This window comes from Oceanobacillus sp. FSL K6-2867 (genome assembly GCF_037963145.1).
Lineage (GTDB): Bacteria > Bacillota > Bacilli > Bacillales > Amphibacillaceae > Oceanobacillus.
The window spans coordinates 2,997,763-3,055,433 of the sequence record NZ_CP150144.1 but is presented as its reverse complement, the minus strand read 5'-3'; the positions used below and the strand labels follow the sequence as shown (position 1 = coordinate 3,055,433).

53 protein-coding genes (2 of these 53 only partly in view) are annotated in these 57,671 nt (G+C 35.3%); 7 read left to right on the top strand and 46 right to left on the bottom strand.

Going from position 1 to position 57,671, the window contains the following annotated elements:
• The 3 genes in view from NSQ77_RS14840 to NSQ77_RS14830 are tightly spaced (at most 25 nt apart) and all read right to left on the bottom strand, a layout consistent with a single transcriptional unit that may run on beyond the window.
• Positions 1-2: a 2-nt sliver of a PTS sugar transporter subunit IIB gene (locus NSQ77_RS14840; protein ID WP_339226816.1), read on the bottom strand. The gene continues 484 nt to the left of window position 1, outside the view; only 2 of the gene's 486 nt are visible here; only part of the start codon is in view: it crosses the left edge, with 2 bases visible at positions 1-2; its stop codon lies off the left edge, out of view.
• Positions 3-25: 23 nt separating this feature from the next.
• Positions 26-454: a PTS sugar transporter subunit IIA gene (locus NSQ77_RS14835; protein ID WP_339226815.1), complete on the bottom strand. Its 429-nt coding sequence runs from the start codon at positions 452-454 to the stop codon at positions 26-28.
• A 25-nt stretch (positions 455-479) separates the two neighbouring features.
• Positions 480-1,538 carry an SIS domain-containing protein gene (locus NSQ77_RS14830; RefSeq protein ID WP_339226814.1) on the bottom strand — a complete coding sequence of 353 codons (1,059 nt, stop codon included), beginning with the start codon at positions 1,536-1,538 and terminating at the stop codon, positions 480-482.
• A gap of 831 nt (positions 1,539-2,369) precedes the next feature.
• Here NSQ77_RS14830 and NSQ77_RS14825 point away from each other — a divergent pair.
• Positions 2,370-3,854 carry an FGGY family carbohydrate kinase gene (locus NSQ77_RS14825; RefSeq protein ID WP_339226813.1) on the top strand — a complete coding sequence of 495 codons (1,485 nt, stop codon included), beginning with the start codon at positions 2,370-2,372 and terminating at the stop codon, positions 3,852-3,854.
• Between the two features lie 48 nt (positions 3,855-3,902).
• Here the strand turns inward: NSQ77_RS14825 and NSQ77_RS14820 are convergent, their stop codons facing one another.
• The 8 genes from NSQ77_RS14820 to NSQ77_RS14785 all read right to left on the bottom strand — a co-directional run bounded on the left by NSQ77_RS14820 (position 3,903) and on the right by NSQ77_RS14785 (position 11,058).
• Positions 3,903-4,835, bottom strand: a complete 933-nt coding sequence (locus NSQ77_RS14820; protein ID WP_339226812.1) for a nucleoside hydrolase — start codon at positions 4,833-4,835, stop codon at positions 3,903-3,905.
• The gene (locus NSQ77_RS14815; RefSeq protein WP_339226811.1) at positions 4,816-5,628 is read right to left on the bottom strand and encodes an ABC transporter ATP-binding protein; all 813 of its coding nucleotides are present in this window, start codon (positions 5,626-5,628) and stop codon (positions 4,816-4,818) included. The genes NSQ77_RS14820 and NSQ77_RS14815 overlap by 20 nt, the downstream gene beginning before the upstream one ends.
• Positions 5,629-6,483 carry an ABC transporter ATP-binding protein gene (locus tag NSQ77_RS14810; protein WP_339226810.1) on the bottom strand — a complete coding sequence of 285 codons (855 nt, stop codon included), beginning with the start codon at positions 6,481-6,483 and terminating at the stop codon, positions 5,629-5,631.
• Positions 6,480-7,220 carry an energy-coupling factor transporter transmembrane component T gene (locus NSQ77_RS14805; protein WP_339226809.1) on the bottom strand — a complete coding sequence of 247 codons (741 nt, stop codon included), beginning with the start codon at positions 7,218-7,220 and terminating at the stop codon, positions 6,480-6,482. The genes NSQ77_RS14810 and NSQ77_RS14805 overlap by 4 nt, the downstream gene beginning before the upstream one ends.
• Complete coding sequence (locus NSQ77_RS14800; RefSeq protein WP_339226808.1) at positions 7,213-7,821, bottom strand: ECF transporter S component; 609 nt, start codon at positions 7,819-7,821, stop codon at positions 7,213-7,215. Before NSQ77_RS14800 ends, NSQ77_RS14805 begins: the two co-directional genes overlap by 8 nt.
• A 329-nt stretch (positions 7,822-8,150) precedes the next feature.
• Complete coding sequence (locus NSQ77_RS14795; protein ID WP_339226807.1) at positions 8,151-8,864, bottom strand: Crp/Fnr family transcriptional regulator; 714 nt, start codon at positions 8,862-8,864, stop codon at positions 8,151-8,153.
• A 399-nt stretch (positions 8,865-9,263) separates the two neighbouring features.
• Positions 9,264-9,809, bottom strand: coding sequence for a sigma-70 family RNA polymerase sigma factor (locus tag NSQ77_RS14790; protein WP_339226806.1), 546 nt, complete (start codon positions 9,807-9,809; stop codon positions 9,264-9,266).
• A gap of 148 nt (positions 9,810-9,957) precedes the next feature.
• The gene (locus NSQ77_RS14785; protein ID WP_339226805.1) at positions 9,958-11,058 is read right to left on the bottom strand and encodes a DnaD domain protein; all 1,101 of its coding nucleotides are present in this window, start codon (positions 11,056-11,058) and stop codon (positions 9,958-9,960) included.
• A gap of 390 nt (positions 11,059-11,448) precedes the next feature.
• Here NSQ77_RS14785 and NSQ77_RS14780 point away from each other — a divergent pair, with 390 nt between their 5' ends.
• Positions 11,449-12,996: a M20/M25/M40 family metallo-hydrolase gene (locus NSQ77_RS14780; RefSeq protein ID WP_339226804.1), complete on the top strand. Its 1,548-nt coding sequence runs from the start codon at positions 11,449-11,451 to the stop codon at positions 12,994-12,996.
• A gap of 320 nt (positions 12,997-13,316) precedes the next feature.
• Here NSQ77_RS14780 and NSQ77_RS14775 read toward each other — a convergent pair whose 3' ends face one another.
• The 22 genes from NSQ77_RS14775 to NSQ77_RS14670 form a co-directional block, all read right to left on the bottom strand.
• The gene (locus NSQ77_RS14775) at positions 13,317-14,024 is read right to left on the bottom strand and encodes a toxin regulator (RefSeq protein WP_339226803.1); all 708 of its coding nucleotides are present in this window, start codon (positions 14,022-14,024) and stop codon (positions 13,317-13,319) included.
• Positions 14,025-14,409: 385 nt separating this feature from the next.
• Complete coding sequence (locus tag NSQ77_RS14770; RefSeq protein WP_339226802.1) at positions 14,410-15,576, bottom strand: nucleotide sugar dehydrogenase; 1,167 nt, start codon at positions 15,574-15,576, stop codon at positions 14,410-14,412.
• Positions 15,577-16,026: 450 nt separating this feature from the next.
• Positions 16,027-17,154 (bottom strand): DegT/DnrJ/EryC1/StrS family aminotransferase, encoded by a 1,128-nt coding sequence (locus NSQ77_RS14765; protein ID WP_339226801.1) that lies wholly within the window; start codon positions 17,152-17,154, stop codon positions 16,027-16,029.
• A gap of 216 nt (positions 17,155-17,370) precedes the next feature.
• Complete coding sequence (locus NSQ77_RS14760) at positions 17,371-18,045, bottom strand: sugar transferase (protein ID WP_339226800.1); 675 nt, start codon at positions 18,043-18,045, stop codon at positions 17,371-17,373.
• Positions 17,975-18,985, bottom strand: coding sequence for a hypothetical protein (locus tag NSQ77_RS14755; RefSeq protein WP_339226799.1), 1,011 nt, complete (start codon positions 18,983-18,985; stop codon positions 17,975-17,977). Before NSQ77_RS14755 ends, NSQ77_RS14760 begins: the two co-directional genes overlap by 71 nt.
• Positions 18,986-19,028: 43 nt before the next feature.
• On the bottom strand, positions 19,029-20,270 hold the full coding sequence (locus tag NSQ77_RS14750; protein ID WP_339226798.1) for a glycosyltransferase family 4 protein: 1,242 nt from the start codon (positions 20,268-20,270) through the stop codon (positions 19,029-19,031).
• Positions 20,271-20,276: 6 nt separating this feature from the next.
• On the bottom strand, positions 20,277-20,993 hold the full coding sequence (locus NSQ77_RS14745; RefSeq protein WP_339226797.1) for an acyltransferase: 717 nt from the start codon (positions 20,991-20,993) through the stop codon (positions 20,277-20,279).
• 15 nt (positions 20,994-21,008) lie between these two features.
• Complete coding sequence (gene wecB, locus NSQ77_RS14740) at positions 21,009-22,082, bottom strand: UDP-N-acetylglucosamine 2-epimerase (non-hydrolyzing) (RefSeq protein ID WP_339226796.1); 1,074 nt, start codon at positions 22,080-22,082, stop codon at positions 21,009-21,011.
• Positions 22,083-22,277: 195 nt separating this feature from the next.
• Positions 22,278-23,396 carry a glycosyltransferase family 4 protein gene (locus tag NSQ77_RS14735; RefSeq protein WP_339226795.1) on the bottom strand — a complete coding sequence of 373 codons (1,119 nt, stop codon included), beginning with the start codon at positions 23,394-23,396 and terminating at the stop codon, positions 22,278-22,280.
• The gene (locus NSQ77_RS14730) at positions 23,393-24,655 is read right to left on the bottom strand and encodes a hypothetical protein (protein WP_339226794.1); all 1,263 of its coding nucleotides are present in this window, start codon (positions 24,653-24,655) and stop codon (positions 23,393-23,395) included. Before NSQ77_RS14730 ends, NSQ77_RS14735 begins: the two co-directional genes overlap by 4 nt.
• A gap of 21 nt (positions 24,656-24,676) precedes the next feature.
• Complete coding sequence (locus NSQ77_RS14725; RefSeq protein ID WP_339226793.1) at positions 24,677-26,026, bottom strand: polysaccharide deacetylase family protein; 1,350 nt, start codon at positions 26,024-26,026, stop codon at positions 24,677-24,679.
• Between the two features lie 323 nt (positions 26,027-26,349).
• Positions 26,350-27,378 (bottom strand): hypothetical protein, encoded by a 1,029-nt coding sequence (locus tag NSQ77_RS14720; RefSeq protein ID WP_339226792.1) that lies wholly within the window; start codon positions 27,376-27,378, stop codon positions 26,350-26,352.
• A gap of 19 nt (positions 27,379-27,397) precedes the next feature.
• Positions 27,398-27,952 (bottom strand): hypothetical protein, encoded by a 555-nt coding sequence (locus NSQ77_RS14715; protein WP_339226791.1) that lies wholly within the window; start codon positions 27,950-27,952, stop codon positions 27,398-27,400.
• A 65-nt stretch (positions 27,953-28,017) separates the two neighbouring features.
• Positions 28,018-29,280 (bottom strand): oligosaccharide flippase family protein, encoded by a 1,263-nt coding sequence (locus NSQ77_RS14710; protein WP_339226790.1) that lies wholly within the window; start codon positions 29,278-29,280, stop codon positions 28,018-28,020.
• Between the two features lie 17 nt (positions 29,281-29,297).
• A complete protein-coding gene (locus NSQ77_RS14705; RefSeq protein ID WP_339226789.1) occupies positions 29,298-30,638 on the bottom strand; it encodes a nucleotide sugar dehydrogenase in 1,341 nt (446 codons plus the stop codon).
• Complete coding sequence (locus tag NSQ77_RS14700; protein ID WP_339226787.1) at positions 30,625-31,662, bottom strand: Gfo/Idh/MocA family oxidoreductase; 1,038 nt, start codon at positions 31,660-31,662, stop codon at positions 30,625-30,627. The genes NSQ77_RS14705 and NSQ77_RS14700 overlap by 14 nt, the downstream gene beginning before the upstream one ends.
• Positions 31,663-31,706: 44 nt before the next feature.
• Positions 31,707-33,536, bottom strand: coding sequence for a nucleoside-diphosphate sugar epimerase/dehydratase (locus NSQ77_RS14695; RefSeq protein WP_339226786.1), 1,830 nt, complete (start codon positions 33,534-33,536; stop codon positions 31,707-31,709).
• 29 nt (positions 33,537-33,565) lie between these two features.
• Positions 33,566-34,255 carry a LuxR C-terminal-related transcriptional regulator gene (locus NSQ77_RS14690; protein WP_339226785.1) on the bottom strand — a complete coding sequence of 230 codons (690 nt, stop codon included), beginning with the start codon at positions 34,253-34,255 and terminating at the stop codon, positions 33,566-33,568.
• Positions 34,256-34,396: 141 nt separating this feature from the next.
• Positions 34,397-35,050 carry a response regulator transcription factor gene (locus NSQ77_RS14685; protein ID WP_339226784.1) on the bottom strand — a complete coding sequence of 218 codons (654 nt, stop codon included), beginning with the start codon at positions 35,048-35,050 and terminating at the stop codon, positions 34,397-34,399.
• A gap of 65 nt (positions 35,051-35,115) precedes the next feature.
• Complete coding sequence (locus NSQ77_RS14680; RefSeq protein ID WP_339226783.1) at positions 35,116-35,880, bottom strand: CpsB/CapC family capsule biosynthesis tyrosine phosphatase; 765 nt, start codon at positions 35,878-35,880, stop codon at positions 35,116-35,118.
• Between the two features lie 480 nt (positions 35,881-36,360).
• On the bottom strand, positions 36,361-37,053 hold the full coding sequence (locus tag NSQ77_RS14675) for a CpsD/CapB family tyrosine-protein kinase (protein ID WP_339226782.1): 693 nt from the start codon (positions 37,051-37,053) through the stop codon (positions 36,361-36,363).
• Positions 37,031-37,795: a Wzz/FepE/Etk N-terminal domain-containing protein gene (locus NSQ77_RS14670; protein ID WP_339226781.1), complete on the bottom strand. Its 765-nt coding sequence runs from the start codon at positions 37,793-37,795 to the stop codon at positions 37,031-37,033. The genes NSQ77_RS14675 and NSQ77_RS14670 overlap by 23 nt, the downstream gene beginning before the upstream one ends.
• 543 nt (positions 37,796-38,338) lie before the next feature.
• On the opposite strand from NSQ77_RS14670, the gene NSQ77_RS14665 reads away from it, so the two are divergent.
• Together NSQ77_RS14665 and NSQ77_RS14660 are read left to right on the top strand one after the other, a co-directional pair.
• The gene (locus NSQ77_RS14665) at positions 38,339-39,418 is read left to right on the top strand and encodes a LysM peptidoglycan-binding domain-containing protein (protein ID WP_339226779.1); all 1,080 of its coding nucleotides are present in this window, start codon (positions 38,339-38,341) and stop codon (positions 39,416-39,418) included.
• A 48-nt stretch (positions 39,419-39,466) separates the two neighbouring features.
• Positions 39,467-39,973, top strand: coding sequence for a hypothetical protein (locus NSQ77_RS14660; RefSeq protein ID WP_339226778.1), 507 nt, complete (start codon positions 39,467-39,469; stop codon positions 39,971-39,973).
• On the opposite strand, the gene NSQ77_RS14655 is transcribed toward NSQ77_RS14660, so the two are convergent.
• From NSQ77_RS14655 to NSQ77_RS14645, 3 genes are all read right to left on the bottom strand, one after another.
• The gene (locus NSQ77_RS14655; RefSeq protein ID WP_339226777.1) at positions 39,926-40,873 is read right to left on the bottom strand and encodes a nuclease-related domain-containing protein; all 948 of its coding nucleotides are present in this window, start codon (positions 40,871-40,873) and stop codon (positions 39,926-39,928) included. The two genes, NSQ77_RS14660 and NSQ77_RS14655, sit on opposite strands and share 48 nt — an antisense overlap.
• Before the next feature lie 203 nt (positions 40,874-41,076).
• Positions 41,077-41,538 (bottom strand): hypothetical protein, encoded by a 462-nt coding sequence (locus NSQ77_RS14650; protein WP_339226776.1) that lies wholly within the window; start codon positions 41,536-41,538, stop codon positions 41,077-41,079.
• Between the two features lie 25 nt (positions 41,539-41,563).
• A complete protein-coding gene (locus NSQ77_RS14645; protein ID WP_339226775.1) occupies positions 41,564-42,646 on the bottom strand; it encodes a DUF3231 family protein in 1,083 nt (360 codons plus the stop codon).
• A gap of 209 nt (positions 42,647-42,855) precedes the next feature.
• Between NSQ77_RS14645 and NSQ77_RS14640 the strand changes: the two genes are divergently transcribed.
• Positions 42,856-43,305 carry a hypothetical protein gene (locus NSQ77_RS14640; protein WP_339226774.1) on the top strand — a complete coding sequence of 150 codons (450 nt, stop codon included), beginning with the start codon at positions 42,856-42,858 and terminating at the stop codon, positions 43,303-43,305.
• A 45-nt stretch (positions 43,306-43,350) separates the two neighbouring features.
• Here the strand turns inward: NSQ77_RS14640 and NSQ77_RS14635 are convergent, their stop codons facing one another.
• The 7 genes from NSQ77_RS14635 to NSQ77_RS14605 all read right to left on the bottom strand — a co-directional run bounded on the left by NSQ77_RS14635 (position 43,351) and on the right by NSQ77_RS14605 (position 52,369).
• Positions 43,351-43,515: a hypothetical protein gene (locus NSQ77_RS14635; protein WP_339226773.1), complete on the bottom strand. Its 165-nt coding sequence runs from the start codon at positions 43,513-43,515 to the stop codon at positions 43,351-43,353.
• Positions 43,516-44,136: 621 nt separating this feature from the next.
• Positions 44,137-45,432: an amidohydrolase gene (locus tag NSQ77_RS14630; RefSeq protein WP_339226772.1), complete on the bottom strand. Its 1,296-nt coding sequence runs from the start codon at positions 45,430-45,432 to the stop codon at positions 44,137-44,139.
• An 85-nt stretch (positions 45,433-45,517) separates the two neighbouring features.
• A complete protein-coding gene (locus NSQ77_RS14625; protein ID WP_339226771.1) occupies positions 45,518-47,041 on the bottom strand; it encodes an AbgT family transporter in 1,524 nt (507 codons plus the stop codon).
• A 31-nt stretch (positions 47,042-47,072) separates the two neighbouring features.
• The gene (locus NSQ77_RS14620) at positions 47,073-48,509 is read right to left on the bottom strand and encodes a M20 family metallopeptidase (RefSeq protein ID WP_339226769.1); all 1,437 of its coding nucleotides are present in this window, start codon (positions 48,507-48,509) and stop codon (positions 47,073-47,075) included.
• 21 nt (positions 48,510-48,530) lie between these two features.
• Positions 48,531-49,829 (bottom strand): hypothetical protein, encoded by a 1,299-nt coding sequence (locus NSQ77_RS14615; RefSeq protein ID WP_339226768.1) that lies wholly within the window; start codon positions 49,827-49,829, stop codon positions 48,531-48,533.
• 1 nt (position 49,830) lies between these two features.
• Complete coding sequence (locus tag NSQ77_RS14610; protein ID WP_339226767.1) at positions 49,831-51,081, bottom strand: M20 family metallo-hydrolase; 1,251 nt, start codon at positions 51,079-51,081, stop codon at positions 49,831-49,833.
• Positions 51,071-52,369: an amidohydrolase gene (locus NSQ77_RS14605; protein ID WP_339226765.1), complete on the bottom strand. Its 1,299-nt coding sequence runs from the start codon at positions 52,367-52,369 to the stop codon at positions 51,071-51,073. The genes NSQ77_RS14610 and NSQ77_RS14605 overlap by 11 nt, the downstream gene beginning before the upstream one ends.
• A 1,565-nt stretch (positions 52,370-53,934) precedes the next feature.
• Between NSQ77_RS14605 and NSQ77_RS14600 the strand changes: the two genes are divergently transcribed.
• A complete protein-coding gene (locus NSQ77_RS14600; protein ID WP_339226764.1) occupies positions 53,935-54,849 on the top strand; it encodes a class I SAM-dependent methyltransferase in 915 nt (304 codons plus the stop codon).
• Between the two features lie 506 nt (positions 54,850-55,355).
• On the opposite strand, the gene NSQ77_RS14595 is transcribed toward NSQ77_RS14600, so the two are convergent.
• The 3 genes from NSQ77_RS14595 to NSQ77_RS14585 all read right to left on the bottom strand — a co-directional run bounded on the left by NSQ77_RS14595 (position 55,356) and on the right by NSQ77_RS14585 (position 56,678).
• Positions 55,356-55,559 (bottom strand): helix-turn-helix domain-containing protein, encoded by a 204-nt coding sequence (locus NSQ77_RS14595; protein WP_339226763.1) that lies wholly within the window; start codon positions 55,557-55,559, stop codon positions 55,356-55,358.
• Positions 55,560-55,950: 391 nt separating this feature from the next.
• On the bottom strand, positions 55,951-56,142 hold the full coding sequence (locus NSQ77_RS14590) for a hypothetical protein (protein WP_339226762.1): 192 nt from the start codon (positions 56,140-56,142) through the stop codon (positions 55,951-55,953).
• Positions 56,143-56,270: 128 nt separating this feature from the next.
• Positions 56,271-56,678, bottom strand: a complete 408-nt coding sequence (locus NSQ77_RS14585) for a secondary thiamine-phosphate synthase enzyme YjbQ (protein WP_339226761.1) — start codon at positions 56,676-56,678, stop codon at positions 56,271-56,273.
• Between the two features lie 130 nt (positions 56,679-56,808).
• On the opposite strand from NSQ77_RS14585, the gene NSQ77_RS14580 reads away from it, so the two are divergent.
• A protein-coding gene (locus NSQ77_RS14580; RefSeq protein WP_339226760.1) for an alpha/beta fold hydrolase crosses the window boundary here: on the top strand, positions 56,809-57,671 show its 5' portion. The gene runs 442 nt beyond the window's last position; only the first 863 of its 1,305 coding nucleotides appear in the window; its start codon is at positions 56,809-56,811; its stop codon lies beyond the right edge, outside the window.

Below are 57,671 nucleotides of genomic sequence, written 5' to 3'. Positions count from 1 at the left end.
ATTTTCTAACTCCTCCATTCATTTATCAGATATCAAAATCATCATCTTGGGTTGTATGAAGCTTTTTCATTTCATCGTTTGCAAAGATAATTTGGTCTTTAGAACTATTCACAATTTCTTTGAGTCTAGCCTCTGTTAAATTACCCTTTTCAAGCATGACTACTTCTAAAAGTACTGGAAGGTTCACTCCTGAAATAACATAAACATTTTTTCTATCGAGGTATCTGAGAATAGTCTGGTTAACACTTCCACCGAATATATCTGAGAAGATAACAAGTTTATCTTCATCCGTAACGTTTTCATTTAAGAAGCTTTCTAGTTTTTCATTAAAAGGTGTTTCTTCGACATATGCATTGATGAAATGTAAATTTTCCTGTTCACCCAATATTAAATTAATAGATGAAACGATTCCCTCTGCAAACCTAGCATGTGTAGCCACTAATATTTTTTTCATTTACAAAACCTGCCTTATTTTGTGTTTATATTGACTTGTTTATATAATTCACCACTTGAGGATATATCCCCTTGGTTAAGTCTCGACCTTTATCTGTCGCTAATAGATAAGCCAATACTTGGAAAAAAGTAATATATTCTAGACTGCTGAAATCCTTACTTTTCGGAGCTATATTAAAATCGGATTTTGAATTATCCCCGATTAAGTAACACTTAGATATTTCCTGGTTAATAAAGTTAGAAATTTTATCTGCCTTTTCATAATTCTCATTCGTTCTACTTAATATAAAATATCCGATATTAGTATCAAATGCATTTTGAGGGCCATGGATGAGCTCTTCTAATTCGAAGCTATTTGTAAAGATGGGTAGCATTTCCATAAACTTAATATCTGCTTCCTGAGCTACTGGCCACAAATCATTTGTTCCTGAAAATATAAAGTTAGACTTTCGCATTAATTGAAATTTATTTTCTCTATACCATTTAAATGTGTTTTGTTTAACAGTAAACAAGTTATCAACCATCAAATTGTAATCTTGTACATATGCTTCGACTTCATTATCAGATACTTTACTGTAAATCTTTGATATAGAAATGAATAACCAATATAATGTGGCACAAGTCGCAGAATATCCAAGTGTTCTGTATAGATATTCTTCATGTTCAGAACCAATTTCTAGTGAAACATCAGCTAGTTGAGCAATTGGGGTACCCAATTTTTCGGTAAGTGAGATGGTTCGATACCCCTTTGTTTTAACAAGATTTAAACCTTCGTATACTAGTTTTGTTTTACCACCCTGTGAAATAAAAATATATAAATTATCTTCATCCAACAAATCGTAATTATAATATTGCACAAACATATTTGGGTAAATAATCTCCACCGGGAAACCGATTACATTTTCTGCAAAATTTTTTGTCGTAAATGCTGCGTTGTAAGATGTACCAGACGCAACAAGAACAATTCTTTTCAACTTCTTATGCGCTTCCAAAATACTTTCTAAATTATTGCTGATATTATCTTGGTTTTCAACAATTTTCTTAAGTTGAAAAGGAATACGCTCAATAGTATCCATCAAACTCATTAAATCACTTCCTACATGTTTTATTATTTTCATAATAAGTCATATAAACTATAATATCCATATTCCAATTTGCATGATTTATAGTGCAAAATACTTTCGAAAGTATTGTTATATTGAACTACTGATTAATAGAAAGTTTCTAGTGGAATAGTCCTAACGGAAAATCTATATCTCACGTCATATAGTTTCGACAATTTGTTTCGGATGAGTTAAGCCGTGATACAGTTTCCCAAACCCTCTCTATTGATGTTTCCAGCCATTCTTAGCCAAAAAGGGTTCTCTCAATTTCTTCCACTGTGGATTGATCAAGTACAAATGCAAAAAGATTCGCCACTTTTGTTCCTGTATCTTCTGAGGCTTTATTGGGGGATACTTCATTCTTCCATCCCTGGAGATTTTAACTCACCGAATTTTGTGGGGCTTCTTGTTACTCTTTATGATTACAGATTTTACATACTTAATCACAAAAAACTCCTATAAATAAATTGGCACTCATGTGCGTCTTCGTTATATAGGAGGATAGGTCAACTGTGTCTCAGATGAATCATTTTCTTGCCCGAGGCGGATCAAGAGGATGACATAAGTGGTTCAATCGAATGACTGTAATGACGTATTGGCAAGATCATGCTTTTATCCAATGGAGCAGATTAGTGAGCAATTCCCCCCCTCCACATCAACCCTTGCTCCTCAGCTTCCTCCTAGCCTCTTTCCCCAGCTTTTAACTGCTTCAACACTTATATTCTCTACCTAGGCTATTTCCTTTAAAAGCATATCCAGTATAATATGGTATTATTGGTGATTTAAAACAATCGTAGAAAAAGTGGGGGTAATATGACATATGTAGCTGTTTTTGATATTGGAACATCAGCAGTAAAAGGTATTTTAGTTGATAAAGACGTGCAACTTATGGAAGAACATTCGGTTGAGTTAACAACCTTTGTATCTGAGGAAGGAATGATTGAACAACAACCAGAGGATTGGTGGGAGGCTATAATCCATATTGCATCTCTTTGGTGGAAAAACGGAATTTCTCCTGAATCTGTTCAAGCAATAACATTTTCAGGTCAAATGGAAGATGTAATTTCAATTAGTGAACAGGCTAAGTATCGCGCTATTTTATACGCTGATACTAGAGCTGAAAATGAAGCAGAATGGGTACATAAGCAATATCCGGAAATTCGCATTCATACAGGTAATAACGTAAGTGCCTCAACACCACTTGCAAAAATTAAATGGTTAGAAAATCATTCGCCTAACCAATATGAAAATACAAAGAAATTTGTATTTTGTTCAAAGGACTATGTTATTTATAAACTGACTAAAGAAGCAGTCACAGATCCAATAACCGCAGCAACTACTGGAATGATGGATCTTAAAAACCGCTTATGGAACGAGACGATCACTCAAACTTGTAGAATTGATGAAGGAAAATTACCTAAATTACTGGAAGCAGATAGTGTAGTTGGAACAATCACTAAAGAAGCTAGTGAAATAACCGGATTTTCGACATCTACAATTGTCATAAATGGAAGTGGTGATGCGGGAGCTACCACACTCGGAGCTGGTGCAGTTCATGAAAATGATTGTTATTTTTATATGGGTACAACAGGCTGGCTAGCAATCGTAGAAAGAAATAAAGGACAGTTAGACTCATTATCAGAAAGCCATTTTAATCTGGCTTTTGTAGAAAAGTCACATCGTATATCGGTTACACCATTACTTAATGTTGGGAATGTCCACAAGTGGGCAGTCCAATCGTATATTGATCAAAAGGATGCAAATAAATACGAAGCATTTGAAACTTTAATCGAAGAAGCTGAGCCAGGTAGTGGTGGTGTATTATTTTTACCTTATTTGAACGGGGAACGTAACCCAATGATTGATCCACAAGCAAAAGGTGCATATTGGGGAATCACACCACATACAGAGCGGAAAGATCTAGCACGTGCAGCCTTGGAGGGTGTCACTTTTTCCTTAAAACAAACACTAGAAATGTATGATTTAAGTAACCAACGTACGATTACATTAATTGGTGGAGCATCAAAGAGCAATAATTGGTGTCAGATGCTGGCAGATATTATGAACCATCCAATTAGAGTTCCATTAAATAATGCGTATTTACCGTCTATCGGGGTTGCGTCTACAGCTTTTACTGCGCTAGGATGGTGTGAATCTTATGGACAATTTGTTAATACCTTTGTAAGGAACATCCCGAGTAAAAACTATACCCCGAATCAAAAAAGGGGACAAGTTTATGCAATACAATATGAAACTTTTAAAAAATTACACCCTGCTCTGCAGCCAGTATATACGTAAGCATAAAATAGTCCTAATATTGGACTATTTTATGCTTAGAAGGGTCGCCTACTGACTCACCTCGTCCAACAACTCCAACGCATCCACTAACAAACCTACAAACATTCCCCGATCAACACCTTCTAATACGAACGTGTTTTTAGCTTGTTCGGTTACTAATCTTTTATCAGCAAATGTTAAACCTCTTGCTTTCCCATCTGTTACAACATCAACATAGTAAGATGTACCAGAAAACATTTCTGGGTTTATGATATAGGCAACCGCACATAAATCATGAATAGGACTGTTAATAAAACCAAATTGTCTTCCGGATTTGTTGTAAAAATGCAGGAGTTCATAAGCTAAATGACTAACCCTTCCTTTATCTTTTAGCGAATCAATTTCCTCTACTTTTATTTCTGCCTTCTCCGTAACATCCAATCCTGACATAACCACGGGAATGCCAGAATGAAACACAATCTGTGCCGCTTCAGGATCAACATATATATTAAATTCAGCAAGCGGTGTTAAATTGCCATGATCAAGTCCTCCACCCATAATGCTAATGTATTCTATTTTTTTCTGTACCTCAGGAAATACTTTGATTAATAACGCGATATTTGTCAAAGGGCCTAATCCAACTAAAATCACCTTTTCATCACAGTTCATCATTTTTTCATACATAAATGTAATAGCATTCATCGAAGCGATTGGATAATCTTCCCCATTAAAGTAGGGACCATCCATTCCACTAGCACCATGGGCCTCTGGTGCAATGCGTAGCTCTTTTGTTATAGGACCAGGTTGTCCAGTTGCTAACGGAATAGTTGAATTCACAAAATCCAATATATTCTTTGCATTTGTAGTGACCTTTTCTAATGTTTGATTACCGCCTATCGTAGTAATTCCTAAAATGTTTATTATCTTTGAATGAGCAATAGCTGTTAAAATGGCTAATGCATCATCGTGTCCTGGATCACAATCAATTAGAATATTTTTCATTTTTCTCCCTTTCCAATAAATCCTTAATTGTTAATACATCTCTATATCCTAAAATAGCAGCAAGCTGGCAAATATAAGGTTGTTTTAAATCACTGAATTCAAGCAGCTGTTCATCCCAAAATATTTCCATGGGGGATGCATCTCTTCGTTTTTGTTTGTCCGCAAACACAATCACCCGTTTAAACTCACGCACAACAAATTCCATATCATGTGTAATTGTAATCACTGTTTTATGATGATTCGATAAAGATTTAATAATATTGCCTAACCGTTCAAGCGATTCTCTATCTTGCCCAGCAGTTGGTTCATCCAGAATAATCACATTCGGATCCATCGCCAACACGGCTGCAATGGTTATAAACTTTCTTTTTGAGTAAGGTAAATTATAAGGATGTTCTTGTAATGACTCTGTTAGCCCACAAATTTCAGCTGCTGACCTTACTCTGTCTTCAACCTCCCGCGCCCCTAATTTCTGGCTCTTCGGGCCATAAGCAATCTCTTTATAAATCGTGTCCTGAAAAATTTGATCATCGGGATTTTGAAACACGTAACCAACCTTCCTGGAAATCTTTGCGGTTGTTGCTTCCTTCGTTGAAACACCATCCACGAACACGTCACCTTTTGTTGGCGTTAACAACCCATTCATTAATTTAACGGTTGTCGTTTTACCTGCACCATTCTGCCCAATGATGGCAACGGATTCCCCTAACTCGAAATCCAGATTAACATCTTGGACAGCCTCATAGCCGTTCGCATAGGTGTACGAAACATTTTTCAAAGATAAATAAGCCACTTACACCCCACCATCCTTCTGCAAGCTATCATAAACTTCCTGGACTGTTAACGGTATCGTATGCGTCATTTTCATATTCGTATCCTTCGCTTTTTTCATAAAATATAATGCAACTTGCGGCAACTGCCCGCCATACTCCAATACCACTGGATTAGACAAGACTTCTTTTGTGGGACCTGTCATAACAAGCTGCCCCTTACGCATTAATAAAATATCATCACAATACTCCGCCAATAAATCCACCTTATGCTCGACAAGCAAAATCGTCTTACCTTGATCTTTTAATAGATGCAGGATTTTAAAAATATCTTCACTGCTTTTTGGGTCCAATTGTGAGGTTGGCTCATCTAAAATGATAATTTCCGGATCTAAGGCAATCATGGACGCTATTGCCACCCTTTGTTTTTGTCCACCTGATAATTCATACGGATTTTGAGCAACCAAATCATCCAGCTGAAACATTTCTACAAGTTCGTCAACTTTTTTTATCATCTTATTGCGCGGCACACCTATATTTTCCATACCATAAGCAATTTCCTCATAGACGGTATCTTTTACCCCGGATAATTGGGTGAAAGGATTTTGAAAGGAATATCCTATAATGGTTGCAAGATCTCCAATATTAGAGTCGTTTATAGGCTTCTCTTTTATCGTAACCTCACCTGTTAATTTCCCTTTATATAGCTCTGGGATAAACCCTCTAATGATATTGCAGATTGTGGTTTTTCCTGACTCATTTGCGCCTATTAAGCCATAAACACGTCCTTTTTGTAACGAAAATGAGACATCATGAATGGCTTCTTTTTCTTCTAAAGGATATGTGTAGCTAACATTTTTTAACGATATAATACTCATGATTGTATCCTCCAAACAATATAGCCAATTAAAATGACCACGCAAAACGTCATAATCATATAATCAGCCGGTTGTTTTTTTAGTTCGTAAATAGATGTCTTTTTCGCTTTGGAAGAAAAAGCACGCGATTCCAAAGCCAGTACCCTTTCCTCCGTTTGCTGAATAGAAGACAGAACTAAAGGGCCGATCATAGGAACAAAAGCTTTCAATCGAACGAACATCTTTCCCTCCGTTTCAATCCCCCGTGACTTTTGTGCATCCGTAATCGTTTTCGATAAATTTACCATTTGCGGAATAAGCTGAATGGTAGAAGCTATCACAAAGGTCACTTTCTGGGATACCCCTGATTTCTCCAAAGCATAGATAATATCTTTCACACTTGTTACTTGGAAAAACCAAATGATGCACGAACTGATTGCAACAATTTTAGATGTCATCGTTAAACTTGTCATCAAGCCCATTTGCGAAAAATGAATAAAACCCCAAATTTTCTCAGAATCATCATTCACAATGATAAAAACTTGAATAATAAAAATAAATAACACAACAATTAAAATCGACTTCATAAATGCGGATAAGAAATGGGCAGCTGTTCTGGAAAAAATACTTATGATCAAAATAAGCGGGAGAACCATATATTGCAATGCATATCCAGGTGTAAACATACTTAATAGAATAATGAGTATGATAAAAGCTAACTTAGAGGAAGGATACAGTTTTCCTATCTGACTATCCATTCACATGCCCCCCTTTCTTAATATACGGCTCACCATAATTTAGCTTAATTAAAAATCTGTCTGGAATCCTTCTAACAATCAGCCAGCTAATCCCAAAGTTTATAATGGTATTAATAGAACCTGAAATTAAATTTGTAGACACAACAGAATTCCATAATTCTTTACCTGTAGCAAGGAATGTTGCTGTAAGTAAATCTGTCCCTGCACCAGTTACGCCGCCAAAAAGAAAAACGGTAACGATGGCTGCAGGAAAGGCTGCCACTATTGTTAAAATGACGCAAGAGATAATGATGCCATAAAGATTTGTATAAAATCTCCACTTTGATAAATACCCTGATACAAAACCAACACTCATCGACACAACACTAAAACCTATTGCAATGGGATTAATCATCCCGTTTACAACATTCCCCAGTAAACCTGCAAGCAATCCAATCCATGGCCCAGCAATCATCGATACCATGATCGTACCTATTTGATCCATAAATACCGGCAGCTTTAAAATAGTCGATAGTTGATAACCCACTACATTCAATGAAACACCTACTGGGATTAACAGCAGTGCCAGCAATGAAAAATCGTACCTTATCCCTCTTTTCATCTTTCCGCTCCTTTTTATCAGATTTCAAAATCTGTGTTGTAGAAATAGCATTCAATTCATTCATTTAACTTCCTCATACAAGCAATGAATTAAGTTTAAAGCGTTATCATTCATTTATTAACTGGATATTTGGAATTAAATTTAGGATATCATTTATACGAAAAGGAATGAAAGGACAGATGTCCTCTCACAAGCTATTTCAAAACGAAAAGTGGATATAAAAAATCCGAACGATTATCAAATCCTTCTAATAGGATTTTTTTTCGTTCGGATTTCCTTTTCGCACAACTTCTTTTACACGTTTTATATAATCTATTAAAATTTACTCTTTACCTTCTGACATTCTCAAGTAATCCATAGATACTACTCTGTTTCATTTTCATATATTGCTGTTCAGACAGGCTTAACTTCCGATCAATACTCGATATCTCATTCATTTTTTTCAATTGTTTTATGCTTCTGCCAACCGTACGAACACTTAGCCCTACTTGGCTGGCAATATCCTTATAATAATCAGTTATAGAAACGATATCTGTTTGTCCCTTGTTTTTTTCATAATACTGAATTAAATAATATCTAATACGGTCAATACCTTTATAATGATAAAGAATACCATCATTTCCTGACCTGCTATATAAGTCTTCAGCTAGTAATACAGAACATCTTCTTAAAAGAGATAAATTAGACATAATCAGTTCGTAAACGAATGCTGAATCTATTCTAACTGCAGTTACCTCTGTTAAGCATGTTATTGTTGCAATGTATTGTTCCTTCCTAGAAAGCACCTCCAGCAACCCGATATTTCCATTTGTTTTATCAACTTGAAAATAGCTATAATCCCTTCCATCCTCATAATTCCTTAAACCAACAGCTATTCCTTCTTTAATAAAATAGACATTATCGGGAAAATCCCCTCTGGAAATGATCATTGAATTTGGTTTAAAAACGAACTCTGTTCCATATTCACCTATATAATCAGAAATGACGGAAAAATTTATTTCTGTCTCAACTGCATATTTCTCCCACATCTTTTTTAAGTCCATCCAGCTTCTCTCCTGTATCTTTTACAACATTGACCCTTCAATATCAGGGATTGCCTGCACTTCAATCTGCTCAAGCTATACTTCTATCTCTTGCAAACGAATACTAGATACTACTGTTTCCATTGCTATTACAGCTTTCTTTTAACCGATATGTAAAAGATAATCTATAGTAGATTATTAGTCAAGTTCACTATTTAATCCGTTAAAAATGGATTTGTAATATGCGAAAATAGGAAATTTAATTTTCAGGGTGCTTTAAATGGTATATCACGTAATCTTGTAAGTGGGTGGTATCCATATTCAACGCAATATGCACGAAGCGTATCTTTTACATTTCAGTCAATGACGTATTGGCAAGATCATGCTTTCTTTTATCCAATGGAGCAGATTAGTGAGCAATTAACCCCACCCCTCCACATCAACCCTGCTCCTCAGCTTCCTCCTAGCCTCTTTCCCCCAGCTTTTAACTGCTTCAACACTTGTATTCTCTATCTCGGCGATTTCTTTTAAAGGCATGTCCAGTATAATATGGTAATGTAGCCATTTTCGCTGTTTTGCCGATAAGCAAGAAGCTATTTCTTTCCAGTATTCCTGATCTTCCAGTTCAATGCCGGATGCATCGACAATTGGCATTTTAGAATCGCCATGACGATTGCCATGATATTCTGTTATGTATTTTTCGTTGGTGACTTTTTCAAGGGTTTCCTGTTGTCTTGTTTTCTTTCGAAGTGTGTCTATGAGGTGATTGCGAATATGGTAATTAAAGTAAGTGGATAACGGTCCTTTATCTGGTTGATATTTCTTGTAAGCTATCCACATAGCATACAATCCTTCCATATAAAATTCGTTATGATGATCCCTGATGCCAAGCTTCTGCAAGTAAAAATAGATCCTGTTCTCATTCTGTTTAACTATTTCTTCAAAACTGAATTTGATCTTCTCCATTATTCTCTTCCTCCTAGGATTAAAAATAATTTCGTCCAAATTAGTCTGTTATTCCAGTAGTGTGATAGAGATCAAGTAGACTGTGAGAGTCTAATTATTAAATTAACGTAAAAAAACTGATAATTAAACTTAAAAAAATTACCCCTCCTCAATCAGCATATGCCTGCAGCCTGCGATTAATATCTGCCATCAGTTGTTGCGGGTCCTTATTGCTTTGCTTTTTCAAATCTGATTCTTGTTTTTCCTGTTGCTCCCGCTTATGCTTATAAAACCAATCAGGAACAGGTCCAACTTGTGGATACATATGGTTTGATGATTGCCGCGAACGCTGATTCTGCTTTTTTTTGAATTTCACCTCCTTTAAATCGATTTGATCAACGCTTAAAAAACCTTTGCTCTTCCAATCGGTTAGGATGGCTTTGGCATAGTTCCAGTTTGTTTTCCCGCGATCTAACGTTTTTTTCATGGCATGCAAAACAAGATCTTCACCTAGATCACGTATTTGCTTTGTAAGTTCATTTTTCATATAGCTGTTTAGCTTCCCGAAATTCTGCTCATATAATTCATACACTGCTTCCAGCTTCCTGTTTTCTGCTGCTGTATAGGTATTGTTTTGTTTTGTATTATTTTGTTTAATTAATGCGTCCGCATTGTGGTTCAGGTTGCCGTCCAGATTGCGGTTCACATTGTAGTTCGGGTTAAGCTTCAAGCTATCTGTTTCCTTGGACAACAGGCTATCGTCTTCTGTTGTATATGTATGATTTTGCTTAATTAATGCACTTGCATTGCGGCTCTGTTTGCCATTCAGCTTGTGGTCCATATTATGGTTTACCTCGTTGTCTGGATGAAGCTTCAAGCTGTGACTTGATTTATCTGTCCCTTGTGACAGCGTTGGTGCTTCTTCCACTTCTTTAGATGGCTGATAGTGGCCTTCTTCCTCTGAATTGAAATCCAGGGAAATCATTTCATACATCGCTGCTTTATTTCCTAGTTGCTTTTCATAATGAATATAACCTTTTTCATAGAGTTCTTTTCGAGCACGTTTAAAGCTGCTTTCACTCAGTCCGGATTTGTAACACAATACAACCACTGCAACCGTGAATTTCTTTTTCCATCTTGCACGATTATTCACTTGCATTAATGCATGCCAAAGTGATACCGCTCCTCCTGATAACGGATTGGTTTCCAGACGATCATAAAATGCGTTTATCTCCCTTAAATAGTTCAAATTACTCACCCCTAATTTCATTGTAATCCATCCTACCTATACAATCGAAAGAAATAGCGTTTAGGGGGTGAAAAATTTGAAAAAAATAAATTAATTTGTAATATGGGGGGATGTTTTGTTGTTTTGGGGTAAATTGAGCCAGGAGAAGGCAATTGGAATACTGATAGAGTCAAGATGAATTTCAATAAAAAGTTGATAACTGATGTAAAGTCAAAGTGCAGAATGCAGCAAACAAGGTTTATTAAAATCTACTAATATGTCAATCCCGGATTTAGTATGAAAATTCCGCCATTAATAGTTACTCCGACTTCGTTCGTTTGGTATATGGTAAAATTTTCAAATTAATAATATAATTTCATTAATTCAGATTCTTAATAGCCTAATATCCAAAAATTAAAAGGGGGATGCAAAGTGAAGCGGATCATTATTATATCTGTACTAGTATTTTTATGTCTGATAACTAACGTAGCTTGTAGCTCAAACAATGGTTCTAGTGAAGCCTCAGACCAAACAACAAGTGAAAATACAAGTACAAACCAAAAGGAAAGTAAAGAAAGTGACAATCAACAAAAGAAAGCAGATATCAAATCAGAGTCAACTGACAGCCAAACAGCAAAGCTTCTTCAGGAATTGCTTCGTTTTGATTCAACTAATCCAGGTGGACAAACAATTGGACAGGCGGAATATTTAAAAGAGCTATTTGATGAAGCTGGAGCAGAAACGGAAATTATTAAAACTCCAGAAGGCCAGGCACATTTTATCGCACGAATTAAGGGAGATGGCAGTGAAGAGCCTGTGCTACTTGCAGCCCATTCCGATGTCGTTCCCGCTGAAAAGGAAAGCTGGACAGCGGACCCATTTTCGGGAGTTATTAAGGATGGATACGTAATGGGCCGAGGCGCTATGGACTATAAGGGTGGGCAGGCAGTGTTTGCCAATGCAGTTTTAATGTTAGCAAAGAATGAGGTGCCATTAAAACGGGATGTTATATTACTTGCAGAAGCGGACGAGGAAGCTGGGGATTATGGTACAGAATGGCTAGCCCAAAACCATTGGGATAAGATTAACGCAGAATTTGCTTTAAATGAAGGAGGCTGGATTTTTCAGGATGAAGAAGGCAAGACACAGCAAGTCAACATTACAGTCCAGGATAAACTCTACGCAACGATTAAATTGAAAGCAACGGGAAAACCGACACATTCTTCAAGACCGATGCCGGAAAGTGCAATCTCAGATTTGACCAAAGCTTTGGCAAAGCTAGCGGATTATGATACGGAACCAACACTTAATCCAGTTACAGAGGAATACTTTACAACACTCTCCAAGACCGCTAAAGAACCTCTTGCCAGCCATTTAAAAACACTTGTAAATAGTGGAGATTCTAGTGAAGTCAAGAAAGCCGCCGAAGAAGTAGTGAAACTTGGTGATTATCCACTTCTCTGGAACGCATTAATGAGGAATACGATATCCACGACTATTGTAGAAGCTGGTGTAAAGGAAAATGTCATACCTGGTAAAGCGGAAGCAACGATTAATTCCCGTATTGTGCCAGGCTCATCAGTATTTGAAGTTATAGAGGAGATAGAAAGGGTTATTGATGATCCAAATGTCAAAGTTGAGCTTGGAGGAGATATGACACTAGAAGAAGCTGAAGAATATTATAAGGAAAAGGCAGAAGAAAAACCTTCCTCCACCGAAACCGAACTGTATGAGGCACTTGCATCAAGCAGCAAGGAGCAATGGCCAGATGCTGAGGTCTCACCGGCTTTGTTCGAAGCAGGAACTGATGGAGCAGCTTGGCGAAACAGAGGCGTTCCGGTATATGGGATTTATCCCTACCCACTCAACAATGACACCTTAGAACGAATGCACGGTAACGATGAAAGGATTTCCATCAAATCACTAGATGAAGGCACAGATATGATCTACAATACGCTTTTAAAGGTCGCCTCGAAATAAAGCATCACTGGTTTGTAGGCAAATGTGATTTTCAGAAGTAACGGTAAAAGCCCAATTTTTATGGTAAGAAATTGGGCTTTTTATATTTACTTATAGTGCAAAATAACCTAATGTAACCTCAATTCTTCTGTAAAGTTAACTTCTTTGTTTGTAAATTTGAGGTGATAACTCTAAACTTTTATAAATCTCCATTTTTTTACTTGATGCCAATAAATATACAACATCCCATACTTGAATTGTTTGCACCTACCTTCATATTCATAATATAAAAAAAGGAAATGACAGCATTTTGTCATTCCCCTATATTTTTTAATTTTATTTTACTGTTCCACTTTCTCAATAAGTATACTTGGAATGGTGATATTTCCACCCATTGTAGATTCGTAAGATAATAAACCACCTGATAGTCCCATGATCGTAATGTGGTCATCTTCTAAAATTCTAGATTCCAAAATACTTGAGTCAAATTCACCGTATAGAACAGTATCATAATTATCATTCACTGCAAATCGAATTTGAGTTGAATCATCACCTTCAATAACCTGTATCACTTTACCAGAGAATTTAATTTTTTCACCGATATAATCATCTGGTGTTCTAGCTAATTGATCATAAGTGATTCCTGTTTCATATCCCTTTTTAGCTTCTTCTTCAGCCTTTTTCTCAGCTTCAGCTTTTTTCTTCGCTTCCTCTTCTTCCTTTTTCTTTGCTTCCGCTTCAGCAGCCGCTTTTTCTGCTTCCTCTTTCGCCTTTTCTTCTTCTATTTTTCTTTGCTGTTCTTTCTCCGACATGTCGAACCATGGCTCAGCTTCTGCCACTTTTTCTTCTAATGTAACTATTTTAGAGTCCATCTCATCAATTGTTTTCTCATTTTCTTCTAGTTTCGTTTTTAATTCACTTAATTGCGCGTCCTTCGCAGCAATTTCTGTATCCTTCTGTTTTGCTATGCTTGTAGTACTAATAAAAAATAGGATTAATATGATAATTACAAGAACCCACAACTTTTTACTCTTCCAATTAAATTTCAATTATTGTTCTCTCCCTAATAAATTTAATAAAAATAAACATGTTTATTATAATGCATCTTTCTACTTATCAATTAGATATTTATCACCATTATTTAATACCTTTTATTTATAAATATTTATAAAAAAAGGTAATTAGAACTATATAAACTCCAAATAATTCTACATATCTTTATGATATGTAGAATATAGTATGTATTAATTTTTCCACAGTCCATTATTTGTTTTGCAACTCTATTATTTGATACGAATCTATCTGCAAATAATAGAAATCCAAAATAAGATGGTTTGAAGACGAGAGGCACTAACTTGTACTCTCTCTTCAACAAACCCCTTTATCTATTTTCAACATAATCAAAGAAAGTTACCTTCAGTACTGGAAAAAAACTTAATCCCTACTAAAAACATCTCTTGTATAAACCTTCTCTTTCACATCTTTCAACTCATCAGACAAACGGTTAGCCACAATTACATCTGATTCCTGTTTAAATGCAACAAAGTCTTTAATCACACGAGAGTTATCAAACTCTTCAGCATCAAGTACTGGTTCATAGATAACCACTTCTACTCCTTGATCCTTAATTCGATTAATAATGCCTTGAATTGCCGACTGCCTAAAGTTATCAGAACCTGTCTTCATTGTTAGACGGTAAATACCAACAACCTTTGGATTTTGTTTTGTAATCATGTCAGCAATATGATCTTTTCTCGTATCATTAGCATCAACAATTGCCTGAATGATATTGTTTGGTACATCGTCAAAGTTCGCAAGCAGCTGCTTCGTATCTTTTGGTAAGCAGTATCCACCATAGCCAAAGGATGGATTGTTATAGTGATCACCAATTCGTGGATCTAGTCCAATTCCTTCGATGATTTGCTTGCCATCTAAACCTTTTACCTCTGCATATGTATCAAGCTCATTAAAGAATGAAACACGCATTGCTAAATAGGTATTCGCAAATAATTTAATCGCTTCTGCTTCGGTAGAATCCGTGAATAATACAGGGATATCTTCCTTAATTGCACCTTCAGCCAATAAATCAGCAAATTTCTTCGCACGTTCCGATTGTTCTCCAACAATAATTCGAGATGGATACAAATTATCATATAGTGCTCTACCTTCCCTTAAAAACTCTGGAGAGAAAATGATGCTGTCAGTGTTAAATTTCTCACGTACCGACTGTGTATATCCTACTGGAATTGTTGATTTGATAATCATAACAGCATCCGGATTAACACTAATAACCGTTTCGATAACTGACTCAACCGAGCTTGTATCAAAGTAATTCTTCTCTGGGTCATAGTTTGTAGGAGTTGAAATGATAATATATTCTGCATCTTTAAATGCAGCTGTTGAATCTGTAGTAGCTGTTAAATTTAGTTCTTTTGTTTCTAAAAATGTTTGAATCTCTTCGTCTACAATTGGGGATTTCTTATTGTCGATCATGTCGACTTTTTCTTGGATGATATCTAGTGCAGTTACTTCGTTGTGTTGTGCTAGAAGTACTGCGTTGGATAGGCCGACGTAGCCGGTTCCTGCTACGGTTATTTTCATAAAAAACTCCATCTCCTTATGTCTAGTTAGCATTTGAAAAGTTTTACGATTTACTGGATTATTATCTGAAACCTTTTTGATAACTCGTACAAAATTCTTTAATAAACATTGGTTTAAATTTATAAAGAATCTAATTATGTACATCAATAAATTTCTTATTACATATAAATTCTAATACTTACCTATAGGATAACCAAAATAAAAACCTTCAATATCAAAATACCTAATATAAATCGCAAGTTCTTCTTCTGACGCATCCCAAAAACGTACCGCGATTTCTTTAAACCATTAAGGTCACTTACTATATCGTATCAATAAGATTAATATTCGTTAAAACTTGAATATCATTTATATTAATATATTAAATTAAATAAGTGCAAAGTTTGCATTCTTCATACAAACTTGCACTTATATTTCATTAATTTAATAAGTTTAAAAACCAAATAAAACTCATTTCAAGAAATCATTCACGACCTTAGATACCTCTTCAATCTCTTTTTCCTTTAAGTAAGGATGCATTGGCAAGGAAAGAACAGTATCACACAATTTATTGGTAACCTCAAAATCACTCTCGTTAAAACTCAAATTAGAAAATGCTTCTTGTTTATGCATTGGTTTTACATAGTATACCATACTTGGAATTCCTTGTTCTTTTAAATAGCTTTGCAAACTATCACGTTGCTCTTTAGATTCTAACTGTATCGTATACTGTGCGAAGCTAGAATAATAACCATTTGGAATCACTGGCTTTACTATATAATCCGCTAGTTTATTGTTATACAATTCATATACCCGATTAACATCATCTAACTCATGTTCTGTAAAGGCTCTGAGCTTAATCTTCAATATTGCTGCTTGTATTGTATCAAGTCTTGAATTTACTCCAATTCTAACATTATCATATTTATTTTCGCCTTTTCCATGAATTTTTAAAGAGTTTAATAATGCTGCTAATTCATCATCGTTCGTAAAAATGGCTCCACCATCACCAAAGCATCCTAGTGGCTTAGCTGGAAAGAAAGAGGTTGTAGCAGCGTCTCCAAAGCTACATGCCATTTTACCATCAATATTTCCTCCAAATCCTTGAGCCCCGTCTTCAAGAACTAATAGATTATACTTTTTAGCTACTTTTTCAATTTCTTGGTAGTTAGCGGGTAAACCAAAAAGATCTACAGGAATAACTACTTTGGGAGATAACTTTCCTTCTTCAATCGTTTTTTGGATAGCTTTGTCAAGTTTATTCGTATCAATATTAAAAGTGATTTCATCTACATCAACAAATACAGGTGTTGCTCCATTTAAGGAAACCACTTCGCCAGTTGAAAAGAAAGTAAAATCGGGCACGAATACAGCATCGCCTTCTTTTACATCCCAAGCCATCAACACTAAGGATAAAGCGTCTGTACCATTTCCACAAGAAATACAATGTTTGACACCTACATAAGCTGCTAGTTCTTCCTCAAGCTCTTTCACTATTGAACCACCAATAAAGCTGGCATTATTCATTACTTCTTGAACCGCTAAGTCAATTTCATCTTTATATGTAGTATATTGCGTTTTTAAATCTCTAAATTGCATATTAGACATCCTCCATGCTTTTAAATTAAATTTAACTATTTCCTTTAAATATTTTACCTTAGAACTTTGGAAAACTTTATTCTTATTATTTATACAAAAATTGCCTATACATACTTCATCATATTATTATTCTAGATCAATCTGAAATTTAGAGGTAATTAAAGTATTTTATTAAGTTTTTGTTTAATAGCTATATTATATTAAACTTTAATAAAGTTAAACTGAACCTTTACCTCTAATGACCTGTACAATCGTTATAAAAAACACTTTTAAATCCATCCATAAGCTGAAATTATCTACGTAATACAAATCATATTCGATTTTCTTTCCATGGTCCATTTCACTTCTACCATTTACCTGAGCCCAACCTGTAATACCTGGTTTAACCTCTAATCTTCTTTTTTGATGTTTATTATAACAACGAGATATTGCAATAATTTCTGGCCGTGGACCTATTATACTCATATCACCTTTTAAAACATTATAAAACTGTGGTAATTCGTCCAGACTATACTTTCTTATATAAACACCTATTTTTGTGATATTCGGATTGCTCTCCGAACTTGTTTTAAACACAAAATCATCTGGTACGCCACTTTTCCAGTTATATTCATTGTGAGAATTAGATGGAATAGGGACTTGTTTATTTTTCATTGAGCGAAACTTATACATTTCAAATACTTTATCATCTAGTCCGCTTCTTTTTTGTCTAAAAAATACTGGTCGACCATCTTCCTTTATGATTAGAATCGATAAAGCGAGAAATATTGGTGTGAGGATTAGCAATGCAATAAAACTAAGAATTATATCAAAAATTCTTTTAACAATGCTTTGTAAAGGTTTGTTGGATTTTCTGTATTCTAGTTCTGTCCGTTTCACTGAGCTGCTCACTTGATTTGATTCCTCCCCTACCATCTGCAATACCAATCACTTGATTTGGTTGTTTTATATTATCGACAATAACCGTGCCTTCGGAGCCAATATAACCTCCAGAAGCTACTTTAACACCTTGAATTTCGGCTGTACCAAATACTTTTTTAAAAAAGCTTAGAGTATAATCATGACTGGATAGCATTTGATATGGCAGTGCTATTCTTGTATCAAGTCTAGTGATGTTAATATTTTTATCTAACAACTTTTGTATGAAATCACTGGTAAAGTTATTTATTCCGCCATCAATTATAAGAGTATATTCACCAATATGTGATAGCAAGGATTCCTCTTCTTTAAATTGTCCTGATAAAAATGATACAATTACATCAACATTTTCATGTTTCTGTATTTGAGTAAACGATTGTATCGGATAATTATACTTTGGTAGAATGAGATTTAGACTATTAATTATCACTTGTTCTTTTTCAAACTTTCTTCCTTTGATATATACATGCGCTTGCCTCTCTGCAAGCCTAAGTGCAATTTTACTTGCTAGGTTACCTGTCCCTATTACTACTACTTTTTTATTAACCAAGTCATCTTTATAATAGTTGCGAATTAATAAGTCACACGATTCTAGTGTAGTATCATTTGGTTTAACATTTACTATTAGTGACTCTTTAACAATAGCTCTAGTTATTTTAAATAAGTTAATATTTTGTTTTTGTTCTACATCTATGTATATAAAATCCACTTTCCCATCAAAAAAAGAAAGAGTCTTCTTTAAATATTCTTCACTACTAATCATAAAGCAAGACATAGCCATACTAGAAACCATTCGTCTAGGAAGTATACGAAAGTCTAATGCATGTTTAGCCGTTGTACTAATAGTAATTGATTTTTTTTTATACCTATTCAAATAGTCTAATTCAACTATTAACAATTTTTCAATGTCCATTTAAAACACCCTTAAACATAATTTAATAATAAATACGTTGTAATTATTTAACTAACTTTCTTGTATCCTCCAACATGATTTGCTCTAGATTACTAGCTAATACTTCCCAATCATGGTTTTCATGAACATATTTATGTCCGTTCCCTCCCATTAGATATAAATCTTTTAAATTAACATCGCCTAAAAAGTTAACTAAGTTCCGAGTAAATTCCTTTTTAAATACTTCACCCGCTCGATATTTTTCTACTGGAGTATCATCTAAATCACACATTAATAATACAGGTAAGGATGCAGCCATATAATCGTAAAGTTTATTTGGGCTAATTCCCCATTTAAATACTGGAGACTCTTTTAATGGTAGAAGGCCAATAGTTGACTTTTTTAAAATAGTTGGTATATATTCTTTAGGCTGTGGATCAAAAAATGAAACATTATCTATTCTTTCATTTTCTTTTCGTTTTATTAAGTGTTGTTTCTGAGGACCGCCGCCAACGAAAATGAAATGGACTTGTGGGTTAGCGTTCATAATCAATTTTGCTGCGTCCAAAACTGTATCAATATTATTTGCTAAACCTAATGTTCCAGTATATGCAACAATTATTTTATCTTCTATATCACTAAGTTCTTTAGATATAAATTTCGGCAGTTCAGTAAATTTATCGAATCTAGTAAAGTCTACTCCATTTGGTAAATACACTACTTTGCTTTTATTAATTCCTTTACTTTCAACATAATTTATTGCTTTATCAAAGAGTAAAATAATACGTTGTGATCTTTTATACAAATATTTTTCTAACCAACTTAGGACAATGATTGCTGGGTTTTTAGGGGACATCTTTCCTAAATCAATTAATGATTGTGGCCATAGGTCTCTTTCCTCAAAATAAAATAAAGCTTTTTTTCTTTTCGCTATTAAGTAACCAACATAAGCGGCAAGTGGATGAGCAAGTGATCCTATAACTATATCAGGATTACCCTTACTCTTGTTACCAAATAAATATGCTTTTAGCGTATAATTGAGCATATTTATGACCCTGCGCCAATTATTTTTCCTATAAGGAAAAGTCTTTAACCAAACAAACTTAACCCCCTCATACTCTTTTTCAATGTATTTTTCTGGGGAGTCCTTTAAATGCTCCTCTTCTAATGCCTGATGATTAAAAGAGGAAGCAAAAATTGTTACATTATGTCCTTTTTTAACTAAATACTTAGCTAGATCAAAATGTCTTGTAATACCATTAGAATTCGGACCTACTGCATAATGATTATATATCCATATATTCACATAAATCTACCTTTCTTGATTGCGCAGCAACTGATTGTCATCAACATCTTTAAATTTCTTCGCAGGTGAACCTAAAACAAGTTCTTCAATTTCTACATTTCTAGTTACAACACTTGCAGCTCCAACAGTACCATCTTCTTCAATAATTTTTCCAGGTAAGATTGTTGCGTTTGCTCCAACTCTTCCCCCTGTTTTAATAGTAACACCTTTAAATTTGCTAAATCGTTCCTTGCTTCTTCCCATGTAATTATCATTAGTGGTTACCGCACAAGGTGCGACGAACACATAATCGCCAAGTTCTGAATAAGCAGTAATATAACAGTTCGTTTCTAATTTACACCTTTTACCTACATTACAATCATTTTCAATTGCGACTCCTCGCCCAATAATTGTATATTCACCTATACTTACACGCTCTCTTACAGTTGCAATATCAGCAATAAATACATTATCTTTAATATGACAATTAGCATAAATTACTGAAGAAGTTCCTATAGTAACTTCAGATCCAATTTGAGCTGCGGGCAGTTGATTAGTTTCGGGTAGAATTGAGGCTTTTGCCCTGGTTGGCTGTTTTCCAATCACTGCATTATCTTGTATGATTACATTGTCACCTATTACAGTTCCCGCATAAATAATAACATTATGACCTACCACAACATTTTCGCCAAAGATTACGCCTTCTTCAATAATTACGTTTTTTCCTATTTGAGGGCTATTCATTCTTATCCTCCTAGCTCATTCCTGAAAATAGTTTTTTATAATTTGAACTATCTTTTCGCTTGCTTTTCCATCGCCATAAAGGTTTTCTTCATAGTTCTTTTTCTCAAAGGAATTAATTAAATCTACTAGATTATCATTTAGTGGATTTACTAATTGATTCCACCCAATTTTTACAGTCTCTAACCACTCTGTTTCATCTCGTAATGTAAAACAAGGGACTTTCGCAAAATAAGCTTCTTTCTGTACCCCTCCAGAGTCAGTTACTATTGCAGAAGCATGTTTCTCTAACAAAAGCATTTCTAAGTAGGATACAGGTTCAGATAAAATTATATTTGATGCACATTCTAGCTTAGCTAACAAACTATATTCATTTAACTTATTTTTTGTCCTAGGATGTAAAGGTAAGAATACTTTATAATCAAGTGATAAAAACGCATTTATAATAGCAGTCATTCGTTCCACATCATCCGTATTTTCAGCGCGATGAATTGTACCTAAAATGTATTCTTTGGATGACAATTGAAAATCACTCAATGAATGATTTTCTTCGGCTATGTCCATGTTATATAAAACAGCGTCATACATTACATCACCTATTTGATGAACTCCTTTTGTAATGTTTTCCACTTTTAGATTTTCAACAGCAAGATTCGTTGGAGCAAATAATAGTTCAGATACATGGTCTGTCATAACACGATTTATTTCTTCTGGCATTTTCTTATTGTAACTTCTAAGCCCTGCCTCAATATGCATGATAGGAATATGTAACTTACAAGCTACAAGCGCTCCGGCTAAAGTAGAATTAGTATCCCCATAAACAACAATAGCATCGGGCTTCTCTTTTTCAATCACTTCTTCAATCCTAATCACCATATTACCGGTTTGCCTACCATGAGACATTGAGCCAACACCTAAATTATATTCTGGTTTTGGTATCTGAAGTTGATCAAAAAAGATACCTGCCATATTATAATCATAATGTTGTCCTGTATTTACCAACACTTCTGTAAAATACTTTCTTAATTCTCTGGATACAGCAGCAACCTTCACCAATTGGGGACGAGTTCCTGCAATTGTTAATAGCTTCATAAATACCACCCATTTTAATAAAATTTTGCCATACTTCCCGCAATATAAGCTCGATCTTCTTGATTAAGTCTGGATACATAGGTAATGATAAAATTTCCTTATTAGCTTTAACTTTCTCCGTTTTAGAGAGATTATCTTTTTTATACCTATTCATTTGTAATATTTTGGTAGGTCTAGCATCTCTACTGTTCCTCCTCATTCCTCCATGTTCCCTTTGTAAACTAATGAACTATATACTTTTATTAATTTTTTACTCTCTGTTTCCCAATTATACTTTCTTTCCACAGCGTTTCTACCATTTTCCCCCATTTTTTCCGCTTCATCTGGATTGTCTAGGACCCATTGAATTGCTGTAGCAATTTCGTCAACATTAAAGGGATCTACACAGATGCCGCAATTGTTACCTTCTATAATTTCTTTCCATAAAGGGAAATTTGATGCTATAACCGGAATGCCAGCTGACATATATTCAAACATTTTAATAGGTAAAGAATCAATAAAATTAAGCCTTGGCTCTAAAACTACTAAACCAGCTTTTGACGTAGCAAGTATACTTTTTATCTGGTTTCTATCTAAAAAACCTAAATAATTTACCTTTGCTTGCCATACACTATGACTTTTTAATTTGTATTCTTCTTCACTATTTATTATTTTACCAGCAAGGTTTAGCGCTCCTGAAGTTTTATTTATTGCATTAAGCATAGTTATGCTTCCTCGTTCTTCCGTAATACCACCAATATAGACTACAGTATTTTCCTTCTTCATCTGGTTTCTACTACTAATTAACTCTTCTTGAATTGGATAATTACTCACATTTACAACTAAATTATTATTTTTTTTAAATCTTTGTTCTATATGTGGGGTCGCCGCTATTATAGCGTCGAATTTTTTTACCATACTATCTTCATATTTTTCAAATAAAAAAGAGATAATCTTTCTTAACGGGCCTGGTATCCAATGTTTATTCAATATTTGTCTTGGAACATCTTCATGGATGTCGTAAATTATTCTTTTTCCACGTTTCTTTAACTCGATTCCTACTGGAATTAATTCGGGATCATGAAAGTGATAAATATCCGAATCTATTTCCATTGCCTTTTCAACTATAAGTTTTGTAGACTTAAAAAATCGTTCAATACGATTTTTATAAATTAAATTTAAACTATAAACATTAACGTTATTGTAAACTCCCTCAATAGCTTGCGGAGCAACTAGAGATACTTCATAATCATGTTTCGCTATGGTAGTACACTCTTTAAGAAAGATTCTTGTATCATTATACTTATGTACAGATGTTAAATGAGTAACTTTCATTCCTGATCTCCCTTTTCTAGTAACTTCTTTTCTAAGATACTGTATAAATAAGTAATAACAATTCCTAATAAAATTCCCCCTGTTAACAATGATGTGAAAAACGCCCCTGATCTAAGGGCATACATGGGAATAAGTAATGCAGCAACTTTAAGAACTAACGGTGTTTTTATAGAGTCAATAATTAGTAACAAGAATCCAAATAATAATGAAAATACTATCATTCCAAGAAAACCAAAATTCATGTAAGCATCTGCTAAATATCCAGTATTAACCCAACCCTCAGGGTTATGATAATAAGCTTCTCCAATAAGATTAGGTGGGAGTAATGAATAGGGGTATGTGTACAGCCCTTCAAAAATAGAATGTGATAACTTAACAAATTCATTATGGGAGAAAAAGTCAAAATAGTAATAATAATTTTGAGCAGTCAGAAAAAAAGTACGCCTAATAAAAAGTGTGGCTCCTGTATTCATTCCATAAACAGCTAGTATTAAAGATATAATAATTACTAGCAATATAGAAGTACTTAATTTTAGGTATACTCGCCCCTTACGTTGAAAATAGATAAAACTAATTATTATTAAGGGGGAAAATAAAAATGATTTATGACCCGTATATAGATATAATAGAATCTGTAAAAATAGAAAAAAGATACTCCATCTAATTTCTTTCTTATATAAAAACATCCCTATTAGAAATGGATTAATAACTTTACCTAGCCAGGGAACTAAGTAGCCCATTAAAGGTAACCCATAGTTAACACTTTTCCTAACGTCATAAACATCAAATAGATTAATTGCTGTTAAAGAAGGTAGACCATTAAAAACTAACAAATTAACAAATACAATTAATATTAGGAATCCTAATAACATATATATGTAACGGATATTAATATTGATTGACCAAATTGAAATCAATGGTAACCTTACAATTAAACTTGTTAACGCAAATGAGAATACAAAAAACAACAAAAAGAGAGTGCTCTCTCCTTTTAGTCCGTATAAACTTAAAGTTGGGATTATCATAACAATTAATAAAATTTTTAAAAGAATACTTGAAAAGTTTTTCTCTGTACTCCTTAAAGTATAAAATAAAAAAATAAGAAGAAAGTTTGACAAAACCCATTTCGAAACACTAATATCTAAATAAAATCCCATATATTGATATTTAGGGTACACATAAAAAATATAAGATATTTCAAGGGATGCTTTAATTAATAATAATATTGTAATCTCTTTTAAAGGTGTTAACTTTAACATACTGTAACTCCAATACAATAATCATATTTTTTTATAATTTTTTAAAATATTATAGTAGACCTGCTTATAATCTTCCCAACCATTGATATGATAACTAGAATTATGCCATAAATACACAAAATCACCATCATACCTTTTTACTGTTTTAATCAATTCACTAGTTTGCAAATAAACCTCTTTAGGAGTCAATTTGTTATAATTTATTAGGGTTCCTTCCATTACTATTAAAGGACGTTCTTTAATATTTAATTCTTTTTTATTCAAAAAGTCAAAAACAGGAAATTCATAGCAAACGCCACATCTAAAACCTGAATAATCTGCATAACCAAGTGTAGAATCAACTTTCATTTTGTTATCTTCCCATATATTTAAAGTTTCTGGCATAGCAATACGTAAATAATGTTGTCTTCCTTCAATAATGGAATTGCTATAGATACTTTCAAGTAGCCTTTTTTCATTAGACCACATTTCTACTGATGTATATGTATTATAACTTGGATGAATACCTATTATATGGCCTCTCTCGTTAATACTTTCTATGAGATTTACAAACATCTTGTTATCAATATTATATTTCTCATCAAATTTACTATTTCCACCTGTCATGAAATAAAACCTAGACTGAATATCTTGACTTTCGGATATGCTCATTATCTCCTCAAATGTATCGTATGGATCCTTTTTCTTTCCAGTCTTAGTTAATAGGTAATCAGTAATTTTTATTGGAATTTGCTTGAATTCCTTTTTCTTTAAGCTACTAGCTAAGCTTCTTAATAATGAATAAGGCCCTTTCCAATATCGTAAATGATCTATATCATGTGTCGGTATAAATCGAAATGCTCTTTCTTTTCTTTCTTGCTCTATTCCCAATGATTCCAAAATATTCCAAAGCATTTCTACATATTCATTTACTATAGGTCTATCTAGAAAGTTATTTTTATATGCAACACTAGATTTTGCTGAGAAACGGTTATGAAAATCACGTCTTCTATTGACGTATTCCTCCCATCTAGATAGCATAAAATATGAAGATGCAAAAATATCAATACCGCATATAACCTCTTCCTCAGTTACTTCAAATTTATCTGTACCAAAGATAACCGGAATATCTTTTTCAATGATAAATGGATTAACTGCTCTCAGTACTTCTTCAGGAATTTGGTTCTCATTTAAATAACTTTCTCCCTTAGATAAAGTTGAAAAAAAAGCATCCTTTATAATTAAAAGTTTTCCATTCTCTAATTTCAAAGTATAATCCTGATGATCCACATAAAAAATTTTCATTTTTAAACCTAAAAACTCTTCTAGTAACACTTTAATAATATAATTTCTTTCTTCTTTATACGAGTTAGGTATCGAAATTTCTAGCATACTAAAACCTCTATCTTCATTTTTTTAAAATCAAAAAGCCTCTTCTAAATTAAAGTATTTCAAATTTAGGTTCTCATTATTAGTATTAGCAAAGTTTGACATTTTGCAAAGATACTTTTTGTTTTACAAATAAAGTGTTTTATGAGTTTTTCACTTGAAGAGAATGGCCATCATAGACAAATCATTCTTAGCATTTACTAGGATATGCCACTCATCAGCAAAAAACAAGAACCAGTAAACAGAATACCACTCACTCAAGATTTAAAGTTATAAACACTAATTTAGGGAGTTTGTTTATTTTAGAAGATTATAATGTTACTTCTTCAAAATATTTTCTTTAATAATAAATTGAAGTAAAATTTCAGTGTTCTAACTCTGCTTGGATAAAACACCTTTGCACCTTCAAGTTGTCGGAATTTCTTTAGTGAGTCTAGTTTTAAATTCAAATAGCATCTCATATAGTGTATATTATCTATCCAAACTATCTTTTTAAATAAGGGTATACCGTTTTCTACCCAATCCTTAGGTTGATCAATACTTAGATATCTTCTTATAATTGCATTGTCATAATAGTCTACAAAAATTCCATGTTGCATCCAAAATCTTGGGTTTAATTCTAATATGTAATACTCGTTATCACTCTCTTCATAAAAGAATTCTAATTCAAATGGTCCTGTATATTCTAATGCATTTAAAAGTTTAATTGTTCTTGGAATTAGACCATTTGGATCTCTAATCGTTTCAACAACTACTCCTGTGGCAATTTTCTCTTCATTTCCTAATGTTTTTTTTGTAACTATCATAATATTCCTCTTATTGTTTTTGTGATCAAAAAAACCTGAAGTTGATATATTATTTTCTAGAGGAGATGTTAATAACTTTTGTTTAAAAAACCAGTTTTCATTCAAATTTTCTTTTTTTAATCTATTAAGACTTGAATTTAGCTTATGCTCGTTTTCACAAATAAACCCTCTTGGTAACTTTATATTATTTTTCCAAGAGTGTTTTGCTTTAAGGAAGAAAGGATAGTCTAATACTGAAGCTATATCAGAATACGGTATAGGTTTTTCACCAATTCCACATAAAAATTCAGCAAAATTATATTTATCGTCTAATAATTCCTCAGAGAAAAATCTAGGATGAAATTGATATGAATTCGATTTAACATATTTTTTTAAGCTATTCTCTTCTGTAAAAAACAATGTGCTATTCAATGGAACCTTCGAAATGCTATGTTTTACAACATTATTTTTCTTCTGTTCATGATAGACATCTAATTCTATATTTAGCTTTTTTAATCCTTTTTTTAGTGTCCATGCGTTAATAGCATTTGAAAATACTATATATTTCATTTTATAACCTCAAATTCGTTTAAATTCTAACTTTCTTAGAACCAGTCAATACATAGTCTATTTTTAATCTCTTTTTGTTTAATTTTGTTATAGAAAATAAGTTCCTTCTCAAAACTTTTATCAAAAAATTTCTCCCTACAACTATAGAGCCTATTTTATTATTAGCATTAATTGATGGATAATTTAATACCTCTACCACGGACAGAACATGTTCACATTCTTTTTGATCATATAAAAACATAGTTGCTTTTAGTTTTAAAGATCGAAATACTCCTCTTCCTCTATGTGCTTTGACAACAAACGCATTAAACAACATACCATTGTTTAGTGGTAATAAAAAATTATCGTGTCTATATTCATGTGTTTGGGATACAATTGACCACTCAAAACCTACTGGTTGGTTAGATATTCTGTGAATTGCTAAAAAACCGGTACAATCTGGATTATTAACTCTCCAAATTAACTTATCTTTCTCAAAGTGTTTGTTGAAAAAATCACAATATTCTTTTACAACTTCTTCGTCTATTTTAATTATTTTGTAATCTGAATGGAATTGCTCCTTGACTTTACCCAACGAATATACAACCCTAGTCTTAAAAAAATAGGTTTGTATATACTTATTCATGTATTTAATCATAATTACTCTTCACCTGTACTTATTCTTTTAAATATAAATAATCTTACACAGTTATATAGAAATAGAACTACTGAATACATAACCAAAAAATGAATAATGCTCATCCTAAAATAATATGCAATCAAGAATAAAACTATAGTAACAATTAGATACGATAACTGCATTATCAATGCTACGTGATTTTTTTCAAAAATACTGGTTATAGTACTTAATGGTGTATTAATAAAACGAATCATAAATAAAGGCGCCAATATAGAAGAATATAAACCTGCTTCTCTCCAATCTTCTCCAAAGACAAATGCAACTAAATCCTCTGCCGCAATAAAAAATATTATAAATAATGGAGTAGAAATTATTAATAACTTTTTTAAAGTAGAATTGAAAGTAGCTTTTGCATTACCATGAATTAATTTCTCCTCAGAGGCCCGTTGAAAAAACACTTGTCCAACTGAGTTTCCTATAATAGTTGATGGCATCCCAAGTATTCTGTTCACTAATCCATAGAAACCTACACTAGAGATACTGTACAATGCTGGTAGGAAAAAACTTATTAAATGCTGAGATAAATTATTAGCCAAAACCGCTCCCATCGAATATTTAGGAAAACTAGAGTATCTTTTTCCTAATCGAACCATATCCTTTATTCTTATATATGAAAGGAGCGCTTTATTGCTAAATACTTCCTTTGCTAATTTCCCATTAGCAAATACATGTGACACAATTTGTCCACTTACTAGGCCCCCTGCGCCCACTTTCAAAAAACCTAGACCAAGTTGTACAATAGCCAAAGATACTGATTTTACCACCTTAACTTTAGCAATAACACCAAACATTTTCAATCTAGTATTAAGGTAATTTAACGAATTAAAAATACCAATAAATAAAACAGTCAAAGGAACAAAATATAGCCATAAGCCAATTTGATCATTTCCTAATAATAATATAATGCTATTCTTAAACAACAAAATAGCTACTAGCAAGAGGGAACTTATAAATATCGCTATTAAAATTGATAGAGCAACAAGATTAATTGAATCTTCTTCTTTTTCAGGTAAAACAATTGCTAACTCATACCTGGCATTAACAATTGATCCAAATATGGCTGTCAATGCAATAAATATAGTTAAAACCCCAAAATCCTCTGGGGTATATAAGCGAGTTAATATTGGCGATATTGCTACTGGTATCGCTTGGGCAATAGTAGCTCCAGTCATTAACTTAAGTACATTTTTATTAAATTCATTTGACATAAATTGCTTTAACATTTTTTAGCCAACTCGAATTACAATCTAAAATAGCTATTATTATTTACTTCATGTCTAAAAGAATTTCTGGTATCAAATATAGCTTTTGAATTTAGTAATATTTCCTCATAATTAAAATCACTGTGGTCAGTAGCAATTAACACTAAATCCGCACTTTCTAACATTTCAGTTGTTACATTTTCTATAGGTGATTGAATACTATTTTTATATTTAAACTCCTTCACATACGGATCAACTACTTTCCAATCTGCACCTGCAACATCTAGTTTCTCTAAAATAGGAAGTACAGGTGATTCTCTATAATCATCAATATCCTTCTTATAAGCAACACCAAGTACTAATATGTTAGCCCCATTTAATGCAATTTTATCTTTATTTAAAATCTCCATAATACGTTTCACAACATAATCAGGCATATCATTATTTATTTCACCAGCTGTTTCAATTAACTTTGTATGATAGCTATGCTCACGCGCCTTCCAAGTCAGATACCATGGATCGATTGGTATACAGTGTCCGCCCAATCCTGGTCCCGGATAAAAGGGCATAAATCCATATGGCTTTGTAGCAGCTGCATCGATTACCTCCCAAACATCAATGCCCATTTTATTACATAAAACAGCCATTTCATTAGCTAAAGCAATGTTAATATTTCGGAATGTATTCTCATGAATTTTTTCCATTTCAGCAACCGCTGGGCTAGAAACTCGATGAATATCACTCTCTAATACATTACCATATAGAGTCGCAGCTGCATTAGTGCAGTTCTCAGTCATTCCCCCGACAACTTTTGGAGTATTCTTCGTCTTAAATTGTTTGTTACCTGGATCAACTCGCTCTGGAGAATAAGCTAAGAAAAAGTCCTCTCCACAGTTTAGTCCACTTTGTTCTAATATAGGCTTTAATAATTCTTCTGTAGTTCCTGGATAAGTAGTACTCTCAAGTACTACTAACATTCCTTCATGAAGATGATCAGAGATTTCATGCGCAGAACTTTCAACATAATTTGTATTTGGTTGTTTATATATATCTAAAGGTGTTGGTACACAAATAGCAACCGCATCTACTTCTTTAATAAACGAATAATCAGTTGTTGCTTTTAGCTTTTTCTTTGTTACTAATTCTTGAAGTTCTTCATCAACTACATCTCCAATGTAATTAACCCCTTGATTAACTTCATCCACTTTTGATTCTTGTACATCAAATCCAATTACATTATAGCCAGCTTTTGCTTTTTCAACTGCTAAAGGCAAACCTACATAACCTAATCCTACAACACCTATTACAGCAGTTTTATTATTTAGTTTTTCAATTAATTTTTCTGCAAGTTGATTTCCTTTTTCTTTAGTTGTTAACATATTCTTTCTCCTTTGTTAGTTGGATTGGTTGATTATTTTTTGCAGATTCGTAGAATGAAAGTACTAATTCCAACGATTTTCTACCTTCTTCACCTGAAACTGCAGGTTGTCTGTTCTCCACAATTGCCTTTACCATATCATCAATAATACATTGGTGACCCGGTATACCGAATGGATCTTCTTTTATTTTTTCTTTAATCTTACTTATTTCACTTTCGTCCATCCCCTCAATCTCTAAATGTTCGAAGTATATAGCATTTTTCCCACCAATTTTTACAGTACCTTTTTCACCAAACAACGTAATTGACTCCTCGAAATTTTGCCCATAAGCTGTAGTGGAAGCCTCTACTAATCCTAAGGCACCAGATTTAAATCTAATAACACCAGCAGAAACATCCTCTGCCTCGATTTTACGTAATCTTGTTGCCTCCATACTAAATATTTGTTCAGGTTCACCCATAAACCATAATAGTAAATCAAGATTATGAATTGCTTGGTTCATCAATGCTCCTCCATCAAACTCTTTTGTACCGCGCCATAAAGCTTGGTCATAATACTCCTGATTTCTATTCCAGTTTACGATTGCGTTTGCATGACTAATTTTACCTAGTAGATTTTGATTGAGTATTTTACGTAATTCCTTCACTACTGGTCTAAAACGGTTAGGATGTACAATCGAGAGTTTTACATCATTTAGATTACAAGCATCAATAATCTTATCTGTTTCTTCTAAAGTCATCGCAATGGGCTTTTCTAAAATAACATGCTTATTAGCATTAGCTACTTTAATAGCTAGTGGGGCGTGTAAACCTGTTGGTGTACATACAGAAACGACATCTATGTCCTCTCTAAGTAACATTTCATCTAAATCTTCATATGCGTTTGCACCATATTCTACAACATATTGTTGCATTGCTGAAGGCAACTTATCACTTACAGCTACTAAATTAGCATTTTCAACCTCTTTTATGGCATTCGCATGTTTTTTAGCAATAAAACCACAGCCTACAATTGCAAAATTCATTTCAACAACTTCTTTCTTTTTTAGATTAATATTATATTTAATTATTAAAAGCCTTTTACAGCTAGCATTTTTCGTTCTGCATAAACAATATTCATTAGCTCATCTTTCAAGCGTGACTGTTCATAACTATCAAACTGCTTAATCAAATTAAGCACCATTTCCGTATCCACTTCAACTGTTCGACCAACATAAATCTTCTCATAAACCTCACCAGGATGAACCTCATCTTCACCTAATAGCTCTTCATACATCTTCTCACCTGGACGAATCCCCGAAAATTCAATTGGAATCTCTTCTGCGGTATAACCTGATAGTTTAATAAGATTTTTAGCAAGGTCAACAATCTTAACAGGCTCACCCATATCAAGCACGAATATTTCGCCACCTTTAGCAAGTGTTCCAGCTTGAATCACAAGTCTAGAAGCTTCAGGAATCGTCATAAAATAGCGTGTCATCTCTGGATCCGTTACAGTCACTGGGCCGCCTTTTTCAATTTGCTTCTTAAATAAAGGAATAACACTGCCACGGCTTCCAAGTACATTGCCGAATCGGACAGCGACAAATTTTGTTTTACTTTGCTGTGCCATATGCTGGACAACCATTTCGGCAACTCGTTTTGTTGCCCCCATTACATTTGTTGGGTTTACTGCTTTATCTGTCGAGACCATCACAAACGTTTGGACACCAAATGTATCCGCAGCTTCCGCCACATTCTTCGTGCCAATCACATTATTTTTGACTGCTTCATGAGGGTTATATTCCATCAATGGTACGTGCTTATGTGCTGCCGCATGGTAAATGATTCTAGGTTGATGCTCTTCAACGATGTTGAACATACGCTCACGGTCTTGGACATCACCGATAATTGGAATGATTTCTGTTTCTGTATCATGGTATTTGTTTTTAAGTTCCATATCAATTGAATAAATGCTGAATTCTCCATGACCAACTAACAAAATCTTTTTCGGTGAAAAACGCATCAACTGGCGGCATATTTCAGACCCAATCGATCCACCTGCCCCCGTAACCATAACCGTGCTTCCTGTCACATATTCAGAAATTGCACCAATATCAAGTTTTACAGGTTCTCGACCGAGCAAATCCTCGACCTCGACATTTTTTAAATGACTGACAGATATTTTTCCAGTCATAAGGTCCTCGATTTTGGGAATCATTTGGACCTTTACGTTTGCTTTATTGCATTCTGCGACAATTTTCTCTAATTCACCATTACGTAAGGATGGAATGGCAATAACGATGTGCTCGATTTGCAAGTTTTCAACAACTGCTGCAATATCTCTCGTTGTTCCTTCTACAGGTAAATCATAGACTTGCATTTTTTGTTTGCTCATATCATCGTCAACAAAGGCAATTGGTTTTAATTCTGAGTTATGCTCATTTTTCAGCTGGCGAGCAATCATTGCTCCGGCTGCCCCTGCCCCCACAATTAAGGTTTTCTTTTGCTCGGTTTCATTCTTTATGTAACTGTCTCGGAAGATTCGCCACACAAAGCGTGATCCACCGATTAATAAAATATGGAGCATCCATGTAACCAGCAATGCTCGTGAATAAAGTGAAAAATCATTGATAAAATATTGCACAATCCCTGCTCCAATGATCGAGAAGGTAATTGCCTTAACAATCGTTACTAATTCTCCAACACTCGCATATGCCCAGACTTTATTATAGAGCTTATAGATGGATGCAAATAAATGATGAAAAATTAATAGTGCAATTGCGCTCCATAAGATTGCTTCATTCCGCAAAATTTCAGTATGCGCTGGATAAACGACCCAAGTAGCTATAAATATAGCAGTACTGACAATTACGGAATCTAGTAAGATCAGGAATGTTAGTCTCTTACGATAGGACATCGTACACGCTCCTTTATGATGTATTGAATTTAATCCATTTGACCTGATTCTTCGTTACGTACACGATTCGACATAATTTTATTTAAATAGTGTACCACATTTTTCCTCTTTTTAATGTTAATTTTCTTATAAATTTGACTAATATGTACCTTTACAGTCCCCTCTTTTAACTGGATACGCTCTGCGATTTCGCTATTTCGTAAATTTTGCTTGAGTAAGTAAGCAACAAGCGATTCTTTCGTAGAAATATGAATAGCATTTTCTGAGAGTCGTTTCTGAAACAGGTCAAAGTTGTCTTTCTTTAATTCATCCAGACTTTTTAATAGATTTATGAGTACACTGGAAGGAATAAAAAAATGTGCATTTTGGATAGTAAGTATGATTGGAATTACTCTCGTTTCGAAGTCCTTTTGCTTCTCGATGATACTGTCACTGCCAGCTTCAATAAGTGGAATAGTATCATCCAGCTGTGGAACAGCTACTAATGTGATAATCTTCACAAAGGGGTTAGCATCTTTTAAATATTTAATAGCACCCGTCACTTCAGGTATTGGTATTAGTTCCGTATCCAGTAAAACAACATCCGGCTGCATGTTCATTTCAAGACCGGCAGTTTGATACGATACATATCCAATTAACTCCATATCTGAATGTTCCTCAATGCTCTGTATAATCAATTCAGTAAATGGAGCCTTACTTATGTATAAAACAGTCGTCATTCAAATTTCCTGCCTATTCTTTCATTTTTACTGTCTTAGCGACATGTACTAACAAGATTCTATTCTACTATATAAGGAGTCACTTTTTTAGTGACTTTTTACAATAAAAGTCACTATTAGGCAAATTTTCCTATTAAAATTTCACCTGATAACATTACAGAAAAATTCGACAACCTTTGCGCGATTGCGTATATTCAGTTTATTGTAGATCTCACTAATATAATTTTTCACCGTACCTTCGCCAAGAAAAAGCTTGTTGGCAATTTGCTGGTTCGTATAGTTGTCCTTTAATAAAAATGCAATATCAATCTCACGCTTCGTAAAAGAATAGCCTAAACGTTCTAGTCGTAATGTAAATATTTGCTTATTATTCATCGTCAATTCACGTATTCTGCTGGCAAGCATACGGGCTACTTCACCTGAGAGAACTGGTTCTCCGCGATAGGCGATTCGAATGGCTTCCAGCAAGCGCTCAGCATACAACGCTTTTACTAGAAAGCCATCTGCCCCAGCATTAATTCCCGAAATAACGCAATCATCCACTTTTGATGTAAGTAAAATCACACTTACTTCAGGATACTTCTCTTTTATATGTTTCGTGGTACGAATCCCGCCCATTTGCGGCAGTTGAATATCCATGATGACAATATCCGGTTTAAGGTGTTCCATCTGCTTGATCGCAATTTCTCCGTTATCCACTGCCCCGATAACTTTTATATCGTCCGTTCTCTCGATAATGGCTTCAATGCCATCTCGGAGTAACCTCTGATTTTCTACAATGAGAACATGTATCACCTGATTAACCCCTTTATATAGATATTTTTCTCTATTCTTCCCCTATTTGTTCAGCTTTTTTCTCGTTAAAACAAGCCAAGAAATTTCTTTTTCTTTATCATTACTGGCTCCATACGGTTCACATTGCTGTTTTCAACTAACAGCTGACTGTTTTCCAAAAACATATAGTGATAATCACTGCCATATGTGCGCTTTAATTGCTGGAATGCTTCATCCATTACAAAACCACGTGAATTTGTATTATGTGCATCGGATGCAATAAAATGTGTAAGATTTGATTCAATCAGCTGATTTGAGAACTTTTGAATATTTTTTCCAAATTTCCCTAACAGGCTCGCTGCCGTCACCTGTGTTAAAGCACCCTTTTTGACAAATTCATAGAGCTTTGCAGGATGCTCAATCAGCTCTTGATTTCGTTCCGGGTGAACGATAATTGGCGTATAGCCCGCGACCTGAATATCAAATAGCATTTGACTAGCATATCTCGGAACCTGACCTGACGGAAATTCCACGAATAAATATTTGGATCCGTTTAAAGGCAAGAGTTCTCCCTTTTCAATGTCTTCCACCATATCTCCATTGATGCGTGTTTCCTGACCTGCCAGTACTTGCAAATCAATATTTTCTTTTGCAAACAGTTCATTTAAAATTGCTACATGATTTAGGATAGAATGTGCGTCATTATCATATTTTCCGTTTCTATGGTGAGGGGTTGCGATTATTGTCGTTATCCCTTGAGCCACTGCTGCTCTTGCCATTTCTAAGCTGTCTTCTTCTGTTTTAGCTCCATCATCTACTCCAGGTAAGATGTGAGAATGTATATCAATCACATTGTCACTCCCTCTCCGTCTTATTTTTCGAAAAAATTAATTAGTTAAAATTATACAAGATACGCTAAAAGTTTACAATTAAACCCTATTGAATGAACACTTTAATAACATAAAGCTTTAATCAGATAATGATATGTAAGCACATGATAAAAAAGGCTCCTAACATCATACGTTAAGGAGTCCAATCATATGGGGTTCAAAACTTATGTTAAATGTTTTATTTGCTCTATTGCCAAAGATTAAAAACTAATGGATTATATCATGTATCTCATTGATGTTTACTATTTATGATGTATTTTCATGGAAGTTAACTAAGCATAAATACCTACTAATATTTTATCACATCAAAATGTAAAAATATAGGTGACTCAAGTCATGAAAAAGTCATAAAAACAAAGTAAAATTAAACTTTAGTCATATTTTTTCATGAAAAAACTCCTTACCAGCACATCTTGGGTGATAAGGAGTTTCATATTTTTGTTAACTGCCATAATAGTAATACTGATTGGATTCTTTCTTATCCCGGTCATTTAATACCGTTCCAAGTACTTTTGCATTCACTGCTCTTAGTGATTCAATTGCCTTTTGCGCTGATTCTGTTTCCGTACTCTTGCTTCGTACTACAAGTATGGATCCATCAACTAGAGCAGATAGAATTTGTGCATCTGTTACTGCAAGCACTGGTGGTGTATCAAAAATAATGACATCATAAAGCTCACGCGCTTCCGCAATCATCCGCTGCATCCGCTTTGAACCGAGCAGCTCAGAAGGATTTGGCGGGATTGGGCCGCAAGAGATTAAGTCTAAGTCCTGTACCGCATTTGGGACGATTGCTTCCTGTAAAGGAATGTCTCCAACTAGCACATTGCTAAGTCCTTTCAGGTTATCCAAGCGAAATGTATAATGGATCGTCGGTTTACGTAAGTCCGCATCAATTAAAAGCACCTTTTTCCCTTGCTGCGCGTATACAACTGCAAGATTCGCTGTCGTCATCGACTTCCCTTCAGATGGACCAGCAGAGGTTAACAGCAATGTTTGAATTTCTTCATCTGCAGAAGCAAATTGCAGGTTTGTACGAACAGTACGATACTGTTCCGAAATAGGTGAGCGTGGACTTATTTTCGTAATTAAGTGACGCATTTTATTATTCTTAAATTGTTTTTTTCGCGCCATCTAAACCACTCCTTACCGATCTAATTTCACGAGCTTCGAAATTCTCCATCCGCATATCCTTTTCATCAATATGAGAGATGACTCCAAGCACAGGAATTCCAAGTTTCTGTTCAATATCCTCTTCTGATTTAATCGTGTTATCTAAGTATTCTAGCAGGAATGCAATTCCAACACCGATCATGGCACCAAGCACAATTGCGATTGCAATATTCAGAATTGGATTCGGTGCTACTGGAGATGGATTTTCCGATAATTGTGCTTCCGATAAAATCGAGACGTTATCCACATTCATTAAATCTGGGATATTTTCCTGAAAGACTTCAACTGTCGTATTTGCAATTTCTGTTGCTAATGCTGGATCTGGATCTGTCGCCGTCACGGTTACAACCTGTGAATTATCAGCACTCGCAACTTGAAGTTTGCCCGCTAATTGTCCACTGTTCATGTTTAAATTCAATTCTTCTATAACAGGTTCGAGGATTGCTGGACTTGTTATTATTACGTTGTATGTATTAATTAACTCTACATTCGTCCTGACATCAGCCTGCGTAAGCTGTGCATTCATGTCTGTATTGTTGCTTTGCGTTACAAGAAATTGAGAACTGTTTTGATATGTTGGTGTTAATACAAAATAACTAATGATTGCCGCTACCAGTGCTGCCCCCAACATTAAGGCAATAATCAGTAACAAACGCTTCTTGATGACCTCAAAAATCTCCTTGAGGGAAATCGTTTCCTCCATTGCTGAACCTCCATTGTATTTGCTCCACCCTTTTTTGGTGAGCGGATGTGTTTTTGGGTTTCGGATAATGAGTGCTATTTCTAAACTATAATTATTTTACCCTATATCTATTTCGACATTATAAAGGGAATTATAACATATTTCCATAACTTTTCAGAAATAAATTTTGGTGTAGCAATTGTCAGATGACTTTTTGGGAGGTAGAGATGATAGGTTTTCATGGAAATAATGACGTTATTTTAAATTAGTTTAAAGAGTTTGTTAAATGATAGATTCATTGTTTTGATAAACCAAGGGAATAGTGCGATATTATCACTGTTTTCAACCCTTAACAAAATCTTTACATTACAATCGTATTACAAATGTCCTATTAATCTATAATAATTTTGAAATAATAGCTATAATAGTGTTAGTTTCTGTTAGAACTTGGATATACAGAAATAATTTGGCGAATTTACCAAGATAAAAACATAATCTGCCGAACAAGCCAGTAGTTACTGGAATTAATATACTATATAGATTACAAACAGGGGGATAAAAAAATTGGCAAATAAGAAAATTGTTATGTCGGTTACTGCAAGTGCGGCGATTGCATCAGCTATTTTTGCAGCTGAAGAAGCAGAAGCAGCATCACACAAGGTTAAGAGTGGAGATTCACTATGGAAGATTGCACAGCAATATGGTACAAACGTATCTGAACTGAGATCGATTAATAATTTGTCATCAGATTTAATTTTCCCGAATCAAGTGATTCAGACTACGAAATCTTCTTCGAGCACGGGATCATCAAGTACGAATACAAGCAAAAAACAAACTTCCACAAATAAATCTACATATACAGTAAAACGAGGAGATACATTAAGCGGCATCGCCTCCAAGCATGGAATCTCACTATCTAACTTGATGAAATGGAACAACTTAAACACAACCTTAATTTACCCAGGGAATAAGCTGGCTGTAAGTAAAAGCGGAACGTCTACTGGATCATCAACTTCAGGATCAAGCTCTTCTGGGTCTAGTTCATCCAGCTCATCTTCTGTTTACACAGTTAAGTCAGGCGACACACTATCACGTATCGCTTCATTGCACGGTGTTTCAGTCAGCAACTTGAAGAAATGGAACAACTTAAGCTCTGATCTAATTTTAATCGGCCAAAAGCTAAGCATTAACGGCAAAGCATCTTCCGGATCAAGCTCAAGCAGCAGCAGTAGTTCAAGCAGTTCAAGTTCAAGCAAAGCACCATCAGCTAATGTCAGCTACAATGTAGACAAGCTTATCAGCTCAGCTAAAAGCATGAGCGGCATTAAATATGTATGGGGCGGTGCTACACCAAGCGGATTCGACTGCAGCGGCTTTATCTACTACGTATATAAACAAGCTGGAATGAACATATCTCGAACTTCTACTGATGGCTATTTCGACCGTTCCTATTACGTGAACACTCCACAAGTAGGAGACCTAGTATTCTTTTCAGGTACATATAGATCAGGTATTTCTCACATGGGAATCTATCTCGGAAACAACCAATTTATTCACGCAGGAACATCAACGGGTGTAACCATTACAAGCCTAGACAACTCATATTGGAAGAAACATTTCGATAGCTTTAAACGTTTTTACTAGGATGATAGATGGATAGATAGGAAAACTCCAGCATGGGCTGGAGTTTTTTTGTTTGGTGTTGGTGCTGTTTTGGTCTGGGATGGTGCGGTTTTCTTGGGCGGTGGTGCTGTTTCGGCCCGGGATGGTGCGGTTTTCTTGGGTGATGGTGCTGTTTCGGCCCGGGATGGTGCGGTTTTCTTGGACCGTGGTGCTACTTCAGCCTGGGATGGTGCTGTTTTCTTGAGCGGTGGTGCTGTTTCGGCCGGGGATGGTGCTGTTTGCTTGGGCGGTGGTGCTATTTCGGCCAGGGATGGTGCTGTTTTCTTGGGCGGTGGTGCTGTTTCGGCCCGGGATGGTGCTGTTTGCTTGGGCGGTGGTGCTATTTCGGCCAGGGATGGTGCTGTTTTCTTGGGCGGTGGTGCTGTTTCGGCCCGGGATGGTGCTGTTTGCTTGGGCGGTGGTGCTATTTCGGCCCGGGATGGTGCTGTTTTTTCGGTCAGTGGTGCTGAATCTAGATTGAACAGTAGTTCATTTCCTTATAGCCATCCATCTTTTATGTGTTGGGTCGTAGGTTAGGTTCGCGTTCTTTAATGTTTTGGATACCATATGCCGGGAGTCTACTTGGAGGAAGTTTTTACATTCTTTATTTGTTATCCAGGGGAACAGGAATAAATATTCATTTATCGTCTGGTAATGTGCGCGTTGGTCTTTATGATTGCATTTTGGGCACTGCCAGCTTTTGGGGATTCGCTTCATTCCTAGCATATTACAGTTTGTGCACTTTACACCGTTCATGATATCCTCTCTTTTAATTCCATGCTCTTTTATAATTTCCTTATCAAAATCGATGCATTTCCTTGCTATGGCATGTCCAATTTTTTGATGCATGAATTTATTCGTGTGCTCAAGCTGTTTTTCAATGTTTAGTATGATGTGGGGAATTCGTTCACCATGGACAGCTACTTTAGCTATTGGCTCTGTGTCTCCAAGAACTTTTATTACGGTTGAAGGTTCGCTTATTGCGATGAAAGTATAAATGGGAATGTTGGCGAATCCGTGATGATGAAGCCAGTTTTGAAGTTTCAGTTTTTGCAGCTCTGTCTGGGCAATTGGGTGACTAAATCCTGTCTCCTTCCTGCTATCATCCCGAATAAACTGGTTAAGTGCTGTATCAAAAATAATTGTGCCACTGTAGTTCTTCACTTCCACAATATAAATTGCGTGCTGCGAAATGATAATATTATCTAGCTGAACACTTGTCCCGTCGACTTTTAAGCAGACATCCTGGAGAATCGTAGACATTGGCTCCAGAAATTGCAGGTAATAATCGACCTTTACCTCACCCATGTAGCCTTTCAGGTATTTTCCATATTCTCTCTCAATCTGTTGAAATCCAGTAAAATCTCTTTTTAAGCGTGTGCGGAGTATTTCATATTTACGAAGTATCAAAGGTTTCATCCGCTTCCTAATAATCATCCTGCTCCCCCTCTCCTCCTTAATATATACGGAATAAGCAATGGAGACAAAAGGCCAAAATTTAAAATATGGTTCTATTTCGATCGTGAAAATCTAATAATTCTCTACAGGAAATTTAAAATTGAATGATTGAATTAATTAATATCTGTGTTCCCACACAAAAAATCCTCCGAGAAAGCATTTCGAAGGTGTTTTTGTTCTGCTTAACTAGTGGTTTTGAGCATCATTCTCTGCAATAAAAATCCCACAATCAAACCTGGGATAATACCTAAAGCGGAAAACCAGATGGGACCTAATAGTACTCCAAATAGCGTTACTTTAGCTGAAAACATACATGCCAAGGTCACAAAATAGGCGGAAAATACAAAGGGCAAAAAGGAAAAGGGTCGCTTTCCTCCTCCCGCATCTTTATATGCATCCCACATCGCAAAGAAATATACACAAGGATAAAACAAGATCCATTGATAATCCGCTTGCTGAATTGCTTGTTCTATTTTTCCATGGTAGCTTAGCACGACAACATTATTAAGATGTCCCTGCAAATTAATCAAAATCTCTAAAAAAATAACCATGATTCCTTTGAAGTATTTTTTATTTAATAACTGACCAAATCCCGGAAATGCAATACTCCATAATAGTTTCTCCACTGCGCCCTTATCTGCCATAACATCTCATTGCACCACCTTGCCATCAATTATCTTTTGCCAAATCTTTACGGTTTGGAGCCATTGGAGGCTGTTCTAACCATTGGTTTTTGATCATGATATTGGCCCCGTCCTCTGAAAGCTTCTGGATTTCAAGTGATAATCTGTTATACATTGCACCCAAATCCATTCTGGGGCTTACGGAAGTACTTGTCCCATAAAAACCAACACTCAAAGAAATTAATGCGGTTGTATAGTACATCATTAATCGATCCGAAAATGTGTATGATGTACTAGTTGTTATATCGGCATCCCATGTCATCGCAACAGGCAAATTGCTTTCCTTTAATTTTCCACTAAATAATTCAATATGCTTTTTAGCAACTTCTATACACCTTAGCATAAATTTTGTGGCCTCTTTTGATTGAGATACTTGGCTGAAGCCAGTTAATGTAGCTGTTCCTAAAGCATTTCTTTGGATATTTGAATAAAGAGAAGCCACTTCTGATGCTATTAATGGTCTTTTCTCTCCAATAACGTCCCACATAAAAGCTTGTTTTTTCACAAATTCAATTTCATTATTTTTAGCCACGTATGGTGCTCTGATATATAAGCCCTTTGATAACAATAAATCCTTTGACATATCGAATAATTCCATTGTCTCCGTTAGACATTCTTTATAATAAGCTGTAATATCTGACCTTACAGAAGTGTACAAGCTATTTGATAAAAGCGTAAGTCCAATTCCAGCCATTTGTTCGATAAAGCTTAATACAAAGCCATCCGAATATAATCTTGGCGCGTTTAAATCAACATCTCCCTCAACTGAAAAGCCAAGAGGGATTTTATGCTTTTCCTCTGTAAGAATCGAACTGACTTTTTGTACATGGGATTGAGATAATTTCAAAGCATGTTCAATTACTGACTTAATTTCCTCATCTTCAGCCTTTTCAAGAAAATAGCTTAATGCGCATACACTCGCACTCTCTTCCATATATTGATAATTAAGCTGTGATATTTCTCCCGAAGTCAGCCTTATTTGTTTTTCCTGATCCACACAAAACCCTCCATTATTGTAAAATAACTTTTCTTCGTAGTTATCCTTTGTCATTCGTAGTAAAGTATTCATGTTTTTTCTCCTTATTTTGGCTTTTATTTGTGACCACCTAAATAGCAGATGGTTTTCTGTGTCCCATGCTATCGCATACTCAACGGCTATTACCCCTTTAGATGAATTTTTAGATAATTCTTAGTTTAACGATTCTTCCGATGTGGAATTGATTTACAAAATAAAAAAAGGAGGAATGTAGTATTTTAAAAAAAGGATTATTAATTGTGATGATGGGAATATTGCTGGTATCGCTTACTACTGTTGAAATATCAGCAGCGAGTCGAGTAATTGCTATAGGACCTGGGTCAGCAGATGATGTGGGATATGAATTTAAAACTACAGAAACGATTAGCAGAAGTGAATTAGTTGAATTTCTTGATGAAGTAAAATTTGCGGAGTCAAGTGAGGATGCTCTGAATACTGCTCGTTTTTCTATCGTTTCGGCAGTAATAACGCACCCAATTACGCAAACACTTAAATACAGTGTTGGAGCTTCTCTTGGTTCTGGCATTATTTCTTACCTTATGATCAATAAAGATTTAGGTTCAGAAAATATTCAGAAGGTTTTAAACGAATCTACAGCGGAAAATTTTAACGTTACGATTAAATATGAAAAAGGTACTCGCGATCAGGATAAGTGGTATGAAGCTACTGGTATGAGTATTAATCCTGCGTAAATAATAATAAAAAACAGGGCTGTTATTTGGAACAGTCTTGTTTTATTATTTACTTCTAAAACCAAACATCTCATAAAGAAAGATACTAACAAGAGCACCTATGCCAGCTGTTAGTAAAAGCATTTTAGGCAAATCAAAAATAAATATAACAAGTATAAAAATAAAAATAACTGCAAGTGTTTCAAGATAATTTCTTTTTCTTTTGGACATATTTAATTACTCCTTTCAATTTAGCTTTAAATCGTCCAAAGTTTATAGTCAGCTCTTTTAGACTTATACCCTTTTCAATCTATATAAAATACCTTTATTCCCAATTAAAGAGACGTTCATTTCCGTTGTTTTTCTTGATTCCTTGATATCACCTCCAGTTGAGCTTATATTTTATTCTAACAACAAAAAAGCTTACCTGTGAAGCGATAGCCATACGTATTCTTACTCATACAGCTTTACGAGTAAATCCAATTTATCTGTGGAGTTTTATTACTCCCAACATGTATGAATGCACACAACCTATAAAATTTATGGCTCAGCAGACAACTTTATTCACGATCACATAAAAAACAAAATTGGAAGATTGAACTTTTGTTACCCACCTAGGCAATCAAAAGAGGTTGGGGTATAACTAAAGTGTTTAATGGTAAAGACGAATGATGCATAAACTTAGCGTAGGAAATATACGTAGACTCCTGCGGGAGGAAAGGCATAGGTAAGACACCGAAGTGCGATAGCACAAGGTGGCTCACCAGCCGTCCTAAGGTGCGCGGAGTATATTTCCGGAGCGGATTATTTGCACCTACTTCATAAAAATACTTTTGTCCCAGTCTCTTCGAACTATTTATTCACTAATTTTTGCACTGTCTGGAATAAAACCTCAACTGCTGCTGGCAAGGTTTCCTCATTAATATCAAAAGCTTCATTATGATGTCCAGCTGCTAAATCTGTACCAAAGATACAGTAAGTTGCTAAGCCTCCACGTTGTTTCACTCGCTCCATAAAATACGTAGCATCCTCAGAACCTGCTGGTACATTCGATTCATTAATACTCTCCTTAATGAATGGTGATTGTTCGGCAGTCTCATGAAGAATGCTGGCCAGTTCCTTGGAACAGTGACAGTTTATGCCTTTGCCGACCGTTTCAATTTCATAATCTACTCGGTACATTTGAGCGGAACCAGCAATAATGGATTTCAACTGTTCTTCTAAATATTCATTAATTGACGTGTTTTCTCCTCGTGTTTCCACCTTTAAATGGGCGCGATCTGGAATTATATTTCTGCCTGAGCCTGCATGAAATTCTCCCACATTAATTCTAGTAGCACCGCCAGAATGATTGGAAATTGCATGTATATTAAGGGAAGCTGATGCAGCGGCCAATAATGCATTTCGTCCTTCTTCAGGATTACCACCAGCGTGGGAAGCCCTTCCTTTAAAAGTAATATCAACCTTTGAAGTAGCAAGGAATCCGTTATTAGCAGCTACGAAGTTCCCATGCGGTACTCCTGTTCCGATATGAATGGCAATAAAATAATCCACCTCATCAACTGCTTTGGCTTCCACCATGGATCTCGCACCTCTAGTTCCTTCTTCTGCCGGCTGGAAAATCAGCTTGATCGTGCCTGTTAGTTTATCTTTGTTTTCCGATATTACTGTTGCTAACCCTAAACCTATTGATGTATGGGCATCATGCCCGCATGCGTGCATCTTATTTGAAAGCTTGGAACGGAAACCCTCTCTTTGAGGGACATGGCTGGATGATTCTTCTTCATGAATATCTAATGCATCCATATCAAAACGATAAGCAATCGTTGGACCTTCTTTTCCAGTTTCCATCGTAGCAACAATACCAGTATATCCTTCCGAAAAATAGGAAATAAACTCTTTATTTGCGCCATTTTCTAATGCCCATTTATAATGTGCTTCTGTTTCTCCATCATCAGGTTTCCCCATGCAATATTCTTTAGCCATAACCTCTGACCCCATTTTAAGGTCGAAGCCTAGTTCATCAAGATAGGAAGCAACAATAGAAGCCGTTCTCATTTCTAAGAAGCCCGTTTCAGGGTATTTATGAAAATCTCGTCGCCAGCTAATTATTTTTTCCATTAAATCATCATTTACAAATACACGCACATTGTCAGCTCCTTATGATTAATTGATTAGAAAACGAAGGCTACCACTTAACTATTTTAGAGATAGCCTTCGTTGCACTTTCAAATTATAAAAACGGTGTTACTCCTGGCCCTAATGGTAAATTAAAGAAGTAGAATACCATGATTAAAAGGATCCATACGATTAAGAAGATAAATGCGTATGGTAACATAAAAGCCATTAGAGTTCCGAGTCCAGCTTTTTTATCATATTTTTGCATAAATGATAAGACAATAATTATATACGGGTTAAGTGGTGTCATAATACTCATCGATGAGTCAGCTACACGGTAGGCAGCCTGTGTAAATGCTGGATGATATCCTAATTGCATAAACATCGGTACAAAAATAGGTGCTTCAAGCGCCCATTTGGCAGAACCGGATGTAATAAAGAATTCCAATACAGCAGTCAGAACAATATACCCGATAATTAGCCATATTCCAGTAAAATTGATCGAAGTTAAAAAGTCTGCACCGTTTACGGCAATCCAAATTCCAATATTGGACCAATTGAAATAAGCAATAAATTGAGCAATAGCAAAGATTAACACAATATATCCAGATAATTCTTTAATCGATTCCGCCATGAATTTAGTGATATCTTTCCCAGACTTGATATTACCTATTGTAATACCATAGGTAATCCCAATTGTTAAGAAAAAGAATAGAATAATTGGAATGATACCATCTAAGAATGGGGATGGAATAATCCCACCGTTTTCATTGGTCAATGGACTATTTGGAATGAAGATAGCAATTACTAGAATTGCAATATACACAAGCCCAGCAATTATCGCATTTCGAAAAGCCTTTCCAGCTTTCGAATCATCTTCTGTCTCTTTTTCTACTTCTTCCCCTGCATATTTTCCTAGTCTTGGTTCCACTATTTTTTCTGTAACAAGAGCACCCACTACAGTTAATAAAAATACAGAAACAATATTAAAATACCAGTTATCTACCGGTGTTACAACAATTGAATTATCGATAATCGCTGCAGCTTCTGTTGATATTCCTGAAAGTAATGCATCTGTTCCAACAATAAGCAGGTTGGCAGTAAAACCAGCACCGGCTGCTGAGAACCCTGCTACTAAACCAGCAATTGGGTGACGCCCAATTTTATAAAATACCATTGCTGCTAAAGGAGGTATTAGAATCATTGCAGCATCTGAAGCAATGTTCCCCATAATCCCGACAAAAATAACTGCATACGTAACTAATGCTCTAGGAGCATTTAAAATCGTTTTACGGATCGCATAATCAAGCAAACCGACTTTCTCAGCCAGTCCAACACCCAGCATCATCGCTAATACTAAACCTAGCGGTGCAAATCCAGTAAAGTTTTCCAGCATCGAGGTTAGCATAAATTGTATACCTTCACCTGAAGCCAAATTCTCAATTGGCAGCTCCTCTCCTGTACCAGGGTGAAGTACTGCTGCACCTAACAAATTCAGTATATAGGATGCAAGAATAACGATTCCTGCTAAAAGTGCAAAGAGCATAAAAGGGTCTGGAAGCTTATTGCCTAGAACTTCAATACCAGTTAAAAACTTGGAAAATATACCATCTTTTTGTGTTTTATTTGAATTCTTCATCTAATACCTCCCAATTGTTATTCTAAGATGTTTACACTGTATTTAGCTTCGAAGGATGTACATGTTCAGGAATTGGACATGTATATGGCCGCCTTGCTTTAAATGCCTTAAATTCCTGCTGTACGTTATTCAAGTCTTCCTTGTTATTCAATAAATGTATGGCAGTTAATGACATGGCCTCTGCAGCTCTTAACATGCCTTTATGGGCAAAACTGCTGATGCCCTGGCTTGTCATTTGCCATGTGTGTAATGGTGTACCAAGTACCGAGGTAGCGGCAGTTAGTTGTGCTGTTGGCACAATCCAGCTTACGTCACCTACATCAGTAGAACCGGATAAGATCTTATCAGATGCTTGATACGGAGAAATCGATTCCGTTAAATACTTTCCTTCGAGTTCGCTGCCATCACCGTTATAGCCAAAGCCTTCCATAAGTTCCAAATAGCCTTCTTGCTCGCCTTTGGTTAATGTAGACCACATTTCTTTAGCAAAAGAAATCTCCTCGGGTGTAGGACTATTTGCTCCAGCTGTTTGCAAACTGTTATGAAGTATTTGTTCAAGTGATCGATTCGGAACATAGTTCGAGCAAGCTTTTTCAAATTTGACTTCAACCTCTGTTTCAGTCATTAATGCCGCTCCTTCAGCAATCTTACAAACACGTTTATAAATGTCATCAACTACATCGATTTTCGGTGCGCGGATTAGATATAACACTTCGGCATCTGCCTGAACAACATTTGGTGAAATTCCACCTGTGTTGGTAACTGCATAATGGATTCTTGCTTCTGGTATAATATGTTCTCTTAAATAGTTGACTCCAACATTCATAAGTTCAACTGAATCTAATGCACTTCGACCTAAGTGAGGAGAGTTAGCTGCATGAGAGGTTAGTCCCTTAAATTTAAAGCTGACTTGATAGTTTGCTAGACTGGAAAGGCTCATCACTGCATTTGCTGGAGAAGGATGCCATGTTAGTGCAATGTCAACACCATCAAAAACACCATCTCTTACCATAAATGTTTTGCCTGAACCGCCTTCCTCGCCTGGACATCCAAAGAATTTCACCGTTCCAGGCAAATTGTTTTTTTCCAGATAATCTTTAGTGGCACAGGCTGCTGCGAATGCACCAGTTCCTAGTAAATTATGACCGCAGCCATGACCAATATTTCTTTCCCACGGCTCATAGGATGTCTTATTTGGCTCTTGGCTTAAACCAGATAATGCATCATATTCTCCTAAAAATCCGATAACCGGGGATCCATTGCCATAAGTAGCAGCAAAGGCTGTTTCAATATTTCCTGCACCACGTTCTACTGAAAAACCTTCCCTTTCACATTCAGATGCTAGAAATGCGGAAGATTTATATTCTTGAAATCTCGTTTCAGGATGATTGAAAATATATTCACTAATTTTTTCAAAATCAGCGCTTTTATTTATTAAGTAATTATTCACAAAATTTTCTGTAGCCATGTAATTACCTCCATATCAAATTTAAGGTTTTTTGAACCGGAACACTCTTCTTGGTCTGCCACGTGCTCCTGATTGCACTTCCCCGCATTGTTCGACAATACCGTATTTTTCCATTTCCCTAATAATTCTTCTGCCATTACGCTCCGTACTATGAATCCAGCGGGCTACATCATTAGTTGTAAATTCGGGTTTACCAGATTGGTTAGCATATGCCGCTATTTTCGATACCACTCCAGGGCTAATGTTCTTTATTTTTCCCTTCCATTCTTCCCCTAACTGAATCGTTTGATAGGAAAGGGTTTGATTGGATGCGTCTTTTACAGAGATGGAATAATCATCCTCCACAACAATGATAGACTGCTCCTCATGCTTATGATTGCGAAATCCGAAACGCACATGCTGTTCCGCTTGCGAAACCGTTTCACCATATCCAATGGATATAAGTAAATGAATATTAGCCTGGGCTTTCATATCCACTATAAGAGAGGATAAATCATTCTCTGTCTGTAATTTCATTTCTCCTCTAGTTGTGAAAATAAAAAATAATCCGTCTCCTATTTGCATAAGAGAACCATTCACTTTTTCCGTAAGATGCAGCAGAACCCGTCTTAATTCCAATTCTCGATGCTTCAATTTAAATGAGTAATGCAAATCATCTTCCGCATTCGAATTAAAGCCCGCTTGAAATCCAATTACTGCCATTTGTGCTTTTTTATAACGATTGGTTTGAGCACGTTCGATTAGTATTTGCAGGGAAAGCTTGATTGCTAAATAGGAAGGTTTAACCCTGTATACTGGAATTTCTAGTTCTTTTAACTTCGTATACACTTTTCTCAATGGTGTTAAAGCAATATCGGTTTGACCATTTTCATAATGCTTTTTATGAAAATCAACTAAATCGGAAATGTATTGATATCCTGTTAATGGACTATTGTAATAGTTAAGTCTATCAAATTGGAAAAACGATAATATCTTGTCCATTTTCTCTTTTTTCACGGTATCAATACTAAAACTGTTATAAACCCTATCTCCTTCAAACTGTGCCTCTAATAATGTTCCAAAAAAACTGAATCCATACAATTGCGGAAAACTTGCTCGATCTTCCTCTATTAATTTCTTTTCGATAGCGTAGGAATAATTTACTTCCCCCGAAAAAAACCATTGATCATACGTATGCCCATTTTCTGCCATAATCTTGTCTATTTCCTCAGCATTTTCATACGTGTATGCATCAAACACGGCATCAGGAAATTCTTTTACAATGTACATAATTTTCTCTACTGAGTCAGCAGGTCCAATAATTCCAATGCGTACCTTCATGTTATGCACCTGCTTCTGCTTGCAAATAGTTGACGATGATGGCTGTCCCTTTTGCTAAGTCATCCACTTCTGTATGTTCTTTTGGATGATGACTCAATCCATCTCTGCAAGGAATAAAGAGAAGTCCTGAAGGCCATTTGGCTGCCATATTCATGACATCATGTCCTGCTCCACTATTCATCGAGATATAAGTTAACCCAGCAGATTGACAAGCTGCTTCTATTTTTTCATGTATCTGACCATCCAATAAGACCGAATCATTGTCCACTAATGTAGCAACTTCGACAGTAACCCCATGCTTTTCTGCTAAATCTCTGCAGTAAGCTCGAATATCATCTGCAAAATTTCGCTTTCGTGTATCATCAACACTGCGAATATCAATTCCTAGTTCCACTTCTCCTGGAATGACATTCATAGCATTCGGCTTCAATTTGACCGTGCTTACTGTTGCTACCAGTGGTACTTCTGCTTGTTTATTCACTTCTAAAGCTTTATCATGCACAAAATTGAAAAGTGGTGCACATATAACAAGCGCATCTTTCCTGCGATCCATTGGGGTTGTTCCTGTATGGTTAGCCATTCCTTTCACATTCACTTTCAATCGAACGGGACAGGCAATGCCATTAACAATACCAATAGATACACCAGCCTCTTCCAGAATACTTCCCTGTTCAATGTGTAATTCCAGAAAACTTTCTATTTTATCAGTTGGGACTTCCGCCTTTTCTATTGATTCCCAGTCAACTCCAAATGAATCGATGGCTTGTTTAAACGTTACTCCATCTTTATCCTCTAATGAGGCAATTTCTTCTTTATCCAGCATACCTGCAATAGCCTTACTTCCAACGGTAGAAACTCCAAATCTGGCAGACTCCTCTGAAACAAAACAAATGATAGCAATATTTTTTTCAGGCTTAAACTTTAAATCTTTCAATTGCTTTATTGCAGCTAAGCCTGTCAATACCCCTGCAACCCCATCATATCCACCACCTGAATAGACCGTGTCAAGATGGGAGCCTACTGCAATATTTGGTTGGTCATCACCAGCCGCTTTCCAAATGGCCCACTGATTTCCCGCTTCATCCTGATGCGTTTCCAGACCGAGTTCTTGTGCAATATTGATGAATTGCTGATGTGCGCGTTTTTCCTCTTGTGAAAAACTTAATCGGGAAAATCCTTCTGGAACATCCATTCTGTCCGTTAGGTTTAGTTCTAACAGTTTTTCCTCTAGCCATGCTCTATCAATAGACATTGCCATGTCCCCTTCCAATTACCTTCGTCAAAGCTTCGACCGCCACAGGTAGTACTTCTTCCTGAAAATCAAATGCTGGGTGATGATGCGGGTAATTTAATTTTGTACCAAACAGCATGTAGGTTGCTTTCCCGCCTTTTTCTTGAACACGATTAATCATAAAGCTTGCATCCTCTGATCCGGAAACCCTTGCAACAGGCAAAACTTCTTTTACAAAAACACTTTCCCTGCAAGCCTCTTGAACGCGAGGAATTAATGATTCATCACAAAAGATAGACTCTGTTACACCAACATTTTCAATCTTACATTCTACCTGATGCATCATTGCAGCTGCCTTAGTGATTCGGATGGCTTCCTCATGCATGTATGCACCAATCTCTTTTGTTTCCCCACGTGTTTCTACCTCTAAATGAGCATCTTCCGGGATAATATTACGTCCACTTCCTGCAAGAAGTTTTCCAACATTCACCCTTGTTACACCATCACTATGTCTTGGAATTGTATAAAGATTTGTTGCTGCTGCAGCGGCTGCGAGCAGCGCATTTTTCCCTGCTTCCGGCTTCATTCCTGCATGAGAGGAAACACCTTTAAATGTTGCATTAAATTTGGTAGAAGAAAGAAATCCTTTCACAGTAGCTGAAATGGTTCCAACTGGCATATCGTTGATCCCGATATGTCCACTGTAAAAATAATCAACATCATCCAGCCAGCCTTTTGCAGTCATTGCTCTAGCTCCTCTTCCACCTTCTTCAGCCGGCTGGAAAAGCAATGTAAACCTGCCATTCAGCTGTTCATGATGAGCGCTAATATAGCTGGCTACTCCTAACCCGATCGTCATATGTCCATCATGTCCACAAGCATGCATGACTTGCATCTCAGTGGATGTAAATGCCTCTTGATTCGGAATGTGATACTCCTGATTGGTTTCTTGAATTGGCAATGCATCTATATCAAATCGAAGGGCAGTATGATCACCTGGTTTCCCAGTATCCCATGTTGCAACAACTCCGGTCATCCCCCCATGCATTGAATCCAGCCACTCTTTTTCCACACCATATTTTATTGCTTCATTTTCTTTTTCCTTTAAGTCGGTTTCGCTTGGTAATCCCAAACGTGCTTCACGCTCCATCGCGTCCTCACCTATATAAATCTGAAACCCTAACCTCTCCAATTCCTTGCCAAGTTTATAGGTGGTTACATATTCCATAAAGCCAAGTTCCGGATACTGATGAAAATCACGTCGCCACTTTACTAATTGTGGTGCAATTTGATTTATAAAATCTTTCATTTTATCAACCTTCCTCCTGATTTATTCTTAATCTATAAGTGAAAACATCCATGAAAATTAAATCCATATAAAACTTGTTGCTTTGTAATAGATAAATGAAGGTGATTTATTTTAGTCCCAGCGTCTAAATCAGCTGGATTACTTTACCAAAAATCTGATGCATACAATTTTCATTACAATCGCTTACATTACTGCTTTTCATGTTACTGTTTTCCCAGCAAAGGCAGCATCCCATAACTTCCCGCTTCACATTAATTACATGTAATTAGCCTAAAAATACACATTTCTATTTACGGACTTTTTCCTTTAATCTTCCGTAATTAAATTATGTTTATAGATTATATCGAAAAATTTTTTATCTGTATAGGGGTTTTTAGAAAATTGTTAATTGAAGCCCTATACAGAATTGTAATTCCAAATTTATACAGTAATAGTAAAGCTGTAAAAAGACTTGGTAAAAGAGGAAGTGAATGGCGGTTTTACAAATATGAATAGAATAAAATTACCACGATGAATCGTACTATTAGGTAAAATATAAAAAACTGGTAATTAAAAAATTCAAGGGAATCGTTAAAGATACTCCTTGAATTATAAACATGCAGTGAAACTGGTAGTGGAAGATGACAGGAAATCAGCTGAAATGGCAAGATAATTATCGAGCCAAACGCAAACAGAAACTGACAGCCCAAATAAAACATGTCTTTATCGAATCAAAAAAAGATAAGGAGAAGTACCATTGGGGGTAATTTATGTTCCTCTTAGCACACATAATGAATCTTATACAGAGTAAGTCTCTCAAAGATAATTTTTACAGAAACATTGATATCAAGGTGTGACCGTCAAGTAAAATGAAATAGTTAATGCTAAAATAACTGACACACTTTACTGGAAATTATCTTCCCTTTTTTATGGTGAATTGTAGCCTATAATAACAAGGCATCTGTTAATCATTGCTCTGAGTTTATACGGTGAAGGTGAATAACAAAGAGCTAAAATATACATTCTAATGAATAAAATAATGTATATTTTAGCTCCTCTTAGATATCAGAGTTGTTGAACTCTAACGCACCGTCAGTTTAATAAGACTTCTTTATTTTTCATTATTTTCCGTCTCAATCTTGGTGGTAAACGTAGACATCAAAACTATAAAAACAGGTAATAAACTCCATAAGAAGAATCCCCATTGGTGTGTCATTAAAGATAATACTAAGAAGAAAGCAACTGCTACAATTGAAATATAAACAGAACGTCTTTGGTATCTCTTCACCTTGAACACCCCTTTTTTAGCAATTAAAATATTCTGTTTTTATTTTAGCATATCTTATTCCATTAACTTGCTGTTTTCGTTAAAAAAAGATCGCTGTATAGACGATCTACTTATTCTGTTAAAGCACCAGTTTGTTGAATTAGATTTTGGTTAAATAACATCTTTTCTCTATAAAACGCCACTTAAATAATTGACAAAAAAATTAATTTATGCTATAATTTACAATTATCATTTTATTGTATATAATAAGGTTCTCCTGGCCAGGGGAATCTTATTTTTTATTTGGGAGGAAAATGGTATGAAACAAAATGAGTCCAGTTTAACTTCCTTAGTATCAGCTTTCGGTCGAGCATATCACAGTAAATATGACACACCAAAAATTTTTGATGATTTCATTGCAGACAATTTAATTTCCGAAGAAGAGTTTTCTGCTATCAGTGCGAATATGATTAACGGTATACAGTTTTTCAACAAAGATATTGGGCAAAGATTTAAAGATAATCCAGAGGAAATTTTAAAATGGATTACACAAGTCCAACTTTCCCCAACTCCGTTAGCACGCTCTGCCTATTGTGAAAAAGTATTACTTCATGAAGTTAAGCTAGGAGCAAAACAATATGTCATACTTGGAGCTGGTTTAGATACTTTCGCTTTTCGATATCCAGAATTGAAAAACAGCTTAAAGATATTTGAAATTGATCATCCATCTACACAAGAATTTAAAAAGAAAAAATTAGAGGATGCTAAACTTACTATCCCGAATAACCTTCATTTTGTTTCTATGGACTTTACTACTGAGTTTTCTCATCAAGACCTAGCAGATGAAGGGTTTGATACCAAAAAAACATTCTTTAGCCTTTTGGGTGTTTCATATTATTTAACTAAAGAAGAAAATAAGGCCATGATCAATCAATTATTTGCTAAAGTCCCATCAGGTAGCTCTATTGTTTTTGATTATGCAGATGAAAAACTCTTTGAAGAAAAAGGAATGTCTAATAGAGTTGAAAATATGGTAAAACTGGCTTCAGCAAGTGGAGAACCAATGAAATCAAGTTTCACTTATAATGAAATTGAGAATATATTAGAAAAATCAGGTTTACTAATTTATGAACATTTATCACCAACTAAGATAAATGAGCTTCTCTTTACAAACAGGACGGATTATCTATCTGCATTCGAGACAGTTCATTTTATTCACGCTGTAAAGAAATAACTTACAAATTCAAAAGCCTCTCAATCATCAAAATTTTTGAGAGGCTTTTATTATTTTCAATACGACATATCAATTAATATCTCTTATTAAACTAACCTGCCAGTCAGTGCAACAAGCACAACTTCGTTAATGTGCATAATTATTAGTATATATACATTTTTCTTGAGCATCGATTTTGCAAAAACAAACAGAGGTTGCATGACCGTTAAGACAATCATACACACTCTTCTATAAAAAAGGGAAGTCCTTAACTGAAAAAAAGCGTTGCATTTTATCAAGCAAAAACTGTGTCATCTCTTTCAAGCGGTCACACAAGGTTTATTTTTTATCAAACTTTATTTTAAAATACAAGTTTAGATATGTAGCTAATCTAAGGTTTTTATCAATCTTTTTTCAAAGACCAAAAATTAGTTGTGTTGACAAATCACCGTTCATAGCGTATTTAAAATCAAACTTTTATACAAAGTTACATAAATCCCCTAATCAATTCCGATTAGGGGATTATATTATTTATCATATACTTCTTGAATAGCTTGTCTAGTGATAAGCCATACACGCCCTTCTTTTTTTACTAAACCCCGCTTAATTTGGTCACTAAATTTATGGTTCCGGTTTAAATCGTCCTTGATCGTGCTATAAGGGATTTCAAATTCCTTTGAAGCTGTACTAGCTGTATATATATCTGATAGTGGAAAAGTTGGTTTATTCATTTGTATCAGTCCTTTTGGGGTTGTAGTATAAGTATTTATTTTATCGTCTATATAGATCTAAATAAAACATAGCAATAGTATAGGATTTCTTAAGGGTGGTCAGCTCACTCCCAGCAGGAGAGGGGTGCTGCTGTATGACAGTTTTTGAAACAATTATGTTCGCTGTAGCTTTTTCAAGTTTAATTGTTGCAGTGCTGTCATGTAACCCAAAAAAATAATCCACCCTTGAGTTAACGGCTCTGGTGGATTACTTCTGCCAATCGCTGCCCCCCTTGCAGGGAGCCTTTGCTATTGCGAACCGTTTGGTGTTACAGCACCGAACGTTTTTTATATTGTATGACTATCTATATATACCTTATTTTTATCCTTTTTTAAACAGCTTTTTAATTCCTCACTTTTGAATGATGGCAAATATACCATTTTCGAAAGATTCGACAGGAACATGTTCATAGAATCCATACATTAATTCGATTTCAGCTAACTCTCTTTCTTTTTTAGCAAGTTTTCTTGCTTTATCATTATCGTAGACAATAAAATCGTTATTAATATGATCAATTTGAATACCCCTATATCTTGATTGCATACCATATAATAACCTTCTAAATCCATCATTCTGATTAGTATAGTTTCATTGATACAACCTAGTTAAATTTTTCGGAAATTGACAATACTATTAACGAAAGGTTGTGTTATACACACAGCAACACTATTTTACCCCTCAATTATTTTCACATAAAACTTCCGATTTCTTGGCCCATCAAATTCACAAAAATAAACACTTTGCCATGTTCCTAATATAAGCTGCCCATCAGAAATGATTAAGGTTTCACTTGCTCCGACAACAGAGGATTTCATATGCCCGTCCGAGTTTCCTTCCATATGAATGTATTCCTGCTTGTTCGGAAATGTTTCATCCAGACCGAGTTTGAGATCTGTTTTTACATCGGGGTCTGCATTTTCGTTAATCGTAATTGCTGCTGTTGTATGCGGACAGAAGATAAGCATGATTCCATTTTGGACATTGCTTTCAGCCAATGCTTCTTCTAAGTATTGGTCTAAATTGGTAAAGGATTGCTTTTCGTTTGTACGAATTGAAAATGGATGTAGTTTTTTCCTCAACAAAATCAACTCCTAACATTTCCCCTCTATCATAACTGAATTTTCGTTGTATTCCAAATATAGAACGGAACCTTTTCCATATTGATTCGTATAGCTAAGTTAGAAGAATACTTTTGGCGAGGAGAATATGATGAGGAAATTTCTATTGATCGGATTCATTCTTTTGGCAGGTTGTTCGTCCGCGTCTCCAACAGTTGAAGAGGCTGCACAGGAAGTGATAGACCTTCTTGTGGATGGAGATTTTGAAAAAGTCCATGATGATTATTTCGCTGAAAAACTGCAAGATTCTATGTCCGCAAAAGAATTGGAAGAAGTTTGGAAATCCGAAATAAGTGGAACATTTATGGAAACAAGAACTTTAGAATCTTCTGAAGGGGGCGACTCTTATCAAGTTGTTGAAGCTGAAATCGAATATAGCGATGTTAATTTTCAATTACGGATGACATTTAATAAAGCGCTTCAATTGGTCGGAATCAATATATCTGGCAATGAAGCCAATGTCACTGTACCGGATAGTCTCACGGAAGAACAGGTTGTAGTCGGAGAAGGAACAGAATATGAGCTGGAAGGAACATTAACACTGCCAAATCAGGCATCCGATAATTTGCCAGCAGTTGTACTTGTTCAAGGATCTGGACCGAGCGATAGAGATGAAGCTGTCTTCGGTTATAAGCCGTTCCGGGATATTGCTTGGGGTCTTGCTGAACAAGGGATTGCAGTTCTAAGGTACGATAAACGAACGTATACCTATGGCAGCACAATGTCCCCCGATGAATTGAAATCGTTAACGGTTTACGAGGAAACAGTGGAAGATGCTGTTCGGGCTGCTGATCTGTTAAAAAATGATTCGCGCATTGATTCGAAAAACGTTTTCTTAGGTGGGCATAGCCTTGGCGGAATGCTTGCTCCAAGGATCGATCTGGATGGGGATTTTGCTGGACTGATTATACTTGCCGGTTCACCGAGGAGTTTATGGGAGATTATTTATGATCA

Excerpts from the sequence above, each read along its gene's own strand:
- NSQ77_RS14590 (WP_339226762.1), bottom strand. The coding sequence starts at position 56,142 with ATGCAATCAAGATATAGGGGTATTCAAATTGATCATATTAATAACGAT.
- NSQ77_RS14655 (WP_339226777.1), bottom strand. The coding sequence starts at position 40,873 with ATGATTATTAGGAAGCGGATGAAACCTTTGATACTTCGTAAATATGAA.
- NSQ77_RS14755 (WP_339226799.1), bottom strand. The coding sequence starts at position 18,985 with ATGGACATTGAAAAATTGTTAATAGTTGAATTAGACTATTTGAATAGG.
- NSQ77_RS14795 (WP_339226807.1), bottom strand. The coding sequence starts at position 8,864 with ATGGACTTAAAAAAGATGTGGGAGAAATATGCAGTTGAGACAGAAATA.
- NSQ77_RS14830 (WP_339226814.1), bottom strand. The coding sequence starts at position 1,538 with ATGAGTTTGATGGATACTATTGAGCGTATTCCTTTTCAACTTAAGAAA.
- NSQ77_RS14635 (WP_339226773.1), bottom strand. The coding sequence starts at position 43,515 with ATGTCCAAAAGAAAAAGAAATTATCTTGAAACACTTGCAGTTATTTTT.
- NSQ77_RS14605 (WP_339226765.1), bottom strand. The coding sequence starts at position 52,369 with ATGAAAGATTTTATAAATCAAATTGCACCACAATTAGTAAAGTGGCGA.
- NSQ77_RS14690 (WP_339226785.1), bottom strand. The coding sequence starts at position 34,255 with ATGACGACTGTTTTATACATAAGTAAGGCTCCATTTACTGAATTGATT.
- NSQ77_RS14820 (WP_339226812.1), bottom strand. The coding sequence starts at position 4,835 with ATGAAAAATATTCTAATTGATTGTGATCCAGGACACGATGATGCATTA.
- NSQ77_RS14710 (WP_339226790.1), bottom strand. The coding sequence starts at position 29,280 with ATGTTAAAGCAATTTATGTCAAATGAATTTAATAAAAATGTACTTAAG.
- NSQ77_RS14825 (WP_339226813.1), top strand. The coding sequence starts at position 2,370 with ATGACATATGTAGCTGTTTTTGATATTGGAACATCAGCAGTAAAAGGT.
- NSQ77_RS14705 (WP_339226789.1), bottom strand. The coding sequence starts at position 30,638 with ATGTTAACAACTAAAGAAAAAGGAAATCAACTTGCAGAAAAATTAATT.
- NSQ77_RS14800 (WP_339226808.1), bottom strand. The coding sequence starts at position 7,821 with ATGAAAAGAGGGATAAGGTACGATTTTTCATTGCTGGCACTGCTGTTA.
- NSQ77_RS14675 (WP_339226782.1), bottom strand. The coding sequence starts at position 37,053 with ATGGCGCGAAAAAAACAATTTAAGAATAATAAAATGCGTCACTTAATT.
- NSQ77_RS14785 (WP_339226805.1), bottom strand. The coding sequence starts at position 11,058 with ATGAAATTAGGGGTGAGTAATTTGAACTATTTAAGGGAGATAAACGCA.
- NSQ77_RS14810 (WP_339226810.1), bottom strand. The coding sequence starts at position 6,483 with ATGAGTATTATATCGTTAAAAAATGTTAGCTACACATATCCTTTAGAA.
- NSQ77_RS14640 (WP_339226774.1), top strand. The coding sequence starts at position 42,856 with ATGATGGGAATATTGCTGGTATCGCTTACTACTGTTGAAATATCAGCA.
- NSQ77_RS14805 (WP_339226809.1), bottom strand. The coding sequence starts at position 7,220 with ATGGATAGTCAGATAGGAAAACTGTATCCTTCCTCTAAGTTAGCTTTT.
- NSQ77_RS14620 (WP_339226769.1), bottom strand. The coding sequence starts at position 48,509 with ATGGCTACAGAAAATTTTGTGAATAATTACTTAATAAATAAAAGCGCT.
- NSQ77_RS14735 (WP_339226795.1), bottom strand. The coding sequence starts at position 23,396 with ATGAAAGTTACTCATTTAACATCTGTACATAAGTATAATGATACAAGA.
- NSQ77_RS14790 (WP_339226806.1), bottom strand. The coding sequence starts at position 9,809 with ATGGAGAAGATCAAATTCAGTTTTGAAGAAATAGTTAAACAGAATGAG.
- NSQ77_RS14650 (WP_339226776.1), bottom strand. The coding sequence starts at position 41,538 with ATGGCAGATAAGGGCGCAGTGGAGAAACTATTATGGAGTATTGCATTT.
- NSQ77_RS14695 (WP_339226786.1), bottom strand. The coding sequence starts at position 33,536 with ATGTCCTATCGTAAGAGACTAACATTCCTGATCTTACTAGATTCCGTA.
- NSQ77_RS14835 (WP_339226815.1), bottom strand. The coding sequence starts at position 454 with ATGAAAAAAATATTAGTGGCTACACATGCTAGGTTTGCAGAGGGAATC.
- NSQ77_RS14600 (WP_339226764.1), top strand. The coding sequence starts at position 53,935 with ATGAAACAAAATGAGTCCAGTTTAACTTCCTTAGTATCAGCTTTCGGT.
- NSQ77_RS14645 (WP_339226775.1), bottom strand. The coding sequence starts at position 42,646 with ATGAATACTTTACTACGAATGACAAAGGATAACTACGAAGAAAAGTTA.
- NSQ77_RS14615 (WP_339226768.1), bottom strand. The coding sequence starts at position 49,829 with ATGAAGGTACGCATTGGAATTATTGGACCTGCTGACTCAGTAGAGAAA.
- NSQ77_RS14670 (WP_339226781.1), bottom strand. The coding sequence starts at position 37,795 with ATGGAGGAAACGATTTCCCTCAAGGAGATTTTTGAGGTCATCAAGAAG.
- NSQ77_RS14625 (WP_339226771.1), bottom strand. The coding sequence starts at position 47,041 with ATGAAGAATTCAAATAAAACACAAAAAGATGGTATATTTTCCAAGTTT.
- NSQ77_RS14610 (WP_339226767.1), bottom strand. The coding sequence starts at position 51,081 with ATGTCTATTGATAGAGCATGGCTAGAGGAAAAACTGTTAGAACTAAAC.
- NSQ77_RS14700 (WP_339226787.1), bottom strand. The coding sequence starts at position 31,662 with ATGAATTTTGCAATTGTAGGCTGTGGTTTTATTGCTAAAAAACATGCG.
- NSQ77_RS14730 (WP_339226794.1), bottom strand. The coding sequence starts at position 24,655 with ATGTTAAAGTTAACACCTTTAAAAGAGATTACAATATTATTATTAATT.
- NSQ77_RS14765 (WP_339226801.1), bottom strand. The coding sequence starts at position 17,154 with ATGCAATTTAGAGATTTAAAAACGCAATATACTACATATAAAGATGAA.
- NSQ77_RS14770 (WP_339226802.1), bottom strand. The coding sequence starts at position 15,576 with ATGAAAATAACCGTAGCAGGAACCGGCTACGTCGGCCTATCCAACGCA.
- wecB (WP_339226796.1), bottom strand. The coding sequence starts at position 22,082 with ATGAAGCTATTAACAATTGCAGGAACTCGTCCCCAATTGGTGAAGGTT.
- NSQ77_RS14745 (WP_339226797.1), bottom strand. The coding sequence starts at position 20,993 with ATGAATAGCCCTCAAATAGGAAAAAACGTAATTATTGAAGAAGGCGTA.
- NSQ77_RS14595 (WP_339226763.1), bottom strand. The coding sequence starts at position 55,559 with ATGAATAAACCAACTTTTCCACTATCAGATATATATACAGCTAGTACA.
- NSQ77_RS14725 (WP_339226793.1), bottom strand. The coding sequence starts at position 26,026 with ATGCTAGAAATTTCGATACCTAACTCGTATAAAGAAGAAAGAAATTAT.
- NSQ77_RS14720 (WP_339226792.1), bottom strand. The coding sequence starts at position 27,378 with ATGAAATATATAGTATTTTCAAATGCTATTAACGCATGGACACTAAAA.